The organism is Agrobacterium sp. Azo12 (assembly GCF_029193765.2).
Taxonomy (GTDB): Bacteria; Pseudomonadota; Alphaproteobacteria; order Rhizobiales; family Rhizobiaceae; genus Agrobacterium.
Map to the genome: position 1 here is coordinate 920,651 of NZ_JARFYO020000002.1, position 57,671 is coordinate 978,321.

The 57,671-nt window shown below is 55.4% G+C and carries 49 protein-coding genes and 1 pseudogene (2 of these 50 running past the window's edge); 23 read left to right on the plus strand and 27 right to left on the minus strand.

Annotated elements, in window-relative coordinates:
• The 4 genes from PYL13_RS20630 to PYL13_RS20645 form a co-directional block, all read right to left on the minus strand.
• Positions 1–891 carry the 5' portion of an NAD(P)-dependent alcohol dehydrogenase gene (locus PYL13_RS20630; protein WP_259147149.1) on the minus strand. Its footprint begins 156 nt before the window's first position, so only the first 891 of its 1,047 coding nucleotides appear in the window; the start codon lies at positions 889–891; its stop codon lies beyond the left edge, outside the window.
• A gap of 7 nt (positions 892–898) precedes the next feature.
• A complete protein-coding gene (locus PYL13_RS20635; protein WP_250984970.1) occupies positions 899–1,717 on the minus strand; it encodes a carbohydrate ABC transporter permease in 819 nt (272 codons plus the stop codon).
• On the minus strand, positions 1,714–2,577 hold the full coding sequence (locus tag PYL13_RS20640; protein WP_192489064.1) for a carbohydrate ABC transporter permease: 864 nt from the start codon (positions 2,575–2,577) through the stop codon (positions 1,714–1,716). The genes PYL13_RS20635 and PYL13_RS20640 overlap by 4 nt, the downstream gene beginning before the upstream one ends.
• Before the next feature lie 67 nt (positions 2,578–2,644).
• Positions 2,645–3,892 carry an ABC transporter substrate-binding protein gene (locus PYL13_RS20645; protein ID WP_259147146.1) on the minus strand — a complete coding sequence of 416 codons (1,248 nt, stop codon included), beginning with the start codon at positions 3,890–3,892 and terminating at the stop codon, positions 2,645–2,647.
• Positions 3,893–4,028: 136 nt separating this feature from the next.
• Here PYL13_RS20645 and PYL13_RS20650 point away from each other — a divergent pair, with 136 nt between their 5' ends.
• The 9 genes from PYL13_RS20650 to PYL13_RS20690 all read left to right on the plus strand — a co-directional run bounded on the left by PYL13_RS20650 (position 4,029) and on the right by PYL13_RS20690 (position 14,417).
• Complete coding sequence (locus PYL13_RS20650; RefSeq protein ID WP_275642171.1) at positions 4,029–4,967, plus strand: AraC family transcriptional regulator; 939 nt, start codon at positions 4,029–4,031, stop codon at positions 4,965–4,967.
• A gap of 144 nt (positions 4,968–5,111) precedes the next feature.
• Positions 5,112–5,840, plus strand: coding sequence for a TetR/AcrR family transcriptional regulator (locus PYL13_RS20655; protein ID WP_259147142.1), 729 nt, complete (start codon positions 5,112–5,114; stop codon positions 5,838–5,840).
• A 132-nt stretch (positions 5,841–5,972) separates the two neighbouring features.
• Positions 5,973–6,917: a 4-hydroxy-tetrahydrodipicolinate synthase family protein gene (locus PYL13_RS20660; RefSeq protein ID WP_250984966.1), complete on the plus strand. Its 945-nt coding sequence runs from the start codon at positions 5,973–5,975 to the stop codon at positions 6,915–6,917.
• A 10-nt stretch (positions 6,918–6,927) separates the two neighbouring features.
• The gene (locus PYL13_RS20665) at positions 6,928–7,707 is read left to right on the plus strand and encodes an SDR family oxidoreductase (RefSeq protein WP_192489069.1); all 780 of its coding nucleotides are present in this window, start codon (positions 6,928–6,930) and stop codon (positions 7,705–7,707) included.
• 113 nt (positions 7,708–7,820) lie between these two features.
• A complete protein-coding gene (locus PYL13_RS20670; RefSeq protein WP_192489070.1) occupies positions 7,821–8,792 on the plus strand; it encodes a Bug family tripartite tricarboxylate transporter substrate binding protein in 972 nt (323 codons plus the stop codon).
• Positions 8,793–8,817: 25 nt separating this feature from the next.
• On the plus strand, positions 8,818–11,178 hold the full coding sequence (locus PYL13_RS20675) for a molybdopterin-dependent oxidoreductase (RefSeq protein ID WP_275642172.1): 2,361 nt from the start codon (positions 8,818–8,820) through the stop codon (positions 11,176–11,178).
• On the plus strand, positions 11,178–11,636 hold the full coding sequence (locus PYL13_RS20680) for a tripartite tricarboxylate transporter TctB family protein (protein WP_250984962.1): 459 nt from the start codon (positions 11,178–11,180) through the stop codon (positions 11,634–11,636). Before PYL13_RS20675 ends, PYL13_RS20680 begins: the two co-directional genes overlap by 1 nt.
• A gap of 10 nt (positions 11,637–11,646) precedes the next feature.
• Positions 11,647–13,146 (plus strand): tripartite tricarboxylate transporter permease, encoded by a 1,500-nt coding sequence (locus PYL13_RS20685; protein WP_192489073.1) that lies wholly within the window; start codon positions 11,647–11,649, stop codon positions 13,144–13,146.
• Entirely contained in the window at positions 13,143–14,417 is a 1,275-nt protein-coding gene (locus PYL13_RS20690; protein ID WP_275642173.1) for an NAD(P)/FAD-dependent oxidoreductase, read from the plus strand. The genes PYL13_RS20685 and PYL13_RS20690 overlap by 4 nt, the downstream gene beginning before the upstream one ends.
• Positions 14,418–14,494: 77 nt before the next feature.
• On the opposite strand, the gene PYL13_RS20695 is transcribed toward PYL13_RS20690, so the two are convergent.
• From PYL13_RS20695 to PYL13_RS20740, 10 genes are all read right to left on the minus strand, one after another.
• Entirely contained in the window at positions 14,495–15,538 is a 1,044-nt protein-coding gene (locus PYL13_RS20695) for a dipeptidase (RefSeq protein WP_275642174.1), read from the minus strand.
• 11 nt (positions 15,539–15,549) lie between these two features.
• Positions 15,550–16,494 (minus strand): isoaspartyl peptidase/L-asparaginase family protein, encoded by a 945-nt coding sequence (locus PYL13_RS20700; protein ID WP_275642175.1) that lies wholly within the window; start codon positions 16,492–16,494, stop codon positions 15,550–15,552.
• Between the two features lie 42 nt (positions 16,495–16,536).
• A complete protein-coding gene (locus tag PYL13_RS20705; RefSeq protein WP_275642176.1) occupies positions 16,537–18,075 on the minus strand; it encodes a hydantoinase/oxoprolinase family protein in 1,539 nt (512 codons plus the stop codon).
• Positions 18,072–19,148, minus strand: a complete 1,077-nt coding sequence (locus PYL13_RS20710) for a DUF917 domain-containing protein (protein ID WP_250984956.1) — start codon at positions 19,146–19,148, stop codon at positions 18,072–18,074. The genes PYL13_RS20705 and PYL13_RS20710 overlap by 4 nt, the downstream gene beginning before the upstream one ends.
• A gap of 167 nt (positions 19,149–19,315) precedes the next feature.
• Complete coding sequence (locus PYL13_RS20715; RefSeq protein ID WP_275642177.1) at positions 19,316–20,911, minus strand: ABC transporter substrate-binding protein; 1,596 nt, start codon at positions 20,909–20,911, stop codon at positions 19,316–19,318.
• A 39-nt stretch (positions 20,912–20,950) separates the two neighbouring features.
• Positions 20,951–22,087 carry a DUF917 domain-containing protein gene (locus PYL13_RS20720; RefSeq protein ID WP_250984954.1) on the minus strand — a complete coding sequence of 379 codons (1,137 nt, stop codon included), beginning with the start codon at positions 22,085–22,087 and terminating at the stop codon, positions 20,951–20,953.
• Positions 22,080–23,636 (minus strand): hydantoinase/oxoprolinase family protein, encoded by a 1,557-nt coding sequence (locus PYL13_RS20725; RefSeq protein ID WP_275642178.1) that lies wholly within the window; start codon positions 23,634–23,636, stop codon positions 22,080–22,082. Before PYL13_RS20725 ends, PYL13_RS20720 begins: the two co-directional genes overlap by 8 nt.
• A 14-nt stretch (positions 23,637–23,650) precedes the next feature.
• Positions 23,651–25,297 (minus strand): nickel ABC transporter ATP-binding protein NikE, encoded by a 1,647-nt coding sequence (nikE, locus tag PYL13_RS20730; RefSeq protein WP_275642179.1) that lies wholly within the window; start codon positions 25,295–25,297, stop codon positions 23,651–23,653.
• A gap of 3 nt (positions 25,298–25,300) precedes the next feature.
• Positions 25,301–26,182, minus strand: a complete 882-nt coding sequence (locus tag PYL13_RS20735) for an ABC transporter permease (protein WP_192489083.1) — start codon at positions 26,180–26,182, stop codon at positions 25,301–25,303.
• Positions 26,182–27,210: an ABC transporter permease gene (locus PYL13_RS20740; RefSeq protein ID WP_192489084.1), complete on the minus strand. Its 1,029-nt coding sequence runs from the start codon at positions 27,208–27,210 to the stop codon at positions 26,182–26,184. The genes PYL13_RS20735 and PYL13_RS20740 overlap by 1 nt, the downstream gene beginning before the upstream one ends.
• Before the next feature lie 137 nt (positions 27,211–27,347).
• On the opposite strand from PYL13_RS20740, the gene PYL13_RS20745 reads away from it, so the two are divergent.
• A complete protein-coding gene (locus tag PYL13_RS20745) occupies positions 27,348–29,702 on the plus strand; it encodes a helix-turn-helix transcriptional regulator (RefSeq protein WP_250985118.1) in 2,355 nt (784 codons plus the stop codon).
• Between the two features lie 18 nt (positions 29,703–29,720).
• Here PYL13_RS20745 and PYL13_RS20750 read toward each other — a convergent pair.
• Together PYL13_RS20750 and PYL13_RS20755 are read right to left on the minus strand one after the other, a co-directional pair.
• Positions 29,721–30,158, minus strand: a pseudogene (locus PYL13_RS20750) (EamA family transporter).
• A 137-nt stretch (positions 30,159–30,295) separates the two neighbouring features.
• Positions 30,296–31,636 carry a dicarboxylate/amino acid:cation symporter gene (locus PYL13_RS20755; protein ID WP_250984951.1) on the minus strand — a complete coding sequence of 447 codons (1,341 nt, stop codon included), beginning with the start codon at positions 31,634–31,636 and terminating at the stop codon, positions 30,296–30,298.
• 242 nt (positions 31,637–31,878) lie between these two features.
• Here PYL13_RS20755 and PYL13_RS20760 point away from each other — a divergent pair, with 242 nt between their 5' ends.
• Both PYL13_RS20760 and PYL13_RS20765 read left to right on the plus strand, forming a co-directional pair.
• Positions 31,879–33,720 carry a sensor histidine kinase gene (locus tag PYL13_RS20760; RefSeq protein WP_275642180.1) on the plus strand — a complete coding sequence of 614 codons (1,842 nt, stop codon included), beginning with the start codon at positions 31,879–31,881 and terminating at the stop codon, positions 33,718–33,720.
• Between the two features lie 2 nt (positions 33,721–33,722).
• Positions 33,723–35,093: a sigma-54-dependent transcriptional regulator gene (locus PYL13_RS20765; RefSeq protein ID WP_275642181.1), complete on the plus strand. Its 1,371-nt coding sequence runs from the start codon at positions 33,723–33,725 to the stop codon at positions 35,091–35,093.
• On the opposite strand, the gene ftrA is transcribed toward PYL13_RS20765, so the two are convergent.
• On the minus strand, positions 35,094–36,095 hold the full coding sequence (gene ftrA, locus PYL13_RS20770) for a transcriptional regulator FtrA (protein ID WP_441296681.1): 1,002 nt from the start codon (positions 36,093–36,095) through the stop codon (positions 35,094–35,096).
• Between the two features lie 82 nt (positions 36,096–36,177).
• On the opposite strand from ftrA, the gene PYL13_RS20775 reads away from it, so the two are divergent.
• Positions 36,178–36,570, plus strand: a complete 393-nt coding sequence (locus PYL13_RS20775; protein WP_250984947.1) for a rhodanese-like domain-containing protein — start codon at positions 36,178–36,180, stop codon at positions 36,568–36,570.
• A 60-nt stretch (positions 36,571–36,630) separates the two neighbouring features.
• Here the strand turns inward: PYL13_RS20775 and PYL13_RS20780 are convergent, their stop codons facing one another.
• Both PYL13_RS20780 and PYL13_RS20785 read right to left on the minus strand, forming a co-directional pair.
• A complete protein-coding gene (locus PYL13_RS20780) occupies positions 36,631–37,137 on the minus strand; it encodes a BA14K family protein (protein WP_250984946.1) in 507 nt (168 codons plus the stop codon).
• A gap of 170 nt (positions 37,138–37,307) precedes the next feature.
• Positions 37,308–38,300 (minus strand): GntR family transcriptional regulator, encoded by a 993-nt coding sequence (locus PYL13_RS20785; protein WP_275642183.1) that lies wholly within the window; start codon positions 38,298–38,300, stop codon positions 37,308–37,310.
• Between the two features lie 155 nt (positions 38,301–38,455).
• On the opposite strand from PYL13_RS20785, the gene PYL13_RS20790 reads away from it, so the two are divergent.
• From PYL13_RS20790 to PYL13_RS20825, 8 genes are all read left to right on the plus strand, one after another.
• Positions 38,456–39,523 carry an Ldh family oxidoreductase gene (locus PYL13_RS20790; protein ID WP_250984944.1) on the plus strand — a complete coding sequence of 356 codons (1,068 nt, stop codon included), beginning with the start codon at positions 38,456–38,458 and terminating at the stop codon, positions 39,521–39,523.
• A 203-nt stretch (positions 39,524–39,726) separates the two neighbouring features.
• The gene (locus PYL13_RS20795) at positions 39,727–40,440 is read left to right on the plus strand and encodes a FadR/GntR family transcriptional regulator (protein WP_250984943.1); all 714 of its coding nucleotides are present in this window, start codon (positions 39,727–39,729) and stop codon (positions 40,438–40,440) included.
• Positions 40,441–40,509: 69 nt separating this feature from the next.
• A complete protein-coding gene (locus tag PYL13_RS20800) occupies positions 40,510–41,484 on the plus strand; it encodes a sialic acid TRAP transporter substrate-binding protein SiaP (RefSeq protein WP_405049418.1) in 975 nt (324 codons plus the stop codon).
• Positions 41,485–41,549: 65 nt separating this feature from the next.
• Complete coding sequence (locus PYL13_RS20805) at positions 41,550–42,125, plus strand: TRAP transporter small permease (protein ID WP_250984942.1); 576 nt, start codon at positions 41,550–41,552, stop codon at positions 42,123–42,125.
• A 3-nt stretch (positions 42,126–42,128) separates the two neighbouring features.
• Complete coding sequence (locus PYL13_RS20810; RefSeq protein ID WP_250984941.1) at positions 42,129–43,535, plus strand: TRAP transporter large permease; 1,407 nt, start codon at positions 42,129–42,131, stop codon at positions 43,533–43,535.
• Positions 43,536–43,597: 62 nt separating this feature from the next.
• Positions 43,598–44,638 carry an L-idonate 5-dehydrogenase gene (locus tag PYL13_RS20815; protein ID WP_250984940.1) on the plus strand — a complete coding sequence of 347 codons (1,041 nt, stop codon included), beginning with the start codon at positions 43,598–43,600 and terminating at the stop codon, positions 44,636–44,638.
• A 28-nt stretch (positions 44,639–44,666) separates the two neighbouring features.
• The gene (uxuA, locus tag PYL13_RS20820; protein WP_250984939.1) at positions 44,667–45,863 is read left to right on the plus strand and encodes a mannonate dehydratase; all 1,197 of its coding nucleotides are present in this window, start codon (positions 44,667–44,669) and stop codon (positions 45,861–45,863) included.
• 2 nt (positions 45,864–45,865) lie between these two features.
• Positions 45,866–47,266 (plus strand): mannitol dehydrogenase family protein, encoded by a 1,401-nt coding sequence (locus PYL13_RS20825; RefSeq protein WP_441296687.1) that lies wholly within the window; start codon positions 45,866–45,868, stop codon positions 47,264–47,266.
• Here PYL13_RS20825 and PYL13_RS20830 read toward each other — a convergent pair.
• Genes PYL13_RS20830 through PYL13_RS20850 form a run of 5 tightly spaced genes read right to left on the minus strand, consistent with a single transcriptional unit; the run spans position 47,263 to position 51,585 of the window.
• A complete protein-coding gene (locus PYL13_RS20830) occupies positions 47,263–48,120 on the minus strand; it encodes a bifunctional 5,10-methylenetetrahydrofolate dehydrogenase/5,10-methenyltetrahydrofolate cyclohydrolase (protein ID WP_275642185.1) in 858 nt (285 codons plus the stop codon). The two genes, PYL13_RS20825 and PYL13_RS20830, sit on opposite strands and share 4 nt — an antisense overlap.
• 10 nt (positions 48,121–48,130) lie before the next feature.
• Complete coding sequence (locus PYL13_RS20835; RefSeq protein ID WP_275642186.1) at positions 48,131–49,291, minus strand: hypothetical protein; 1,161 nt, start codon at positions 49,289–49,291, stop codon at positions 48,131–48,133.
• Between the two features lie 39 nt (positions 49,292–49,330).
• Positions 49,331–50,185: an ABC transporter permease gene (locus tag PYL13_RS20840; RefSeq protein ID WP_275642187.1), complete on the minus strand. Its 855-nt coding sequence runs from the start codon at positions 50,183–50,185 to the stop codon at positions 49,331–49,333.
• Positions 50,185–50,964 carry an ABC transporter ATP-binding protein gene (locus PYL13_RS20845; protein ID WP_275642188.1) on the minus strand — a complete coding sequence of 260 codons (780 nt, stop codon included), beginning with the start codon at positions 50,962–50,964 and terminating at the stop codon, positions 50,185–50,187. The genes PYL13_RS20840 and PYL13_RS20845 overlap by 1 nt, the downstream gene beginning before the upstream one ends.
• Positions 50,965–51,003: 39 nt before the next feature.
• Entirely contained in the window at positions 51,004–51,585 is a 582-nt protein-coding gene (locus PYL13_RS20850; protein ID WP_192489105.1) for an NAD(P)H-dependent oxidoreductase, read from the minus strand.
• Between the two features lie 126 nt (positions 51,586–51,711).
• Between PYL13_RS20850 and PYL13_RS20855 the strand changes: the two genes are divergently transcribed.
• Together PYL13_RS20855 and PYL13_RS20860 are read left to right on the plus strand one after the other, a co-directional pair.
• Positions 51,712–52,548: a bifunctional 5,10-methylenetetrahydrofolate dehydrogenase/5,10-methenyltetrahydrofolate cyclohydrolase gene (locus tag PYL13_RS20855; RefSeq protein ID WP_275642189.1), complete on the plus strand. Its 837-nt coding sequence runs from the start codon at positions 51,712–51,714 to the stop codon at positions 52,546–52,548.
• A 71-nt stretch (positions 52,549–52,619) separates the two neighbouring features.
• Entirely contained in the window at positions 52,620–53,237 is a 618-nt protein-coding gene (locus PYL13_RS20860) for a nuclear transport factor 2 family protein (protein WP_275642190.1), read from the plus strand.
• 42 nt (positions 53,238–53,279) lie between these two features.
• On the opposite strand, the gene PYL13_RS20865 is transcribed toward PYL13_RS20860, so the two are convergent.
• The 3 genes from PYL13_RS20865 to PYL13_RS20875 all read right to left on the minus strand — a co-directional run.
• Positions 53,280–55,283 carry a CocE/NonD family hydrolase gene (locus PYL13_RS20865; protein WP_275642191.1) on the minus strand — a complete coding sequence of 668 codons (2,004 nt, stop codon included), beginning with the start codon at positions 55,281–55,283 and terminating at the stop codon, positions 53,280–53,282.
• Between the two features lie 96 nt (positions 55,284–55,379).
• The gene (locus PYL13_RS20870) at positions 55,380–56,996 is read right to left on the minus strand and encodes an ABC transporter ATP-binding protein (RefSeq protein WP_275642192.1); all 1,617 of its coding nucleotides are present in this window, start codon (positions 56,994–56,996) and stop codon (positions 55,380–55,382) included.
• Positions 56,993–57,671: the 3' portion of an ABC transporter permease gene (locus PYL13_RS20875; RefSeq protein WP_192489109.1), read on the minus strand. Its footprint extends 146 nt past the window's final position; 679 of the gene's 825 nt are visible here — the last part of the coding sequence; the start codon falls outside the window, past its right edge — the gene reads right to left on this strand; it ends in the stop codon at positions 56,993–56,995. The genes PYL13_RS20870 and PYL13_RS20875 overlap by 4 nt, the downstream gene beginning before the upstream one ends.

A 57,671-nucleotide genomic window follows, 5' to 3' on the forward strand; every position in this document is an offset into this window, starting at 1 on the left:
ACGGTCAAAGACGTTTGCGTAGCGGAACACGGTCTCAATACGGCACTCACGGGCGCAGGCAGCAGCGATATCGAAAGGAACCGGCTCCGGTGGCAAACCAACCAGAACGACAGTGCCGCCCGGACGCACGACCTTGAACAGGTCCCGTATGGCAGCAGGTGCACCGGAGCACTCAAACACGATGTCTGCGCCCCAATTTTCTGTCGCCTCATTCACGGCGCTGACAATATCTGTTTCGCGCAGATTGATGCCGGTGATGCCTTCGTAGGTCTCCGCCAATTTCAGCTTGGTTTCGGACAAATCCGAAATCAATACGCGCGAGCAACCGCCAGCCAGTGCCGCCAGAGCAACCATGATGCCGATGGTGCCGCAGCCCATGACGACGGCTGTATCGCCGGGCGTGATGTGGGCGCGGGCAGCTGCCTGCATACCAACAGCAAAAGGCTCGACCATCGCACCTTCCGCGAAGGAAACATTGTCAGCCAGCTTGTAAGTGAAACCGGCGGGATGCACGGTCTCAGGGCAAAGAATGCCGTGAACAGGTGGTGTGGCCCAGAATGTAACGGCAGGGTCGACGTTATAGATACCGAGACGCGAGGCGCGCGAGATCGGGTCAGGAATGCCAGGCTCCATGCAGACACGGTCCCCGACTTTGAGATGGGTGACATTGGCACCAGCCTCGATGACCGTACCGGCAGCTTCATGACCGAGCACCATTGGCTCGTTGACCACGAAATCACCAATACGACCATGTGTGTAGTAGTGCACATCGCTGCCGCACACACCAACCGTATGCAGGCGGATACGGACGTCATCCGGTCCCATGGTCTGGGGCAGATCGATATCGCGCAGGTTCAATTCGCCAACGCGTTCCAGGACAAGTGCTTTCATTGAATAATCAACCCTGATTTTGTTTTTTCGAGAATGCGGCATTCAGACCGCCCGCCAGCAATCCAAGCAGGATAAGAGGGGGCAGGGACAAAAGAACGACGGCTGCGTTTAGAATACCCCAGGGCACGTTCATGCCGAGTTGGGACATTTCGGATGCGATGATTGGCAACGTTTTCGCATTGGATGTGGTAAGCATCATTGCCAAGAGGAACTCGTTCCAGACGAGCACGAAAGAAAAGGCGATCGCGCCGAAAATCTGGAACCGAGCGATTGGCAATGCCACGCGGAAGAATGTTGCATAAGGTCCAAGCCCATCAACTCGGGCCGCTTCTTCGACGTGAATGCTCACACGCTCAAAGGCAGGAACGGACAACCAGATCGTAATCGACGCGGTAACGATCAGATAGGTTACGATCAGTGACAGGCGTGAATCGTAGAGACCGAGGCCCAGCCAGATCACCAGCATGGGAATAGCAATCGCGACAGGCGGCAGGAAGCGCAGCGACAGAACAAAGAACTGCGCTTCTGCGGTCAGTCGGTTCTTGAAGCGGGCGATCACATAAGCCGCGGGAACGCCAATGATGGCACCGATCACCACGGCCGACGAGCAGATAATGACCGAGTTGGTCAAAGCCCGTGCCACAGAGCGACGGTTCAACACGTAACTCATATTGTCCCAGACCGGCTGGAAAAACACCTTTGGTGTACTGACCAGCAGATCCGCATTGGTTTTGAACGCATTCAGTAGCGTCCAGAGAAGCGGCAGGACGACAAACGCCGCAGCAACGACCAGCACCAGCCGAAGGAGAATGGTGGAAATCTTCATCGGTTCAACCTCTTCCAGGTAAAGGTAAAGGTTACGACTGTCAGCACCATCATGATGACCGCCATTGAAGACGCATAGGAAATCTTACCGGATTCAATAAAGCCTTGCGAATAGGCGTACATATCGAGCGTTTCGGTTGAAATGCCCGGACCACCACGGGTCATGACGTAGACGAGATCGAAAGAGCGCAGGCTTTCAATCGCCTTCACCAGCAGAAGACTGATCAATGGCGCCTTCAACATCGGTAATGTCACGAAGCGGTGAATTTCCCAACGACTTGCCTTGTCAATGCGCGCAGCTTCCAGCGGTTGCGGCGGCAGAGATTCCAGCAGCTTCAAGATGATAACCGCGAAGAACAATCCCCATTGCCAAACATCAACGAAGGCAACAGCCAGAAGGGCACCCCAAGGTGTAGAGAGAATATCCGGGGTGCTGCCCGTCAATTCACGCACCGGCCAGGTCAACGCACCGTAAAGCGGATGAAAGCCGAATTTCCAGACGAATGCAGCACAAACGCGCGGCAGCAAAACCGGAATGATGAAAAGCAGACACAGCACATTGCGCATGCGCGGTCCAGCAGCTTCAAACATCGCAATACCAAGTCCGATGCCTGTCAACATGGTCAAGCTGACGCTGATGACTTCCCATTTTACCGATACCCAGAGGGCATTGAGAAAACGCGCATCCGAAAAGAGAGCAATGTAATTTGCAAACCAGATGTAGTCGGCCACCGGTTGGGAAAGTGTCCGGTTCTGCAAAGAAATATTGACCGCATAGACCGTGGGCACCAGTGCCAGCACGACCAGGATCAAAAGGGTCGGCCCCAGAAATACATAGGGCAGTGAACGTCCGCGTCGCATCACAGCAGATCCTAGGCTGAAGAGATGGGCGCGCATGAAAGCGCGCCCTGTTTTTGATTATGCAGCATCAGAGCTTGCGGGCGAAGGCTTCAAGTTCGTCCAGAGTGCCCTTGATGTCGGTACGGCTGCCGGTGATCAGCTCTTCAAGCATGATGCCCCACTGATTGCCCAGCTCCTGCCAGCGAGCATCCTGCCAGAACGTCACCTGTGTGTGCTTGCCGGTCTCTGCCATCGCGTCAGAAAGGTTCTGACCGAATGTCTTGGCATATTCTGCACTCTGGTAGGTGCTGGTTCTGGTCAACTCACCCGGCTGACCGGCAGCGAGACGGCGAGCTTCCTGTTCCTTGGAGGTCGCCCATGCAACGAACAGACCGGCGCAAGCCTTTTCCTCATCCGTCGCATTTGCCTTGGAGGCCACTGCGAAACCATGCGCATAACCAGCGCCTGGCAGTGGAGATGGTGGAACGGAGAATGCAACCTTGTCGGCAACCTGGCTCTGCGCCTTGTCGACGGACATGCCGCCGAGTGGTGCGGATTCTACCAGGATAGCGACCTTGCCAGCGCGGAAGGCGCCGGTGGATTCATCCCACGAACCGGTCTGAGTGCCTGGAGCGGAATATTTGAACAGATCAAGATATGTCTGCGTGGCCTTTACAGCTGCTTCGGAGTTGAATGCAGGCTGACCATCCTTGAACCATTCGCCGCCATTGGCCTTGAACAGTGGCATCCAGCGCCAGACATTGGCACCCGAACCGCGCTGACCACGCAGTGCTGTACCGTAGATACCATTCGCCGGATCATGCAGTTTTTTCACAGCGGCGAGATATTCGTCCCATGTCTTTGGTGGCTGGATGCCAGCCTTTTCAAGCAGGTCTGTGCGGTAAACCATCAGGTCGCCGCCGCCCTGTACCGGTGCAAACCACTGCTTGCCGTCGTAGGAAGCAGCTGCGCGCATACCTGCGTCGAAGTCGTTGTAGTCATATTCAGCCGGATAAAGGCCATCAAGCGGCACAATCCAGCCAGAAGATGCAAAGAGCGCAAGGTTTGCCTCGTCAACGTAATAAACGTTGAAGCTACCAACAGTCGATGCGTCGGCCTGCGACTTGGCGCGGCGGTCATTTTCATTCAGATAGCTGATTTCAAAGCCTGCACCGGACAGCTTTTCGAACTCATCAACATAGTCTTCCAGCAGCGTCAGGCCGTCACGTGGCTGTGCAAGAATACGCACATCCGCGCTGCACTGGGCAGCAAAAGTATTGGACGCAGCAAAAAGCGCAATCGCCGCACAACCAGTGCGGAGTAAAGTCTTCAACATGATTTCCTCCCTCAGAAGCTGCACTCCTGTACAGCCCACGCACCTATTTTCGAAAAACATTGGTTGGGAACTAGTTGGCTTTTTACCGTTAACTGATACTATTTTGACATTATCACGCCAATGATGAGAGATACACATGCGTATATCATCAGATTTTCCCCACTCGGTGTCAGATACCTACACCGCGACGCGCGAACAAATCATCCTTCCGGACAACATGTCCTACCTCATCCGGCGGGATGATTATCCCAACCCAATCTGTATCTGGAACTATCATCCGGAGTGGGAAATTCACTACATCTCTGATGCAGCAGGCTTTGCCTATGTCGGCGATTATGTCGGCCCGTTCAAACCGGGTCACCTTGTTCTGACCGGGACCAACCTGCCGCATAACTGGATCACCCCCGGCGCCCCAAACCTGCCGGGTCGTGACCTCGTTTTGCAATTCGATGCGGATACGTTGATGCAGGCCCGCGCCATCTGCCCAGAACTCGACGTGCTGCACCGTCTGAAACCGATGTCTCGCAGAGGCATAGAGATTCTGGGGCCGGAAGCCATTGATATTGGTGAGATGATTGTTGAGTTAAATGACCACAAGGGTGCCGTTGGTCTTGGATTGTTTCTGGAAATTCTGAATGCCATTGAAGCTGCACCGCGCAAGCGCGCATTGGCGACAGAACATTTCATATCGCTCTATGGCGAGCTATCCGACAAACGCCATCGCCGCATTGACCAGGCAATTCAGATTTTACAATCCAGACCGGATACACAAATGCAGGAGGTTGCCGAGACTGTGGGGCTAGACCCTTCGGCATTTTCCCGCGCATTCAGACGGCTGACCGGCATGACCTTCTCAACCTATATTCGCTCGGTGCGTGTCTGGCGCGCCCGCACCTTGCTTGCCGAAACCGAGATGCCGATTACAGACATCTGCTTTGAAGCAGGCTTCAATAACCTGTCCAACTTCAACCGTTATTTCCGCATGGAGACGGGCTTGACGCCGCGTGACTACAGGACGGCATCGCGCATTCGTAACAAGTCGATCGTGCCTGCGCCCGAGATACGGACAAGATAACAGCTTGCCCCAAATCTGTGCGCGACACAGATTTTTCGTCAAATTATGGGGGTCGCACCTATTTGTTGTAACATGCTACAGAGCATTCAATAGAGTGGGCAATTCCGATTCCGGGTGCCAGACGGAACGAGAGAGCCAAAACAGATGGCAAAAAAAGCCAAGACTCCAGCGTCATCCAATGGGCCGGTCGAGCGTGCCGAGGATCCGCGCGAGCGTATTATTGCCGCAGCACGCGCCGTTTTCATCGAACAGGGCTTCGATCTGGCTACCGTGCGCGAGATCACTTTGCGCGCCGACGTTAATGTCGCCGCCATCAACTATTACTTCGGCTCCAAGGATGAGCTGATCAGCGAAGTGCTGAGTATCATGATGGAGCCTTATACCACTGCGCGTATCGCCGCACTGGAGGCCTGTCAGAAATCGGCGCATCCAAACCTGCCAACACTGCAGGATGTTGCGGAGGCGCTGGTGCGCCCGATGGTGCAGTTCAGCCGCGACGCCGTTGGTGATCGTCCGCTGATCCGAATGATCCAGCAGGTTCGCTCACGTCCAAGAGAAATCACCACACGTTTTTTCCTACGACGTGTCGACCCGGCGGTATTTCGTTTTATCGATGCCTTCGGGCACGCCGTCCCATCGCTCGAGCGCCGCGACATCTTTTGGCGCTACAATTTTTCAATCGGCTCTGTCATGCAGGTGTTGACGGATTCAGACCACGCAACCTACCGTCTCAAGAACTTGTCCGGCGGCCTTTGTGACACTGACGATGATGAACAGATCATCGCGCAACTGACTGCATTCGTCTGCGCCGGATTCCTGGCGCCAGCTGTCAAAATCAAGCAAAAAGATGCAGCTCTCGCTCAGTCGGAATAGTTTTCTATTTCTGATAATATATTGAGCAAACCATGCTGCATTCATGGGCATTTTGACCATTTATAGTCGTTGACTGAATTGGAATTAAAACTATGTTTGAAACATTGTTTATTCTCCGATGGAGCAGCCTCAATGTCCGCAGCAGCCAAGAAAATTACCGGTTCTTTCGTCGCGCTTATCACGCCATTTGATCGCTCTGGCGCTGTCGATATCGGCGCGTTCCGTGAACTGCTGCAGTTCCATGAGGCCAATGGCACCTCTGCCGTCCTCATCATGGGCTCGACAGGTGAAGTGTCGATGCTGTCGCAGGACGAAAAGCGCAAAATCATCGTCGAGACGTCCAAAATGAAGTCCGAGAAGATGCCAATTTTCTTTGGCTGCACGGGCAACAACACCGACACCACAATCGACAACGTGAAGTTCGCCAAGGATAACGGTGCCGATGGCGCGATCCTCGCGGCGCCGGCCTATATCTGCGCACCGGAAGCTGACATCGAGCGTTACTTCCTTGAAATTGCTGATGCAACAGACCTGCCACTTGGCCTTTACAACAACCCGCCACGCGTCAAGAGCGACCTGCATTGGGACCACCTGCTGCGCATCTTCAAGCACCCGAACTACGTCATTCACAAGGAATCGACGGCACGTGTTGGTCAGGTTGCCCAGGTTCTCGCGGCACGCCCAGACGTTTCTGTCATGTGCTGCGATAGCCCCAACCTCGGCCTCGTCGTTCCGACAATGAGCCTCGGCGGCCACGGCACCGCCAACATGGGTGGTAACATTGCACCTGCCGAAGTGGCCGTCATGTCGCGTCCATGGACCAGCTACACTGAAGCAGAAGGTTTCCGTGACAATTACCTGCGCCTGCTGCCGCTGCTGCACTACAATTACTCGGCCATCAACCCGGTTGCCGTAAAGTCGCTGATGAAGGCTGTTGGTCTGCCTGCCGGTGAACTGCGCCGCCCGCTGACTGGCCTCGAAGGTGAAGCACTGGCACGCGGCGTTCGCATCGTGCAGGAACTTGGCCTCGACAAGGTGTACGGCTGGAAGATCAACACCGCAGCTCTCGCCGCTTAAGGAGAGACAGATGGACCTCGGGATTTCTGGCAGAAAAGCTCTCGTCACCGGTGCAAGCCGTGGCATGGGTAAAGCAGCGGCGATGACGCTTGCACATGAAAATGTGGATTTGACGATTGTTGCCCGCACTGCGGAAACGCTCGAAGAAACGGCTGCGGAAATCCGCTCCAAGACCGGCGCCCGCGTCACGACCGTTGCGGCCGACATAACCAGTGCTGAAGGACGGCAAGCCGCGCTCGCGGCATGCCCCAACCCAGATATTCTGGTCAACAATGCAGATGGGGAGTTGCCTGGCGATTTTCGCAACTGGAAACGCGAAGATTGGCTGCGCGGCATGGACCGCATGATGCTGACGCCGATCGACATGATACGTCTGACTGTCGATGGCATGATGGACCGGGGTTTCGGTCGCATCGTCAATATCGTATCGCGCAGCGTCAAGATCGCACAGCCAGAACTTGGCCTATCGAATGCTGCGCGTTCTGGCTTGGTCGGCTTTGTCGCTGGCCTGGCGCGCCAGACCGTCAGTCACAATGTGACGATCAACAATGTTCTTCCCGGCATTATTGCCTCGGATGGCCAGCGCGAGCATGTCAGAGTACTGGCAGAGCAAAGTGGCCGCCCATTCGATGACATTTGGAAAGAACGCGCCTCACAGAACCCGGCCGGTCGTTACGGCGATCCGGACGAGATCGGTGCTTATATTGCATTCCTGTGTTCAACGAAGGCCGGTTTTGTCACCGCACAAAACCTGCTCGTTGACGGAGGTCAATACCCCGGAACTTACTAGGGTTTCGGCACATCCCATTCTACGGTAGCTGACAAGCCACCGCACTGTTTAACGCTGCGCATTTCCGCGGCGAACGTACATCTGTATCCTGAATTCAGAAGGAGCCACCAGACATGAAAAATATTGGATCATTGCTTCTTGCCGCATCGCTCGCTGCCATCTCCGGTGGCGTTGCCGTTGCACAGGAATTCCCTGCACGCGCAATCAGCATCGTTGTGCCATATCCACCAGGCGGCGCCGTTGACGGTGTAGCCCGCGTGCTTGCCGCTGAACTGTCTGAATCAACAGGCAAGACATTTGTCGTTGATAACCGTGCCGGTGGTGCAGGTGGTGTTGTTGGCTCCGCAGAAGTCGCCAAGGCAGAGCCGGATGGCTACACGCTGCTTCTCAATGCATCGATCCATGTGGTCACGCCGCTGATCAACAAGAACGTGCCGTTTGACGTCCTCAACGACTTCACCCACATCGCCGGTATCGCCGCAGGTCCGCTGCTGGTCGTTACACCGACATCCACAAAAGCCAACACTCTCAAGGAATTCTTTGAAGAAGTGAAGGCTGATCCAGAAGGTTTCAACTTCGCAACATCGAGCTACGGCTCTGCAGGCCACCTTGCCGTCGAAGTGCTGAAGGCACAGGCTGGCGTCGATACTGATGTCGTGACCTATAAGGGCGCAGGTCCGGCTCTTACCGATCTGATGGGTGGTCAAGTTCAGCTGATGGCTGATCCGATGCTGTCGTCGCTGCCACACGTCAAGGCAGGTCGCCTGAAGGCTCTGGCTGTTACCAGCCTCAAGCGTTCGGCTCTTGCTCCAGAAATCCCGACCGTTGAAGAAAGTGGCATGCAGCCACTGGACATGGTGTCCTGGTACGGCGTGTGGGCACCCAAGAACCTTGATCCGAAGGCTACCGAATACCTCGACGCCGCAGTGTCCAAGGTCGTCAACTCCGACAAGTTCAAGGAAAAACTCACTGTGTTCGGTTTCGAGCCGATGTATAAGAACAGTGCAGACCTGAAGGCTTTCGTTGTCGACGAAACCAAGCGTTATGGCGAAATCGTAGATTCGGCTGGCATCAAGGTCGAGTAAAATGAGCAAGGCTCCGGTAAAACCCATGAAAAATACGGATTTTTCGGAGCCCTCCCGACAGCAGAAGCTTGTCGGGAGCCATTGGGGTTTTTACGAACATGACAGCAAGTCGGGAGGCCTGAAGCCTTTTCGTGAAGATCCGGATCCGGCCATGTTCGGCACGGAACTGACGCAAGACCGGCTGTCGCCATCGCGTATCCTCAGGCCCGCAATACGGCGCTCCTATCTCGAACATGGCCCAGGAACGGATCATGGAAGACGGGGTGCCGAGCCATTCGTCGAAGTATCCTGGGACGAGGCTCTTGACCTCGTCGCCTCGGAGATAAGCCGTGTCCGGCAAACCTACGGCAATGGCGCGATTTTTTCAGGTTCCTACGGCTGGTCGAGTGCAGGACGTTTCCATCATGCGCAGAGCCAGCTCAAGCGTTTCTTCAACATGGCGGGCGGCTCGGTTCGCTCAGTTCAGACATACAGTTACGCAGCGGGTGAAGTCATTCTTCCGCATGTCATCGGCAATCTGAACGGCCTTGTCAGCGGCCACACGCCGTGGGGACAGATAGCCGGGCATTCCGAATTTATTGTGATGTTTGGCGGCACCCCGTTGCGCAATGCGCAGGTTAATGCCGGTGGCATCACACGCCATACCGCACGCAGTGCACTTCTCGCCTGCCGGGATTCCGGTGCACGTTTGCTGAATATCTCGCCGGTGCGCGATGATACAGAAGCCGAATTATCTGCCGAGTGGCAGCCACTTAGACCCGGTACCGACACGGCATTGCTGCTGGCATTGGCCCACACGCTGATCGCCGAGGATCTGCATGACCAGAATTTCCTTGCAAGCTACACAGAAGGCTTTGAGACATTTCGCGCCTATCTGATGGGTGAGCAGGATGGCATCGTAAAGAATGCCGTCTGGGCCAGCACGATAACCGATGTAGATGCAGCAGTGATTTCCGATCTGGCGCGGATGATGGCCAGGAAAAAGACCTTCATCATGATGTCGTGGTCGCTGCAGCGCGCCGATTACGGCGAGCAGCCCTACTGGGCAGCAATTGCGCTCGCAAGTCTGTTGGGTGGCATTGGTTTGCCTGGTCAGGGTTTCGGTTTCGGTTACGCATCAGTCGGCAGCATCGGCCAGCCCGCATCGCCGATCAACTGGCCATCCCTGCCTCAGGGCAAAAACCCAATCACCGACTACATTCCGGTCGCCCGTATTGCAGACATGCTGCTTAATCCCGGCACCGAATACGACCATGATGGCACCCGCCGTACATATCCGGATATCAAGCTTGTCTATTGGGCTGGCGGCAATCCATTCCATCATCACCAGGACCTCAACCGTCTTGTCGAAGCTTGGCAAAAGCCTGACACGATCATTGCGCATGAGCACTGGTGGAACGCACATGCGCGCCATGCGGATATCGTTTTTCCGGCCTCGACGTTCATGGAACGCAATGACGTCATCGCCAGCGGTCGCGACAGCTTTATCGGCTGGTCTTCGAGTCTTGCAGCGCCGCCTGAGGGCATTGTGACCGACCACGAAATCCTGCGGCGCATTGCTGGCCGATTGGGAGTTGAGGCTGAGTTCACCGAGGGCCTGAGCGAGGACCAGTGGCTTGAGCGCCTGTATGGGCAAGCATGCGTGAACGCCGCCACACGTGGTATCAACATGCCGGATATCGAGACATTCCAGAATACCGGCATCGTTGAAGTGGCAGCACAGTCCCCGGAACGCGCGCTGCTTGCAGATTTCAGAGCCGATCCGCGGGCGCATCCACTCCGCACACCGTCAGGCCGCATTGAACTCGGCTCACAGACAATTGCCAGCTTTGCTTATGATGATTGCCCCGGACATCCGGCATGGTTGGAACCGAAGGAGTGGCTGGGATCACCGGTTGCGCAGCAGTTCCCACTTCATCTTTTGTCATGCCAGCCGCATGACAAGCTGCATAGTCAGTGGGACCATGCCAAACCGTCGCGTCGTACTAAGGCTTCAGGTCGTCAACCGGTGCGCATCCACCCGAAAGATGCCGCCAAACGAAATCTGGCAGATGGCGACACAGTCACGATCACGAGCCCACGCGGGGCATGCCTTGCGAGCGTTTCGATAACGGACGCTGTGATGGAAGGGGTCGTGCAACTCGCAACTGGCGCATGGTTTGACCCGTCCGAGCCTTCCGTTGCCGGTTCACTAGAATTAAACGGCAACCCGAATGTCCTGACGGCTGATCACGGCACTTCACGTCTGGCACAGGGGCCAAGCCCCAATTCGTGCCTCGTCGAAATAGCACGTTTTGACGGTATCGCACCACCAGTCCGTGCCTACCGACCGGCGGATCTGGTCCCAGATCCGCGCAAGACCACCAGAAAAAACGAGGTAAGATAATGTCCTCACGTCTGAACACCGAATTACTCTCAGGTCTGCTGTTCATATTGATCGGCAGTCTGTTTCTGATTGGCAGCCTCGATTTGTCGTTTGGCACACTGCGCAGAATTGGCCCCGGTGGCTTTCCAGCGATGGTCGCAGTTGGCGTTATCATCATGGGGGTGATCGTTGCGTTGAAAGGCATCAGGATGGGCACGGCTGGTGAAGCCTTGCGCGTCAATCCTTCGCGCGTCGTCATCATCATCGCATCGATCGTGATATTCGGCCTCACGGTTCGCGGCGCTGGCCTGCTTATATCCGTCGCGCTTTGCAGTCTGATTGCATCCTTCGCTTCGCGTCCGTTTCGACCAATTGCCATGGGGCTATACGGCCTGTGCCTGGGTGCGGCGTGCAGTGCCGCATTCATCCTAGGTTTGGGCATGCCGGTACGCATTATCGGTCCGTGGTTCGGTTACTGAGGAAAGACCAATGGAAACAATCAACGCTCTTCTCCTCGGTCTTGATCAGGCTATCATGCCGGTCAACCTTTTCTGGTGTCTGATTGGCGCCTTGCTCGGCACACTGGTCGGCGTTTTGCCCGGCCTTGGACCTGCGGCGACCATGTCGATCCTTCTGCCATTCACCATCGGTCTCGAACCGGTGACATCGCTGATCATGCTGGCGGGCATCTATTACGGCGCGCAATATGGTGGCTCGACCACGGCAATCCTCTTGAACCTGCCGGGCGAAGCATCATCGGTGGTCACAGCCATTGATGGTTACAAGATGGCCCGGAAAGGCCGCGCTGGTGTGGCTTTGGCGACGGCTGCCATTGGTTCGTTCTTTGCCGGTACGGTTGCGACGTTGCTGCTGGCACTGTTTGCACCAGCGCTGGCTGAAGTTGGTCTGCTTTTCGGTCCGGCTGAATATTTCTCACTGATGATCCTCGGCCTTATCGCCTCAATCGTTCTTGCGCGCGGATCGTTGCCCAAAGCCCTGGCGATGGTATTCACCGGTATTCTGATCGGCATGATCGGGCAGGACGTGCAAACGGCTGCACCGCGTTTCATGCTGGGCTATGAAGAGCTGGCAACCGGCGTGAACTTCGTGGTGGTCGCCATGGGCCTTTTCGGCATAGGCGAACTGATCAAGGACCTTGAACACACAGAAAACCGAACCGCGATCAAGGCACCATTCTTTTCCATGTTGCCATCGCGTGAGGATTGGCGCCGCATGGCCGCTCCGATCTTGCGCGGCACGGGTATTGGCTCCCTGCTTGGTCTTCTTCCCGGCAGTGGCGCACTGCTTGCGGCCTTTGCCGCGTACGCGATTGAAAAACGCGTTGCCAAACCACCGGAAGGGTTCGGTAACGGCGCTATCGAGGGTGTTGCCGCACCTGAAAGCGCCAACAATGCGGGTGCGCAAACATCCTTCGTGCCACTTCTGACGCTTGGTCTTCCGGCAAATGCTGTGATGGCACTGATGTTCGGTGCGCTTATCATGCAGGGTATCGCACCAGGCCCGACCCTTATCAGCGATCACCCGCAAATCTTCTGGGGCGTTATCGTCTCCATGTGGGTCGGCAACTTCATGCTGCTGGTCTTGAACCTCCCGCTGATCGGCATCTGGACAAAACTGCTGACGTTGCCGTTCCAGTACCTCTATCCTGCGATTATCGTGTTCTGTGCCATCGGTGCGTTTTCGCTTGGTAACTCGGTGTTCGACCTGTGGCTTTTGGCGATCTTCAGCATTCTCGGATATATCTTCACCAAGCTGGATTGCGACGCTGCGCCGTTGGTCATGGGCCTTATTCTCGGACCGATGCTGGAGGAAAACTTCCGTCGCGCCATGTTCCTGTCACGCGGTAGTCTCAGCATTTTTGTCGACAAGCCAATCTCTGCTGGTCTTCTGGTGGCCGCCGTTGTCGTCCTGGCATTGATCGTGCTGCCGAAATTCGGCTCGGTGCGCAAGGAGGCGTTCCAGGAATGACCTCGCATGTCGTCGTTATCGGTGCAGGCATTGTTGGTGCAGCAACCGCTATTGAATTGCTGAGAGATGGGCATTCGGTTTCCATCATCGAACCGGAACAGCCGGGCGGGCGTCAGGCATCAAGTTATGGAAATAGCGGCTGGTTGAGCCCGGCCTCGATTATCCCCATGTCGATGCCCGGCCTGTGGAAAAAAGTACCCGGCCTCATCTCTGACCCCAACGGCCCGCTGATTATTCGCTGGCGCCATATCCTGCGTCTGGCGCCATGGCTTTTGCGCTTCGTATCGGCTGGCGCCACCATTGCCAAAGTCGAGCGAACAGCCCGCATTCTGTCATCGCTGCTGCATGACGCACCGGCACGACATGAAGCGCTTGCCAAGGAGGCCGGTCGTTCTGATCTGATTGTCCGCAAAGGACTTATCTACACATATCCAGACAGGTCGCTGTTTGAAGCAGAAGCGCTTGCATGGCGTTTGCGCCGCGACAATGGCGTAGTTTACCGCGAGCTTTCATCTGACGAATTGCATCGGTTGGAACCGGCACTGTCAAAAGCCTACTCTTTCGGCGTGCTGGTAGAACAGGGTGGGCATTGCATCGATCCCGGTGGATATGTCGGCTCCCTCGTTGACCATGCAGTGGCGCTCGGCGCCGTCAGGATAAATGGCAAGGCAATCGGTTTTGATATATCGGCTGGTCGCTTGAAAGGTGTGAAAACAGACGCCGGCAGCATCGCCTGCGATCGAGCGGTGATCGCCGCTGGCATCCACTCCAAGACACTGGCTGCCGAAGCCGGTGACAAGGTTTCGCTGGAAAGCGAGCGCGGTTATCACGTGGTCATTCCGCATGACGTCGTAACAGGTGCGATGCCTATCATGCCTGGTGATGGGAAAATGGGAAACAACCCGACATTGGCGGGTCTTCGCATTGCCGGGCAGGTGGAATTGGCAAGTACAGCCACGTCACCAGACAAAAGCCGCGCCGACATTCTGCTTGGCCACGCCAAACGTGCCTATCCAGCTCTGACAAAAGCCTTTGATGAAAACCGTATCGACTGGTGGATGGGGCATCGCCCGTCAACGCCGGACGGACTGCCGGTCATTGGCCCGTCGTCAGTTAGCAGTGACATCATTTATGCATTCGGGCACGGCCATGTCGGTCTGGCAACTGGCCCGGCCAGTGCGCGCATCGTCGCTGATCTCATATCAGGTAGACCAACCTCGCAGCACATTGCAGCCTTTGCGGCATCGCGTTTCAAACGTATTTTTGCCTGAGGTCGATGAACGAGAAATCCCGCACGATAGTATCGTGCGGGACATGAATATTGGACACACCTGCTAAAAGGGCAGGATCAAGCGCCCCAAGTCCGTTCGAGCAACGCAATCCAGTTGCCATGCGCAATTTTGACAAGGCTTTCCTTGTCATAACCAGCATCACGCAATGCGGTCAGCAATCGCGGCAGGCCCGTGGCGTCACCAATCTTCTGTGAGATCAGCGTACCGTCAAAGTCAGACCCCAATGCGACGTGATCGATACCGACATGTTCGACCAAATAGTCGATGTGCCGCACCATCACGGAAATGTCCATATTCGGGTCGGCCTTGCCTTCCGGATGCAGGAATTTGACGCCGAAATTCAGACCGATCAGACCACCGGTGTCACGAATGGCCGAAAGCTGCCAGTCAGTGGCATTGCGGCTGTGCGGGCAAACGGCAAATGCGTTTGAATGAGACGCCACAAGCGGCGCATCGGAAATTTTTGCGATATCACGGAAACCGGCATCATTCATGTGCGAAAGATCGACCATGATCTTCAGACGATTGCAGAGGCGGATGAGATCACGTCCAGCGTCCGTCAGACCAGGTCCAATATCGGGGTCGTGACCGAAGCGGAAGGGAACGCCGTGTGCAAATATGTTTGGCCGGCTCCAGACAGGTCCAAGCGTCCGCAGGCCTGCTGCGTGGAGAACGTGGACGATATCAAGGTCTGGGCCTGCGGCCTCGATGCCTTCGATATGGAACACCGCGGCGAAGCTGCCTTTTTCCATGGCCTTGCGGATATCTGCAGCTGTCCGGCAGATGGTGAAAGCACCCTCTGACTGCGCCTCTATCCGCCCGAGGAGTGCCGCCTGACTGATCGTCTGGTCGATTGCACTGTGCAGTTCTACACGTGGCAGATCACCATTGGCATCAAGACCGCCCGCAGGTGATGGAACGTAGATGGCACAAAGCCCGCCGGCCAGACCGCCTTCACGAGCACGCGGAATGTCGATATGGACATTGTTCTGCCCTTGCAGAAAGCGCTGTTCAGCCCCTTCGACACCCTCACGCATCAAGCGGGACAAGATATCATTGTGGCCGTCAAATACGGGCACACGTACCAGATCAGCAGTCATTCACAGCGTCCTTACAGTGTAATCTCATAAAGTTCTTCATGCGTGGCAACAAAGGCCTTACCTTCCGTTGTCACCCAGCCACGAAACATGCCCGGCGTGTTGTATGGTGCACTGATGTTACCCGTGGCATCAACAGCAACCAATCCGGCGCCAACATCGTGAGCGGCGAGATCGTCGTTTATCAGTCCACCGGCTGCGGTTTCAAGGTCCTGCCCGAGATAAGACACGCGCGCCGCCACTTCATGACCAACCACGTAGCGAATAAAAAACTCGCCCTTGCCAGTACCAGAAACAGCGCAAGCACCATCGCGGGCATAGGTGCCCGCACCGATAACTGGACTATCGCCCACACGGCCCTCCGGTTTGTTGGTGTAACCACCTGTTGATGTCGCGGCGGCCAAATGCCCGTCAGCGTCCAGTGCCACGGCGCCGACAGTGCCGTGTTTTTCGTTTTCGGTTGCTTCAGTTCCAGCGGCCGCATGAGCCTTCATCGCTTGCAGGGCCTCAACGCGTTTCGGGGTTGTGAAGTAGGACTGTGGTTCAACGGCCAGACCCTTTTCTCCAGCAAAGGTGTCAGCCGCAGGACCGGTCAGGAAAACGGCGCGACCGTCTTCCATCAGCACGCGGGCCGCCTTGATCGGATTGCGAATGACGCGCGAAGCACTGATCGCTCCAGCTTCCAGCGTCTGCCCATCCATGATCGACGCATCGAGTTCATGCAGACCATGTTCGTTGAGTGCCGCGCCATGCCCGGCATTAAAGTGCGGGCTGTCTTCCATCACGACGACGGCAGCTTCAACAGCGTCAACCGACCGTCCACCCGCCTTCAACACGGCGTAGCCAGCACGCAAAGCATGCCCTAGATCCAGCCGCGCCTCAGCCCATTCCTGCGCCGTCATGCTATCCTGTGGCAGCACGCCACAACCACCATGTATGGCCAGTGCGATTTTAGTCATGTCATGCTCCAATCATGCCCTGCTATCAGCGGGTGAAGAGGTTCAGGTGAAGTCGATATCGCCGATAACCCGCACCCGAACGCGACGTGCGCCGCCCGGCAGGTAAGCAATCGGAATATCCTCGACTTCCAGTGTCTTGAGAGTGCTGCGGCCAGCACCGGAGGCAACTGCGGCGTCCTGCGCTTCAGCTTCCGCTTTTGCAAGCGCTTCATCACGGCTCATGCCGGAAAACACCTGATCGACTTCGCCAGAGACTTGCGCCATAGCAGCGCCCAAGGCATTGGCCACACCGGCATTTTCAACACGCATCACTTCCGACGCACCTGGTATGCTTTCCGGAATCAGAAATGCACCGCCGCCAACGGCGATCAATGGCACATCTTCAGCAGAGGTTTTCATCTGATCGAAATTATCAGCGACCATGTCTCGGATGCGGCCAAGGCATGACTTGACGAAAGTTGGATCAAGATCCTTGACCCGATCCATGTCACCCATTTCGATCAGACCTGCAGCGACGGCGATATCCGACGTGGTCAGCGTATTGCCGCCGAACACTCGTGCTTCTGTCAGGATACGGTAACCCACCGAACGAGGACCAATGGTTCCTGTTTCAGGGTCGATAATGGTGCCGCCACCAAGCGCCACTGGCAACAGGTCTGGCATGCGGAACAGCGTACGCACGCCACCGATATGAACGATGTTGTTTGCCTCGCGCGGGAAGCCGCCAATCAGGCAACCAATGTCCGATGTCGTGCCGCCGACATCCACCACCATCGCATCGGTCAATCCGGTCAGGAAAGCCGCGCCACGCATGGAATTGGTTGGCCCGGACGCAAAGCTGTGCACGGGGTTTGCCGAAGCGACATCTGCCAAAGCGACTGTGCCATCATTCTGCGTCAGGAAGAACGGAGCCGTTACGCCCGCTTCGCGTAATGCATCCGAAAATGCCTGTACTGTCGTTTTCCCCAGGGTCTGCAACGCGGCATTCAAAAGTGCAACGTTTTCACGTTCCAGCAAGCCAATGCGACCCAGCGTGTGCGACAGCGTGATCCGCGCATCCGGAATAACCGAACGGACAATGTCTGCGGCCTTGATTTCACACTCGGTGGTCAACGGTGAAAATGTAGCCGAGATCGCAATGGAAGTGATGCCCGCGTCGCGGATCTTCATTGCCGCTTCAAGGATTTCATCCGGGATCATCGGCACAAGCGGGCTGCCATCATATTCATGGCCGCCATGCACCATGAAGATCATCGGATCAACAGCGCTGCGCAGATCATCCGGCCAATCGCACATCGGTGGTAAGGAACGGCCGGTTGGTAGCGCTATGCGAATAGCGGCAACTCGCTCAAGCCGCGCACGCTCGATCACCGCATTGGTAAAATGCGTTGTTCCGATCATCACCGCATCGATTGGCGTGCCAGCCGCCTGCGGATGCCCGGAGACATGTGCCAACGCCGCCTTCACACCCGAAAGCACGTCCTGTGTGGTTGGAACCTTGACGGAAGAGATAATTGTTTCGCCATCAATCAGCACGGCATCCGTGTTGGTGCCGCCTACGTCAATACCGATGCGTTTCATGGAAATACCGATCTGAAATCTATATCATAGCCAAAGGCGCGGGGACCAACCGCAGCAATACCAGCTGGTGTTGTCAGAAGTTCCGGTGCGGGCAGAGCGACGACCGTTACGCGCTGGCCATAGCGCACCGATTCAGTGCCGATAGCACTGCCGGAAACCGTATCGAGCAGGCAAAGCAGGTCAGGCGTCATGGCGACAGGCGAACCATCGCGGAAGGCGACAGCCCATTCATTCTGGAAGGCCAGTTCCATACGCGAACCCTTGTCGGCATCCATGCCTTCAATCACCGTGCTACCGCGCAGGAAGCCACCGGTAGTTTCGCGCGCAACGTCAATTACCTTGCCGCGGAAAAGCTGTTTGCCACCTTCGTGGTCAAGAACCGCCTGTACCGGATCAGCATGCCGTGCACGCGCATCCATAACGGCACGTCCAAGTTCCACCGCCTTGGTGACGGTGTAGTGAATACCCCACTCCTTGACTTCCTTGCCGGTGCGGGGCGCTTTGCAGGTCGCCGCCGTCGAGCCAACCTCGGTGCAGACTTTACGGGAAATCCGCTCCATCCACTTCCACGATGCGGCACGGGTAACAATCACCTCGTTATCGCGTACATCAACCAGTGACAGCGGAAACATCGGTAGATTGCCAATCGCAAATGACGTCATCTGCGCTTCGGGATAGGCACGTCCCATCGCATCGGCATTCACAACCGGTCGGTCCAGCATTGCAGCGGCGAGGAACGACGACAAAGCATTGGAACCGCCAATTTCCACGCTCATGATAGCGCGGAACGGCTTGCCCAGATAATCTTCCATCACCTCCACCGCACGGGCAAGATGGACAGGGTCTCCAAGACGCTCCTGACCGACCAGCGGCGCGCCCATCTTGGAGACAACTGCAACCATGTCGTCATCTTCAAGTGCCATCGGGTCCATGACCTGGACGCGGCGACCTTCGGCATAGAGACGTCTGAGGTTCAGGGTGGAGATGTAAGGATTGCCTCCGCCTCCAGTACCTAAAATCCATGCGCCGGTGGCCAGCGGTTCAATGTTTTCTTCTGCGAATTCCTGAAGCATGTCTCACCCTAGAGCAATTCCGGCAAAATAGCGCAGCGCGCCTCGAATTCAGGAATTGCGTGAAAACAAGGAGATAGAGCGATTTTCGCAATCAAAAAATGCGCAAATGCTCTGGGAAATTGTGTTTCCGACCCCGCATGTACGGGGCCGGATTTTCTGTATGCCTATCAGTTAACCGAGCAATCCCAATGGAAATTGGAGAAGTTCAGATCCCAGCTCTGCATCGGCACGAACTCGTAACCCTGCAGGCACTTGTTCGCACCGTAACGGCGGTTAGGTGCAACAGCCCAGACATCCGGCTGCAGCTCAGCAATCTTCGTCTGCAGTTCCTTGTAGGTTGCATTTTGTTCAGCAACGTCGGTCGTCGCACGCGCCTTGTCGATCAACGCATCGATTTCCGGGTTCTGCAACCATTCCATCGACATCCATGTGCCAGACGCTTTCGAGTGGTACTGGTTGTAGAACATTGCATCCGGCGAAGGGTAGGTCGGCGAAATGTTGACCTGTGTTGAGGCTGGAGTGGTTTCCGGCTTCGAAGAGAGCTCAACAATACGGTTCCATGGCTCAGGCTTGATATCAAGCGTGATGCCGATCTGCTCCAGATTGGCCTGCAGCATCAAGGCCACTTCGGCCTCGAAGGCCAGAGAGGCAACATAGCTGTTGACGAGCGTGATTGGCTGACCGGCATATTTGGACTTTGCCAGTTCTTCCTTGGCCTTTTCCAGATCAAAAACGCCCGGCTCGATGCCATCGTTATGGGCATCCTTGAAGGCGTCCGAAAGTGGACCCTGCATGTCGAAGCCCGGATAGATAACTTCCTGGATCGTCTTGTAGTCCGTTGCATAGGCAATGGCGCGACGAACATGAACGTCGTCAGTCGGGTATGCCTTGGTGTTTAGCTTGATGACAAACCCGCCAGCAGTGCGGGTCTGGATGATCTTGTAACCATCCATCTTGCCGATGGACTCGTAGGTGTCGTTACCCAGACCGTGCGAGGTCAGACCAAGTTCACCTTTCTCAGCCAGAGCCTTTACTGTGGCATCGTCGCTTGTCTGGACAAAACGAACTTCATCGATCGGCTTGCCCTTGTTCCAGCCGCGGAAATAATCGGGGTTACGGGCAATAACCATGTCGGCAGAGCGGTTGTAGCTAACAAGGCTGTAGGGGCCAGAGCCTGATGAATGCTCGCCGACATAGGCTTCGCCCCACTTGTCGTCAGGCTTGGCATTGGCGGTGATAAGCTTCTCGTTCAGCGCAACCATCAAAGGTGTGACCGACATGAAAGGAGAAAACTGGCGGTCAAGCTTTACGATAACGGTGGCCTCATCAGGCGCGGTCACGTTATCAGGGTTTACCAGACCAACCAGCAGGTTCGATGGGCCCTTGTTGATGCCAATCAGCCGCTGGATAGACCAGACCAGATCGGACGCCTTAACGGCCGTGCCATCCTGGAACTTCACGTCATCACGCAAGTGGAATGTGTAGGTGAGGCCATCTTCCGAAATGTCCCAGGACTTCGCGAGATGCGGAACCACTTCACCCGATGGGCTCACGGTGGTCAAACCGTCATACATGTTCACAACGGCCATGTAGCCGGTGTAGTCGGTGACCTTGGCAGGGTCGAGCGAGCTGAAGATTTGCATGGTGTTGACGGCAATCGACACCTTTTCATCAGCCGCCTGCGCGGAGAAGCCCAAAGGCAGGGCGATTGCCGTGCCAAGCGCTAATGCCGCAAAACGCAAATGTCTGGAATGCAGTTTCATGGAAGTTCTCCTCTTTGTAATGCGGGAAAATCCCGCTTGTTATTCCGCAGCCTCACGAACCGGCGCAGGCAGGGGTGAATAGGCAATGTCCGGGTAGCCGAATGCAGCAGGACCAACGACCTCAAGGGCGCGGGCAGTCCGCAGCAAATCATGGCAAGGGATGGCAATAACCGCGACACGCTGGCCATAACGCAGCATTTCAGTGGTGATCGGATAACCGGTGTCGACGTCCAGCAGAACGATCAGGTCAGGCACGCAAACCTCGACCTCGCCGTTACGACGGAAAATCAGGAATTCGTTCTGGATTGCGACGCCAGCCGTCTGGCCACTAAAGTCGTCGAAACCTGCCAGTTCCAGTTCACCAACTGCAAAACCACCACGCAGGTGACGCTTCAAATCGGTGATCTTGCCGTTGAAGATGCGGCGACCGCCTTCCAGTTCACAAACGGCTTCGATCGGGTCTTCCTGTGCCTTGCGGGCACGGATAACCGCCTCACCAATGGCGATTGCCTTGGTGTAGCTTTTCGGAATGCCGTACTGGTGCACATAGTGCGCCTGCATCGGCGCGGTGGCCAACATGGCGCCGCCACCCTGCGCGACAACGCAGGCACGCGCCATACGTTCATGCCAGACTTCCGATACCGCGTGACTGAAGATCACTGCATTGCCATGCAGGTCACACATCACAGACGGCGTTGAGCTGTGGCCATAGATCGAGAAGGTTGTCATCTGCATTTCTGGGAAGGCGCGGCCCATGCCGTCGCAGTCCAGAATAGGCAAACCGCCAAGTGCCGCTGTAACCAGCGGGTTCATGGAGTTCGCACCGCCGATTTCTTCACAGACGATTGCGTCGATTGGCGCACGGATAAGTTCTTCCATGGCCCGCAGGCAACGCAGACCTTCACGGCCTTCACGAATGCGCTCGACACCAACCACTGGTGCACCGATACCGCCAAGCGACATGCAGAGCGCGTCGGGCTCAATGGCGTCGGTTGCGAGAATTTTCATCTCGTAACCGGCCTTCATCGCTTCAAGCACCAACAGCTTGCCCTGATAGGGATTTCCGCCGCCGCCCGTGCCCAGAATGCCCGAGCCGATTTCAAGCGCGTCAAGATCTTCAACCGTCAGCGTGCGCAGGTTGGCCTCGTCATATTTCAACTTGCGCGTCTCAGCCATGATGGCCTCCCATTTCTCCAACGACTTTCACATGAATGCGGGTGGCGTTACCCGGCAGGTAGGCCAGCGGCATGTCTTCACGTTCGATAACCTCAAGCGTTTCAGGCAGGGCACCGGCAGCAATTGCCTTTTCACGGGCTTCAGCTTCCGCTTCTGCAAGTGCACTTTCGCGTGTACGGCCTTCAACCAGCGAGAAAACGCGGTCGGTTTCGCCGCTGATCTGCGCAATCGCTGCACCAACGGCATTGGCAACTGCGAAGTTGTCCGGACGGATCACTTCAAGATCACCGATCCGCTCTGGCATCAGGATGGAACCGCCACCGACGGCGATAACCGGAACTGGAGAAGAGGAAATACGGCTGCGCTCAACACAGGCTTCCAGCATGGAATTGATCTTGGCAGCAGCAGCCTTGACCAGCTTGCTGTCGAGCGTTTCAACCAGTGCCTTTTCGCCAACATCGGCCTTGCCGGAAGCAACAGCGATATCGGTCGCGGTTAATGTCGCACCGCCAAAGCACAGAGCTTCTTCACGGACACGGTAACCAACAGACTTCGGTCCAACGGTGATTTCCGAAGCACCGTTCAATACCAGCGAACCGCCACCCAAGCCGATGGAGAACACATCTGGCATACGGAAGTTGGTGCGTACGCCACCGATGTCGACAGTTGTCGAAGCCTGACGCGGGAAACCATGCGACAGGGAGCCGACATCCGATGTTGTACCGCCCACGTCAACCACAACTGCGTCCTTGAGACCTGTCAGGAATGCCGCACCACGCATCGAGTTGGTTGGGCCAGACGCAAATGTCAGAACAGGGAAGGCACGGACAACGTCGGCAGCCATCAACGTGCCGTCGTTCTGTGTGATGTAAAACGGGCAGGTGATGCCAGCAGTGGCAAGCGCCTTGCCAAATGCCGCAACAGTACGGTCTGCCAGAGAAAGCAGGCTTGCGTTCATGATCGCGGCGCTTTCACGCGCCAGCAGGCCATGGCGACCGATGTCCTTGGACATGACAACAGGAAGACCTGGGCAATGCTGTTGCAGAATTTCCTTGGTGCGAAGTTCCATGGCATCGTTGATACCGCTGAACACGCAGGTCACGGCAGCAGCCTTCAGGCCCTTGACGCGAATGTCGCTGGCGATGCGCACGATGGCATCTTCGTCGAGCGGCGAAATTTCGCGGCCATCGAACTCGTAACCACCCTTGACCTGATAGCCATGATTGCCGACGATCTTGCGCAGATCGTCTGGCCAATCCACCATCGGTGGCAAACCTGCGCCCGATGGCAAACCAAGACGGATAGCGGCCACCTCTTCCATATGACGTCGCTCGATGACGGCATTGGTGAAGTGTGTCGTGCCGATCATCACAGCGGAGATCACACTGCGATCAATACCCGAAGCCTCGATAACCTTTTCGAGCGCCTCGAGAACGCCGGATGTCACATCCTCCGTGGTGGAAGCCTTAACTCCCGCCAGTACAATTTTATCCTTCAGGACTACAGCATCCGTATTGGTGCCGCCTACATCAATTCCAACGCGATACACGTCAGCTCCTCTCATCAGTCCGTTGTTTTCACCAGAAAGCGCAAGCGCTCTTCTTCGGTGACGGTGGGTTTCTCGCGCTCTTCCTCATCGGTAACGACAGGGATCGCGGCAATTAGTGCGCGGGTGTAAGGGTGTCGCGGATCGGCAAACACCTCGCGCGTTGAACCTTCTTCGACGATTTCGCCACGCAGCATGATTGCGATGCGCGAACAGAAGTTGCGCATGAGCGAAAGGTCATGGGAAATCATCAGGTAGGTCAGTCCGAGTTCCTGCCGCAGCTGCTCCAGCAATTCGATGACCGTTTTCTGAACAGACACATCAAGAGCGGCCGTCGGCTCGTCCAGAATGAGTATCTTCGGTTCGGCCGCCAAAGCGCGTGCAATCGCGACACGCTGTTTCTGGCCACCCGACAATTCGTGAGGATACTTGGCGAGATAAGATTGTGGCAGACGGACCAGATCCATCAACTCCAGCATCCGTGCTTCGCGGGCGGTCTTGTCCATGCCAATCGATTTCAAAGGCAAGGTCAGCGTCTGTCGGACAGACCGTTTGGGGTTCAGCGATGTGCCCGGGTTCTGATAAACAATCTGGGTCAGGCGTTTACCGCGCGCCGGTGCTGGCGCATCAACGGACAGGCTGCCAGACGTCGGTGAAGACAGGCCCATGATCATTCTGGCGACAGTCGTCTTGCCGGAACCGGATTCACCGGCAAGGCCAAATATCTCACCTTCACGCAATGTCAGGGTCACGTCACGAACGGCGTGATAACCATTACGCTTGCCAAAAATCTTGTTGAGATCATTGAGCCGGACAATCGGCTCGCGATCACTTTCCGGCGCATCAACAACACGTGGGCCGTAAAGCGGCGGCACAGCGTTCAGTAGAGAGTTGGTATAGGGCTCGCGCGGCGCATGAAGAATTTCCGCGCATGGGCCGGTTTCGACAATATCACCATGGTGCATGACCACCACGCGGTCTGCCACCTTGCGAACTACGCCAAGATTGTGGGTAATCATCAGCAGGGCCATATTCTCTTCAATGACCAGGCGATTGATCAGATTGAGAATTTCATCCTGCGTGGTCACATCGAGAGCCGTACCCGGCTCATCGGCGATCAGCAGCTTTGGACGGTGCAGCAAGGCAAGACCGATCAGAACACGCTGGCGCATGCCGCCGGACAGTTCCGACGGATAGGCATTCATGACACGTTCGGTGTCTGCCAGCTGCACGCGACGCAACACCTCGGCGATACGGTTGCGACGCTCTGACTTCGATGACGAGATGCCATTGCGTTTGTCTGCAAAACGCATGACGTCATCTAGGTGCGTACCAATCCTGAAAACCGGATTGAAGGACGATAGCGGGTCCTGCATGATCAGGGAAAATGCCGTACCCTTCAGTGCCTCACGTTCTGCTTTTGGCAGGGTAAGAACATCTTTTCCACCCACCACAATCGAGCCGGATGTGATCGAAGCATTTTTCGGCAAGGTACCGATGATTGCCTTGGCGGTTACGGATTTTCCCGAACCTGTTTCACCAATCAGTGCAACACGTTCGCCAGCAGCAACGGTAAAGCCCACATTGCGCAACACCTGACGCGAACGGCCATACGTCGTGAAGGAAACGTTGAGGTTCTCAACCTGAAGAAGCGGTTCAGTCATCAATCAATTCTCCACGTCGAACATGTCGCGCAGGCCATCGCCCAGCAGGTTGAAACCAAGAGTAACGTAGAGAACAGCGGCACCTGGGCAGAGCACTTCCCACCAGAATTCAGGCATGAACTGACGGCCATCAGCCACCATCGAGCCAAGGTCAGGGATAGGAGGCTTCACGCCGAAACCGAGGAAGCTGAGCGTCGCGCCGAACAGGATGACGAATGCCGCATCAAGCGTGGTCTTGACCGAGATAACCGACACGCAATTCGGCAATATTTCCCGGAAAAGAATGTGCATGGGACCGGCGCCGGCAAGGCGTGCCGCCTCAATGTAATCTTCCGAGGCAATCGACTTCGATACCGAATAGATGAGGCGCGCGTGCCATGTCCACCACAACAGCGTAATAGCAATCATAGCGTTCATCAGTGTCGGTTCGAGAAGGTTAGACACGGCAAGCGCCATTACCAGAGGGGGCATCGCCAGCATGACGTTGGTAAGGCCGGTGATGAATTTCTCTGTCCAGCCGCCGACGTAACCAGCCACCAATCCGAGAATTGTGCCAACCGGTACGGAAATGCCCAGCACGCCAATGACCAGCAGCAACGAGATGCGCAGACCAAAAACAGTGCGCGAAAAGATGTCGCGGCCCGCCTTGTCCGTGCCAAACCAGTGCAGGGCATCGGGAGGCAGGTGTCTGGCGCGAAAATCAACCACTGCGCCAACATGCTTCGGATAAGGCGTCAAAAATGGTGCAAAGACAGCAAGAATAACGACCGAGAGCAGGATGAGCGCGCCGATAACGGCAGCCGGGTTGCGGCTAAACCTGTACCACAGAATGTAACCGGCACTCAGCGCCTTGTCGGATGTGTCGAGCATTTTCATATCGGCCATCAGCGTGCCTCCTTGTGACGCAGGCGTGGGTCGATGATCGAGATCAGAACGTCGACGATCATGTTTGCAACGATGAAGAACAGACCGGCGACCAGAACCACGGCGGTAACGGCATTGAGGTCCTTCTGAAGGATCGAGTTCAGGCCGTAGGAAGCAAAACCGCCCCAGGCAAAAACCATTTCAATAACAAAGGCGTTGCCGATCAGCGAGGCGAATTCCAGGCCCATGATTGTCAGGGGTGCGATGGATGACAGCTTCAAGAGGTAACGGAAGATGATGACCCGTTCAGGCACGCCGAAGCTCTGCAGCGTCAGCACGTGATCCTTGCGCTGATTTTCGATCATCGAGGAGCGGGTAATGCGGGTGATCTGTCCGATACCGGCCATGGACAGCGCAAATGCTGGCAGTGCGAGATGTTTGAGAGCATCGCCGACCACATCAAAACGACCGGCCAGTAGACCATCGACCAGAATGAAACCGGTTGGTCCACCTTGCCAGCCAAGTGAATGGTCCAGCCGCCCAATGATTGGCCAGCCACTGATGTACCTGGCAGCCAGCAGCTGCAGGGTAATGGCAAACAGAAAGCTCGGAATGGTGACCCCGGTCAGGGACAGAATGCGTCCGAGATGATCGAGCCCTCTATCGCGATAATGCGCGGTGATGACCCCAAGGGGTATTGCGACCAGAAACATGAATATGACGGATACCAGCACCAGTTCAACGGTCGCGGGAACAGTCTGAGCAAGGTCCGTCGTGACCGGGCGCTGCGACACCAGCGACATGCCGAGATCCCCGTGCAGAGCATTTTTGACATAATCGACATATTGCAGGGCTAGAGGCTTATCCAGACCCATCTGCAGGCGTAGCGCCTCAACCTGTTCCTGCGTGGCAGCAGGGCCGAGAGCCATACGGGCTGGATCGCCCGGCACCACACGCGCCAATGCAAAAATCATGATGGACAGGGCAATCATGACAAGCACGAATGTACCAAGCCGGGTCATAATTGCGATCAACGGATGTTGCTGCATCAGCGGGTGTTTCCTTGTGCATCGGCTTTTTGATGCATCAACATCACCAGATAACAAGGGATCAGCAACCACAAAAAAGTATAGTTTTTTGTCGTTATGGTATAGGTTTTTGCATGCCTATAGCCTATCCATTCGGCATGAATGTCATGCTTCCACGCCCTCATCTGTGCCAACGCATCCTGCAGGAAACTGCAAGCGTCATCTTTTTGCGGGCACCGGCAGGAGCGGGGAAAACCAGCCTGTTAAAACTGTTCGCCGGCTTGACGGAACGTTCTGTTTGCACGTCAACACATCCCAAAACTGAGGATGTAAAAGACGGTTGGCTTTTATGGGATGTCCCGGTCGCTGCACGAACAGCCAAGATACCGGCCGCAACCCTTCAAACCGTGACCACGGTCATTATCGCCTGTCGCCCCGAACAACGTATCAGCGGTCTTGGTCGGCAGATATTGCATCATGGCTCGACAACGATCGGCGCTGAAGACCTGACCTTTTCCGATGAAGAGCTTAATGCGCTACCAGCGGCGAGCGCAGCATCGATGCGGGAAGGTTACGCCGGTTGGCCAGCCTTTTTGCCACTTCAGGGCAACATCGATGATGACACCTGTTGCGACTATTTGCGCGAAACCTTCTTAAGCCATCTCTCGCCGGAACAGACCATGGCGCTTTCGATATGGCTTGAAGCGCCTGATGGCGCCGCGCATCAACCCTGGGCAAGTCAGTTACCGCCGTTTCTGACACGTCATCCGCAACAGCACAAAGACCTGATACGACTGTTGACGATTGCAGTGCAGGAACGTCTCCAAGTTCTGGAAAACAGCATCGCAGTCGTCGAATTGGCTTCCGCATTGGAAAAGGCGGGCCGCGCGCTACAAGCCATGGCTCTGCTGCTGGACAAGGGATACGAAACACATGCCGCGCAAATTCTAGCGCGCGCTCATGGGCGTGAACTTATCTATCGCAGCAGTGTCAATGCGTTTCAAAACATCATCATGCACTTCTCGCATGACATGATTGCCTCTAACGAAACGGTATTGTTTGCGGTATGCAGAGCACTGCTCAAGCAGGGTGAGTTGCAGCGCGTGCGCCATCTCGTCGGTAAGCATCTTGGTTCAGATTACCTTGATCCATTCAAGGCTCTGGCAAACGGTTCGCGCTTTTCCTTTGCTGCCCGCACTTTCCGTCTGAATCTGATGATTACGGAAGACCTGACACCCAACGATGCGATGATTACCCGCCTTGGTGAATTCATGGCGGATTACCCAATGGGTGACCATGGCAAATGGGCCGGCTACTACAACGCCCTTCTTGAGTTCGAAATCCGCCGCCGTAACTTCCGTGAGGCGGAAGCTGCGGCTGCCCGAGCGCTTATCTATCTGCGCAAAATGGGCGGTCAACCACTTCTCGAATTCTTCATCCACCTGCACCAGATCGTGCTGCGATTGATGAGCGGCGATGCGCTGATGGCACGGCGGGCAGCGCAAGATGCACGTGAACGATTGGAGCAGGTCACGCACGAAGTCCCGCAAGAAAGGCGCATGTTGCGGCTGGCGGAAGCCTGCATAAACTACGAATCAGGCCGCCCACGCGATCTGCTGGAATTCATCCAGAAAGACTTTGAGCACTTCGCGGCCGCTGAGATCTGGCCGAGCCTCATGCAGTTTGCTCTGCATTATGCGACCCAGATCGTCATGGACCATTTCCCGATGACCATAAGGCCGGGATTTCTGGATGGCTTGTGGATACACCTGTCTGAAGGATTGCAGTTTCATGCGATGATGGAAATCCGCACCGCGATAGCCTACCAAAATACCAACCGCTGGTCGGAAGCTGCTGCGACACTGACTTCCATCCGTATGCCGATGGGTAAAAACTGGGTCGAAAGTGCCGAAGAAGAACTGACCCGACTGACGCGGCGTGACGAGATCACCTACGTCATGGCCTGGCTTAGAGATGCGGTTCACGTCTGGACGCCCCGCAACTATCTGCCACGACAGATCGATGCACTAATTGCCAATCCGAAAGTCACCAATCGCGAGAGGGTGGCGCTGCTGATCTGGCAAAGCTATACGGCCCATCAACGCCGTGACAATGCCGCGGCACGCGCCAATATCTTGCTGGCACTGGAAACTGCAACGCGCCTCGGCTGCAATGGCGTTCTTTCCGAAGAACGAATCTTTCTGTCGCCGCTTCTCGAAAATCGTCGAATACGCAGCTTCATCGAAACCTCGTCTGATGTGCGCGCTGCTTTGGCGATTTTTGCAGCTTCAGTGAACTCCCCGCAAGCCCGCGCAATCCATGGCGGATTGTCTCAACGCGAAGTACAGATGCTGCAATTTCTGGCTGGCGGCATGTCCAACAAAAAAATCGCTCAAGCCCTTAATATTTCGGAAGTCACCGTCAAGTTCCACCTTGGAAACCTGTTTCGAAAGCTCGACTGCAGCCGCCGCGCCGAAGCAATCAGAGCCGCCACCGCACTCGGCTGGCTCTGAAATGGCGCCCTCACTGCCTTATCCTCGGTAAGCGACCAGTACCGCGCCGCACGCGATGAGAGCAACGCCAAGCCAGTTCGGCAGCGACAATCGTTCCCCCAGAAACAGAACTGCAAATACGGCTACAAACACGACGCTGAGTTTGTCGATCGGTCCCACACGAGCGGCATCACCGAGCTTCAGTGCACGAAAATAACAAATCCACGAGGCTCCGGTCGCAAGGCCGGAAAGCACCAAAAACAGCTAGGTCCGTCCGGAAATGCCGGATGGTTGCTGCCAGTTACCGGTGATGTACACCATCAGACCGGCGGCACAAAAAATGACAATGGTGCGAATGAATGTTGCAAAGTCGGAATTGACATTCTCGACACCAATCTTGGCAAAAATCGCCGTCAAGGCGGCGAAAGCAGCCGACAGCAATGCACAGAAAGGCCATGAAGCAAAAACACTTTTCATTTTTTGATCTCGGAAACAGCAGAAGGTTCGGGTTCAGTCATTGCACCGCAACGCAGCCGCCGCAAGTCTGTTTTCAGGGCAAAGAAAAACCCGGCCACCTGAGGAAGCCGGGTTCTGTTCTTTCGCCTTGCGCGATTTTATTCGGCAGGCTGCGGCATCGGCGTGCTGTCGATCACATCGATGCTGGCAATTTCTTCACCGTTCAGAACCCGCTGAAGCTGAGCCTGATCAAGTTCACCTTCCCAACGAGCAACGACGATAGTGGCAACGGCATTACCAACGAAGTTGGTCAGTGCGCGGCACTCGGACATGAAGCGGTCGATACCGAGAATGAGCGCCATGCCAGCGACCGGAACGGAAGGAACAACGGACAGCGTTGCAGCAAGCGTGATGAAACCGGCACCGGTGATACCAGCAGCGCCCTTCGAGCTGAGCATCGCAACCAGCAACAGCAGGATCTGCTCACCGAACGACAGGTGAATACCTGTTGCCTGCGCAATGAACAGAGCCGCAAGCGTCATGTAGATGTTGGTGCCGTCAAGGTTGAAGGAGTAACCGGTCGGGATAACCAGACCAACAACCGAGCGTTTGCAGCCGGCCTTTTCCATCTTGCTCATCAGGCCCGGAAGCGCAGCTTCCGAAGACGATGTGCCGAGAACCAGCAGCAGTTCTTCCTTGATGTAGCGAATAAGCGCCAGAATGGAGAAGCCATTGTAACGGGCGACCGCACCAAGGATAACCAGCACGAAGATCAGCGATGTCAGATAGAAGGTACCAATGAGCATAGCCAGATTGGTCACCGACGAAATGCCATATTTGCCGATTGTGAACGCCATGGCCCCGAAAGCACCGATAGGAGCAGCCTTCATCAGGATCGCGACCAGCTTGAAGATCGGGTACATCATGGCATGCATGAAGTCGACGACCGGCTTGCCTTTCTCACCAACGACACCAAGTGAAATACCGAAGAGCACGGAGAAGAACAGCACCTGGAGAATGTCGCCGCTGGCAAATGCGCCGACAATGGTGGTCGGGATGATGTTCATCAAAAAGCCGGTGATCGTCTGCTCATGTGCCTTGTCGGCATAGGTCGCAACCGCCGTCGCATCGAGAGACGCAGGGTCGATATTCATGCCGGCACCCGGCTGAACAACGTTTGCAACAATCAGACCAACGACCAGCGCAAGCGTGGAAAAGGTCAGGAAGTAGATCATCGCCTTGCCGGCAACACGTCCGACCTTCTTCATGTCGTTCATACCGGCAATACCGGTCGCAACTGTCAAGAAAATAACAGGTGCAATGATCATCTTGACCAGACGAATGAAACCATCACCCAATGGCTTCAGCTGCTCACCGATGGACGGCCAAAAATGGCCCAGAAGAATACCGGCCAGAATGGCAACCAGCACCTGGAAATACAGGTGACGGTAAAATGGCATGCGGACATGGCTTGCAGCCACAGCTGTACTATCAATCATGATTTTCTCCTCCTCGGCTGGACCTGCCTTTTATAGGGGCCTCCCGGTCAGCCTTGTTTGGTCTGGGGCCTCGCGACCGCTTGATGACGGTTTTGCAAACACCGTGCCAAGGCAGAAAAAATCAGATAAATAACTGAAATAAATCGATTTAATTTCTTGAAGCAGCTTCAAGAAATTTGGAATCGTGTAGACTTCCGCACAGAAATATTGCCTTTTGTGTGAAAATACGCACAAGATAAACGATGACTACATTCACCGCATCCGGGTTCAAACATATCGATGCCGCTCAACGGCCGTGGTGGCTGTTTGCGTTTATCTGGGCTGTAATTGCGGTGGTGGCGATTTATGTCGCAGGCGAACTTGGCCGAACAGAAACCATCAAGGCCTTAAAGCAGGACGCCTCAACTGACGGGCAATTGAAAGTCGCGCTTCTGAATGTTGCATTGGAGCGGCCCCGCGCCCTGCCGCTTGTGTTATCAGGCGACAGGGACCTCGTTGCCGCTCTGGAAACTGGTGGTGCCGCAGTAGATCGGCTTAACCGCAAACTGGAGGGACTGATCGAAGGCACACAGGCCTCGGTGATTTACGTGACAGGGCCGAATGGCGTCGCAATAGCATCCAGCAATTGGCGTGCCGCAGACAGTTTTGTCGGCACCAGCTATTCCTTCCGGGACTACTTCAGCCTTGCAATGCGCACAGGCATGGCCGAGCACTACGCCTTGGGAAATGTCAGCCGCAAACCCGGCCTTTACATATCACGACGTGTGGATTCTGAAGACGGCAAAGCGCTCGGTGTCGTCATCGCGAAGGTCGAATTCAGCCGTCTGGAGGCTGACTGGAGAATAGGTGGCAAACCGGTTTATGTCGCTGATGCCAACGGCGTTGTGCTGATGACGAGTATTTCGGCATGGCGCTTTGACACAATCAAACCCATAGACCAACAGACCCGCCGCACCATTGCCGACAGCCTGCAATTTGGTAATGAGACACTTGATCTGCTGCCATTTTCCCCGTTGCGCTTTATCGACAATTCGACAGAGCTGATCCACATCAATTCACCCGCCGTCAACAGTGGTGACTACCTACGCTTCATCCTGCCTGTTCCAACCACCTCATGGCACTTGCATTATCTTTTGCCGGTTGAACCTACCTTGATGGTGGAGGTGCAGCGGATGCGTCTGCTGGTGATGACCGGCATGATGCCGCTGATCGTATTGTCTGGTTTATGGTTGCGACGGCGCCAAAAAGCCCGGCAAGCTGAAGAGGTTGCCGCCCGGGCCCGCGCAGAGCTGGAACGCCGGGTGGATGAACGAACACGTGACCTGCAAAGTGCCATGGACCAGCTGGAAACAGAAATCAGCGGCCACCAGCAGACCGGTCGAGAATTGCAAACTGTCCAGCAGGAACTTGTAAAGGCAAACCGGCTGGCCATTCTCGGACAGGTGGCGGCTGGCGTCGCCCATGAAATCAACCAGCCTGTCGCGACGATCCGCGCCTTTGCGGATAATGCACGCACTCTCATGAACCGCCAGCGGCTGGAAGAAGCCGACGAAAACATGAAAGACATTGCTGCGTTGACGGAGCGCATTGGTGTCATCACAAGTGATCTTAAGATATTGGCCCGCAAGGGCAGAGCGGCTGCACAGCCTGTCAGCGTCAAGGCTGTCATCGAAGGTGCAGTCGTGCTGCTGCGCAGCCGTTTCGCTGGTCATATGGAGGCGCTGGATATCGCTCTTCCCCCTGAAACCTTGATGGTGTCTGGCAGCCCCATCCGGCTGGAGCAGATTGTGATCAACCTTCTCCAGAATGCGCTCGAAGCAGTTGAAGACAAGGCCGGTGGTCAGGTCACGATCAGCGTGCGCGAAGCTGGCGATCGGGTGGTCTTGAGCGTTGCAGACAACGGACCGGGCATTGCGCCAGACATTCTTGAGGCCCTGTTCACGCCCTTCAACACATCGAAAGACGGTGGACTTGGGCTTGGGCTGGTCATCTCCCGCGAAATTGCCGCTGACTATGGCGGACGCATCGAGGTGGAAAGCAATCCGAGTGGAACCTGCTTCTCCGTCTATCTCAAAAAGGCATGATCATGGGCATTTCAGGCAAGGTATTTCTCGTCGATGACGACTCCGCATTGCGCAAGGCAATGCGCCAGACACTGGAACTGGCAGGCCTTGAGGTAACGTCCTTTCCCGCTGCAAAACTGGCATTGGATGCGTTATCTGCCGAGTTTGACGGTGTCATTATCAGTGACGTGCGTATGCCCGGGATGGATGGACTGGAATTTTTCGAGCGAGTCCGCAGTGTCGATGCCGATCTGCCCGTCATCCTGATGACGGGCCACGGCGATATCCCGATGGCCGTCGAAGCGTTGCATAACGGCGCTTATGATTTCATGACCAAACCATTTGCCGCCGAGCGCATGGTAGAAAGCGCAATGCGTGCGCTGGAAAAACGTCATCTCATCATGGAAAACCGCGCCTTGAAGTTGGCAGCCGAACAGGCGGAAGGCGACCTGCCGCTGATTGGCCAAACGCCTGCCATGCAGCACCTTCGCGACACCATCCGCCATATCGCCGACGCCGACGTCGACGTCCTCGTGGCAGGTGAGACCGGTAGCGGCAAAGAAGTGGTCGCGACGGCTTTGCACCGCTGGAGCAAAAAGCGCTCGAACGGCAACTTCGTCGCATTGAATTGCGGTGCACTGCCGGAAAGCGTCATTGAAAGCGAGCTTTTCGGTCATGAGGCAGGGGCTTTCACCGGCGCGCAGAAAAAACGCGTTGGCCGTATTGAGCACTCGAGTGGTGGCACGCTGTTCCTGGATGAAATTGAGAGCATGCCGCTGGCAGTACAGGTGAAAATGCTGCGCGTCCTTGAAATGCGGGAGGTTTCTCCACTTGGATCCAATGACGAAAGGTCCGTAGACATCCGTGTTGTTGCAGCCGCCAAAGTCGATCTTGGCGATCCAGCACGCCGCGACCAGTTTCGGGACGACCTCTATTACCGTTTGAACGTTGTCACATTGTCTATCCCGCCGTTACGGGAGCGCCGGGAGGATATTCCGATGTTGTTTTCCCATTTTCTGTCGCGCGCCACCAAACGCTTCAACATGCCTGTTCCGCAAATCTCCGCCAGCGTGTCGCGTCATCTGGCAGATCACGACTGGCCGGGCAATGTCCGTGAACTAGGCCATTTCGCCGAACGCGTCGCTCTTGGGCTGGAAAGTGGAACACTGTCTGGCATCCCTCCGAAAGAAGAAGCCAAAGCGTCTGGCACGCTAACAGAGCGCATTGATCGGCATGAAGCACAGATTATTCATGAAACTCTCGTGCAAAATGATGGTGACGTCGCTTCAACCATCGCCGCGCTCGGCATTGCGCGCAAGACATTTTACGACAAGCTGCAACGGCATGGCATAAATCGCGCCGATTACACGGCCAAAAAGAACGCCTCTGCCTGATTACACTGGCAAGCGGACCTGTTCGTTCAAAAACCGGGCGCGATATTCTACCGGACTGATGCCCATGGTTTGCCGGAAGTGATGACGAAGTGTGTGCGCACTTCCAAACCCGACCGCCATTGCAATGTCTTCCATCTGCTCGCGCCCCTGACAAAGGCGTTGTTTTGCCGCATCGACCTTCACGTGTGTCAGCCATTGGCCCGGTGCGGCACCGGTTGCTTCAGTAAAACGCCTGAGAAACGTCCGCTCACTCATTCGGCAGAAACGCGCCATCTCGGTGATGGTCCACGTGCGGGAGAGATCGGACCGCACCGCATCCAGCAGCGGAGAAATTTCTACACCTTCACGTTTCGCAACCGGGCGTTCCAGAAACTGAGCTTGCCCACCAGTACGGTGTGCCGGCATCACCAGACGCCTTGCCACTGAATTGGCCGCAACGGCACCAAAGTCCTGACGTACAATTTCAATCATCAGGTCAATACCAGCCGCACTGCCGGCCGAAGTATAGATGCGGTCATGGGAACGATAGAGGGACGCATCATCCACTGACACGTCCGGATAACGCGATCGCAGAGCCTCCGCGTAACGCCAATGGGTGGTCGCGACCCCACCGTCCAGCAAGCCCGTAGCAGCAAGCACAAATGCACCGGAACATATTGATGCCAAACGCGCTCCCCGCGCATGCGCAGCCCGCAAACGATCACAGAGCTCCGGCGGGACAGCAGCATCAGCCCCCTTCCAGCCCGGCACAATGATAATGTCGGCGATGTCAAGCAGTTCGGGACCCGCATCCGCCGTTACACGTAGCCCGCCATGGGCACGCATCGGCCCGTCCTCCACCGCACAACTGGCGAACCGATACCAGTTCTCCCCCATCTCCGGGCGCGACAGGCCAAAAACTTCGGCAACGATCCCAAATTCGAACGTGCAAAGCTGGTCATAGAGCAAGGCTACAACGAGAGGGCCGTTTGGAGGCTGCGGACTGTCTGATACATTTGGCATGATTTTTACGTTTATTGGCATTTACGCCATTTTGCAATCAGAGCCATCTTTGCAAAATGGGCTACGCAAAGGAGACAGATCAATGACCACTGCCGTTACCATCGTAAAACCTGCACCAAGCCATCTGGCTGTTGAACATTTCGCAGCCGAATTCAGCTTTGAAACCGATTGTTGGGATGTCCACGACTCGCTGTCAAAGGGCGCAGATTTTGTGCTTCTCGATGTGCGCGGGCCAGCGCTCTACGCCAAGGGACACGTTCCCGGTGCCATTAGCCTGCCGCATGGCAAAATGACCGCATCGAAAATGGCAGCCTGGCCTGAAGACACTATTTTCGTGACATATTGTGCGGGGCCGCATTGCAACGGCGCAGCGAAAGGTGCCTTGCGGCTTGCTCAACTGGGGCGGCCGGTAAAGATCATGGCTGGCGGCATTACCGGCTGGCTGGATGAGGGTTTCGAGTTGGCGGTGCTTTAATCGCAAGAAAGGCCCGCAGACGTCCGCCTGCGAGCCTTTTGACATGTTTGAGACCGCTGTTTAGCCAGCAGTGCAGAAGTGACGCTGGCCACTATAGTCGGTGTAGGTGCCGGTGCGAGCGTTGAAGCTTCTGTAACGCTGTGAGCAATAGTCATACCAAGACTGCGACCATGGTTCGATCGTGCGGTAAACTGTCCGCGGTTGATAGGCGGGACGTGTTTCGTAAACCGGGCGTGTCTCGTAAACTGGGCGCGGTCGCTGGTAAACGGTTCGCGGAGGCTCAGGATAATAACCGTCATTCGCATATGGGTCTTGATACACATATTCAGGTTCGGCATAAACCGGACCACGGCGCGGCGGGTCAATGTAAACAGGACCATCCGGTTCAGACGGACGTGCGAGCGCTGAACCGACAGCCAAGCCAGCCGCAAGACCAATCACGCCGAGGGCAGCTGCCTCGTTGCGGTGACGGCGGTTCCAGTCACCGGCGTTCGCTGACTGCAGTGGAACAATCACTGTGGCGGCGACCGCGAGTGCCAGTACTGTTTTCTTTGCAACTGTGAACATTGTCTTCGTCCATCCAGAGGGTGTTTTGTCACCCGTTAAAACATCATGGCATAAGAAATAGTTCCCGCTGCCTGAATGGATGCTGAATGAATTAAGGCACAAGCACGGCGTTTGTCGGGGGGTGCGGAGTATCAATCCAAACCAACAGGAAACACGGAATCGTCACCGCGTCAAAGCGACTCCATGAGGTCCAGATAGGGAAGCTCATCTGGCGTCATCGAATGGGTCACCGCCTGAATACGCATCATGGCTCTTTCGCGGGAAATCTGCAGATGCGCCGTCATCGCGTCCTTGGCGCCGACGATATTTCCGTCCTGAATATGGGTGAGTATCTCCAGATGCTCCGGCAGAAACGGCTCCGTCTCGAACAGATCGGTGGTACGGGGATAGAGGAAGTGGTGGGCAATCAGCAGTGACTGCGGCAGGCTGATCGCGCGCATCAGTGAACTGTTGCCGCAATACCCCAAAAGCTCGACATGAAGTTCCTGCTCGAACCTGTCCAATGTGCTGCCGACTTGCGGCATCTGGCAGTTTATTGCTGTTTCGATATTGCCGCGAACCCGGGTGAGAAACCCCTCAGGCAAATTGGGTACGGCTTTTTCCAACGCCAGTGGCTCCAGAACCCATCTTAATTCGTAGAGCTCATCAATGTGTTGCATGGTCAGTGCGGGTGCAAACCACCGTGCGCTGTCATCTTTCTGAACAATGCCACGCTGCTGCAGGCGGGCCACCACATCGCGTGCAACCGTTCGGCTGACACCGTAATGTTTCGCCAGGATCGCTTCATTGATGCGCCAGCTGGCAAAGGTTGTCCGTGAGACAATCTCCATTTCGATTTCAGAGTAGATCAACTCCCAACTTGGCAGGAAATGTATCTTTGGATCGTCATTGGCCGCAGATTTGGGGGCCATACTGACAGCCGCCGGATTGGTGAGTGCCAAAACATCATAACCCCGCGATGAGGCTTTTTGTATCAGCCCCATGCGCTCAAGTTCCATCAACGACTGCCGGGCAGGTGCGCGGCTGATTCCAAAGCGTTCAGCCACCCCTGTTTCCGTCAGGCGACTGCCAACCCCGATGGCGCCATTGCTGATATCCAAGGCCAAAACCTCGCAAGCGCGCTGGTAGAGTTTGGGAGCTGTGCCGGAACCGGTGGTGGACATGGATGATATTGCTCTGGTTTTTCTGGTTCGAAGATGCGGGAAGCGGCTTTGCCTTGCAACAGCTTTGACAACAGATTTTTGCAGATAGCGGCATTGCGTGACTCAAAAATAATGTCTAGTGTACACATAGTACATTTTGGAGGGGAGGAACCGGGATGTTGCAAACCAACGCACAGAACAATGTGTCGCTGGACGAGCTCGACCGGTTTTGTCGTGCCGTGTTTGTCGCCGCTGGCGCAAACACGGCAACGGCAGACGCTGCAACGCGAGCCATGATGCATGGCACCCGTCACGGCGTCGACAGCCACGGTGTCCGCCTTCTTGCCCACTACATCACAGCGCTGAACGGCGGCCGCATCAACGGCGCACCTGATATCAAAAAAATAACAAGCTTTGGCGCCATCGAAACGCTGGATGCAGATGACGCGCACGGTGCCCTTGCCACATATACGGCAATGGACAACGCGATCGACCTCGCCAGTAAGTTCGGAATTGGCGCAGTTGCTATCCGCAACACCTCACATTTTGGTCCGGCTGGCGCCTACTCCATCGAAGCGGCCCGCAAAGGTTATATCGGCATCACATTCTGCAACTCGGACAGCTTTGTCCGCCTGCATGACGGTGCGATGCGTTTCCACGGCACAAACCCGATTTCAGTTGGCGTGCCAGTTTCCGGGGATGATCCGTGGTTGCTCGACATGGCAACCAGTTCCGTCCCCTATAACCGTGTTCTGCTGTATCGCAGCCTCGGCCAAGCTCTACCAAACGCTACTGCATCTGATGAAACGGGCGTTGACACCACGGATGCCAATGCTGCTGACATGCTCGCGCCGCTCGGTGGCGAATTCGGCTTCAAGGGCGCTGCTTTGGCAGGCGTCGCAGAAATTTTCAGCGCGGTGTTGACCGGAATGAAACTGAGTTTCGATATTGCCCCGATGGGTGGCCCTGATTTTTCCAAGCCACGCGGCATGGGCGCATTCGTACTGGCTATCAAGCCGGAAGCATTCGTCGACCGGCAGACATTTGAGTCGGGCATGCAGCGCTATCTGCAGGTGCTGCGCACGTCACCAACCCGTGAAGACTGCAAGGTCATGGCGCCCGGCGACCGGGAATGGCTTGTCGCAGCGCAAAGAGAACGAGAAGGGGTTACTGTTGACCCCGCCACAAGGCAGGCTTTCGAAGAGCTTGCCGAAAAATATGGCTTGGAAATGCCTCTGATCTGAGAGGCAACCATAGCTCCATCGCTGGAAAATACCGGCGGCAACCAGTTTGCCGCCAAGAATTTTTGCGTTTAAAAACATATACTTAATTGTAATATTTATTTACTTTATCGCTTGACTTAACGACTGAAGCAGCTTTAATAAAAAAATTGGTAAGGCCATCTTACCAGGTGTGCGCCAGGGGAGTGGCGCATGGGAGGATCTAAATGTTTGTGGCATTGGAACCGCGCCGCCTTTATCGGCAGGTCGCGGACCAGATACGTATGCTTATCGAAACGGGCGAGCTTTCCGATGGAGCCCGCCTGCCTGCCGAGCGCGAGCTTGCAGAGAGATTTTCGGTATCGCGCCCGACCGTTCGCGAGGCTTTGATAGTTCTGGAAGTGGAGGGATACATCCAGATCCGCATGGGTTCAGGCGTTTATATCAGCCGCAAGACAAGCCCAACGAAGGTTGTCTTGCCCGCAGATGACAGTGACGGCCCATTCGAAATTTTGCAGGCGCGTTGCATCATCGAAAGTGCAATTGCTGAAGAAGCCGCACGCCTGGCGACCCCACAGCATGTGGCGATACTCGACGACAATCTGAAGCGCATGCAGCAGTCGCTTCATGATGCAAAACGTGCCTTGGCCGTGGACCGGGAGTTCCATACGGCCATCGCCGACATCATCGGCAACGCGACACTGAACCGCTTCACGGGCCTGATCTACGATCAGCGGATGACGCCTTACTTCGAGAAGCTGGCAGGTTACTTTGAGGGCCCGCATACCTGGCAGCTGGCAATGGAAGAACATGTGGCGATCCGCAACGCAATTGCGACCAATGACCCATCTGCCGCGCGTGAGGCCATGCGCCTGCACATGATACGGGCGCAAAAGAGATTCTCTGAGAGCTTCGGTGAGGAGTTGGGAGGAGAAGAATAACCCTGTCGTGCTTCTTGCGACGGGATCATGAACATACGAAATCTGAAATCAATTTGGGAGGATTTGAGGATGAAATTCGGATTAAAAACGTTGCTGGGTGCAACTGCTCTGATCATGGCATCGGCACTCGCGGCGCAGGCACAGACGGCCCTGAAGTGGGCGCATGTGTATGAAACAACAGAGCCTTTCCATACGGAGTCGGTATGGGCCGCTGAGGAAATCGCAAAACGCACCGACGGACGTTACAAGATCGACGTGTTCCCAGCTTCACAGCTCGGTAAGGAAGCCGACATCAACCAAGGCCTGAAGCTCGGCACTGTTGATATGATCATCTCCGGCTCAAGCTTTGCAGCCCGTGATTACAAGCCAATTGGCGTGACGTATTTCCCTTATATTTTCCGCGACCCAGCGCATCTCATTGCCTACACGAAAAGCGATGTGTTCAAGCGTCTGGCAAAGGGCTACGAAGACAAGACCGGGAACATCATCGCCGCTGTAAGCTACTACGGCACACGCCACACCACATCCAATACGCCTATTGAAAAATGCGGTGACATGGCTGGCCTGAAAATGCGCGTGCCTGATGTTCCCGCTTACCTCGCCATGCCACGTGCATGCGGTGCCAACACTACGCCGATTGCTTTTGCGGAAGTCTATCTTGCGCTCCAGAACGGCACAGTGGACGCCCAGGAAAATCCGCTGACAACCATAGATGCCAAGAAGTTCTACGAAGTTCAGAAAAACATCGTATTGACCGGCCATATCGTTGACCACCTCAACACCCTGATTTCCAAGAGCCGTTGGGCCAGCCTGTCGGACGAAGACAAGAAAATCTTCGTGGAAGTCATGCAGCAGGCGGCAGAACGCACAACCAAAATCATCGAAGAACGTGAAAACGCCCTCGTCGAAGACTTCAAAAAGCGTGGCCTCACCGTGACTGAAGTTGACAAGGCCGACTTTGAAAAGAACGTGCTGGACAAAGTGACTTTCGAAGAGTTCGGTTACGAAAAAGCTGACTGGGAAGCCATTCGCGCCATCCAGTAATTGCACCGTCCGGTGCCCACCCGGCACCGGACATCCCTTTGGCCTAGTCCACTGGAGCTTTCCAAATGACAGATCAAAAAAACGCGCCCATCAGCGTGGAAGAGATGGCGCATGCCTTCGAGGACGAGGTCAGCGATGTCGACCTGTCTCCTTACGCATTTGAAGACTGGCTGACCATGCTGGTGTTCTGGGGCATGGCAACCAGTGTCTTCCTGCAGTTTTTCACACGGTACGCCCTGAATAACAGCCTTGCCTGGACAGAAGAGATTGCCGCCAACTGCCTTGTGGTCGTGGTGTTTCTCGGCTCCGTCATGTGTGTACGCCAGGTTCGGCACATTCAGGTCGACCTGATTTATCGTTTTCTTTCGAAAAAAACTGGCCGGGTGCTGGAGGTCGTTGTCGACCTCATCAACATCGGATTCTTTGCCTACATCACCTGGTTGATGTGGCGTTACCTCGAAATCGTTGGCGACGAACGTATGGTCACCGTCGATCTGCCACGCGGCATTGTCTTCTACACCGTATTTGCCGCCTACGTGCTGATGTTCCTGCGTTCGCTTCAGAACTTCATCAAGGACATGACAAGCAAAAAAACCGTCCGCGAGCAGGCTGATGAAGCCATCAATACACAGGGAATTTAATCAATGCTGCTTCTGATTGGCTCATTTCTGCTGCTCATGATCATCGGCACACCTGTAGCCGTATCCATGGCAGTCTCCTCGCTTTTGTATCTTGTCCTCTATGGCGTTGCACCTGATATCATCGCCGCCCAGCGCATGATCGCCGGCGTGGAAAGTTTTCCGCTTATCGCCGTGCCTTTTTTCATTCTGGCTGGCAACCTCATGAACAGCGCTGGCGTCACCGGTCGTATCTATCACTTCGCCCTGTCGCTCGTCGGCTGGATGAAGGGTGGTCTGGCGCAGGTCAATATCATCGGTTCTGTGGTGTTCTCCGGCATGTCCGGCACAGCACTCGCTGATGCGGCCGGTATTGGTACCATCGAAATCAAGGCGATGAAGGACCATGGTTACCCCGTCGAAGCCGCCGTCGGCGTAACTGCAGCATCTGCAACGCTTGGCCCTATCTTTCCACCATCACTGCCTTTCGTGATCTATGGCATGATGGCCAATGCCTCGATTGGCGCATTGTTCATGGCCGGTATTGTGCCTGGCATCGTCATGACTGTGTTGATGATGCTGACCGTTTATGTCTTTGCACGCCGCAAGGGCTGGGGTTCGGACACGCCTTTCGAGTTGAAGCAGCTTATGGGTGCATCACTCGAGGTCGTGATAGTCCTTTCCTTCCCGGCAGCAGTCTATCTCCTTGTTCTTGCCGGTCTGTCTGTCAATCTTGCTGTTCTTATCGGTCTCGTAGCTCTGGTTGCACTCGACTGGTACTTCGACTTCTCGGCGGTTATGGCTTTGATGACGCCAGTACTGCTGATCGGTGGCATGACCATGGGCTGGTTCACTCCGACTGAAGCGGCTGTTGCGGCCGTGATGTGGTCTATGTTCCTCGGACTTGTCCGTTATCGCACAATGACGTTCAGAACCCTTGCCAAGGCATCCTTCGACACGATTGAAACCACCGCGTCCGTATTGTTCATCGTGACTGCGGCGTCGATCTTTGCATGGTTGCTCACCGTTAGCCAGGCAGCGCAGATTTTTTCGGATTTCATCTTCAGCCTGACAGACAACTGGTGGACATTCCTCATTCTTGTCAACGTATTGCTGCTGATTGTTGGTGCATTTCTTGATACAATTGCCGCCATCAGTATCCTTGTTCCGATCCTGATGCCTGTTGCAGCACGGTACGGAATTGATCCGGTTCATCTTGGTATCATCGTAACGCTGAACCTGATGATTGGTCTGCTTACCCCACCTGTCGGCATGGTGCTGTTCGTTCTGGCACGCATATCAAAAATGTCTATCGAACGAACTACCTTAGCTATCCTTCCCTGGATGATCCCACTGTTTATCGCCCTTCTGCTGATTACCTTCATACCCGCAATCACATTGTGGCTGCCGACCCAGATGGGCCTGATCCGCTAACACACCATCCGCGCGGTGAAAGCCGCGCGGCATTTCCTTTTTTAAGATTAAAGGCAGATTGAATGCTCACTCGCGTTGCGCGTCTTTACGGCAAACAGGATCTCAAGGTCGAAACCCAGGAGTTCAGCGAACCCGGACCCGGCAACGTGCTGCTTCGTATGGCCGTCGGCGGCATTTGTGGTTCGGATCTGCATTATTATCAGGATGGTGGCTTTGGACCCATTCAGGTGCGAGAACCCATCATATCAGGCCACGAAGCTTCCGGTTACGTAGACAAACTGGGAGATGGCGTAAGCGAACTGACGATTGGCGCCCTGGTCGCCGTCAATCCATCCCAACCATGTGGAACATGCCAGTATTGCGATAATGGCGAACCTATTCATTGCCTCGACATGCGTTTCATGGGCAGCGCCATGCGCCTGCCGCACGAACAGGGCATGTTCCGGGATTGGCTGGTCGTTCCCACAAAACAATGCTTCGCTTTTCCAAGTGACATCACGCCAGCAGAAGCAGCTTGCGCCGAACCGCTGGCCGTTTGCCTGCATGCGGTCGCCCAGGCCGGAGATCTCACTGGCAAAAAAGTACTGGTGACCGGTGCCGGCCCCATCGGGCTGCTGACTGTCGCAGCCGCAAAACACGCCGGCGCAAGTGAAATTTTCGTGACAGATCTTGCCGACGCAGCACTGTCCCGCGCGCCTGCCATGGGCGCCACCCAGACAATAAACGTCATCTCCAATCCGCAGGGCCTTGCACCTTATCAGGAAGGCAAGGGCACATTCGACGTGGTGTTTGATTGCTCAGCCGCTGGCCCGGCGTTGCGTTCCGCATTCGCCGTTATCAAACCGCGTGGGACAATTGTGCAGGTCGGCGTTACTGGAGACATGACCATTCCACTCAATGCACTTGTCGGCAAGGAGGTCATCTGGCGTGGCTCACAGCGGTTTGACCAAGAGTTCGCGCAAGCCGTTCAGGCCATTTCATCGCGTTCCATCGACGTTCGGCCGATTATCTCGCACCACTTTCGGCTGGAAAACGCTGTTGAAGCGTTTGAACAGGCTGGCGACCGTTCCGTTGCCTGCAAGGTGCAGATCACCTTCAGCTGACCTCACTGATTTCTAAAGGAATATTGCAATGAAACATACATGGCGTTGGTTTGGCCCCGTTGACAAGGTAACCGTTCGGGATGCGGCTCAGGCCGGTGCAGAAGGCATTGTCAGTGCTTTGCACCACATTGCAACCGGTTCCGTCTGGCCAATCGATGAAATCCGCAAACGGCACGAAGAAATCAAGGCTGGCGGCCTCTATTGGGACGTCGTGGAAAGCGTGCCAGTGTCGGAAGAAATCAAGACACAGACAGGTGACTGGAAAGATCATATCGCCAATTGGCAGGAAACACTGCGTCGACTTTCTACCACCGGCATCCGTACCGTTTGCTACAACTTCATGCCCGTACTCGACTGGACACGCACCGACCTGCGTTGGGAAACCCGTCATGGCGCGAAGGCCATGCGTTTTGACCTGACCGATTTTGCAGCATTTGACATCCATATCCTCAAACGCCCAAGCGCCAAGAATGACTATCCGGAATGGTTGATCGACGATGCGGCAAAACGTTTTGCAGATATGCCCGACACCAAGATTACTGCACTTGGCAAGAACATCGGCGCGGGCCTTCCGGGGTCTGCCGATGGCTACACGCTTGAGCAATTGCTGGAGAAGTTGCGGACCTATCAGGGCATTGATCGCACCAAGCTGCAATCCAATCTGATCGATTTCCTGTCACAAGTGGTTCCTGTGGCTGAAGAAGTCGGCATCAACATTTGTGCCCATGGCGACGACCCACCTTGGCCACTTCTGGGGCTGCCACGCATTCTCTCTACTGAAGACGATTACGCGCATATGCTGAAACAGGTCGACAGCCGCGCCAACGGCGTAACCCTGTGCACGGGATCGCTGGGAGCAAGAGCGGATAATGACCTGCCGTTTATCGCCAAACGTTTTGCAGACCGTATCCATTTCGTTCACCTGCGCAATGTGACACGCGACACTGACACTGTGCCTTGCTCGTTCTTTGAAGACGAACATCTTGAGGGTGGCACGGATATGGTCGCCGTCATTGCAGCGCTGCTGGCGGAGGAAAAGAAACGCAAGCAGGAGGGGCGTGAAGACCACCGGATCGCTATGCGCCCTGACCACGGCCAAGAAATTCTCGATGACCTAACACGCGGTGCGCAACCGGGTTATCCAGCGATTGGCCGCCTGAAGGGATTGGCCGAATTGCGCGGCATCGAGCGGACCTTGCTTCACTCGCAGTATGGGCGTGTATGACAATGGAGACACTCTCGTCATCCAGCCTTCTACCGGACAACGTCTCGCAACCAACTTACAATCGAAAATTGCTCAAGCCGGGCATCGTCCACATTGGCCTTGGCGCATTTCACCGCGCCCATCAGGCGGTTTTCACCCAGAAAGCCATTGAGAAGACATTTGGCCCCTGGGGTATCGTCGCAGTCAATTTGCGGTCGCCTGAGCCGGTCAAGGCACTACAACAACAGGAAGGCCTTTACTCGGTCATCACCCGTAGCGCAGATGGCGACAAGGCTGACATCATTGGCGTGACGGTTGACTGGATTTGTGCGGCAGAACGGGGAGGCGACGTTATCGCTTACCTTTCAAACCCGGACACCCGTATCGTGACTTTGACCGTCAGTGAGAAAGCCTATGGGCTTGACCCTGTCACGGGCGGTCTTGACCTGCAACATCCTGCAATCAAGGCCGATATGGCCAACCCGCATGCACCAGTTGGCGTGGTCGGCTTTCTGGTCGAAGGTCTCGTCAGACGCCGGGAACGCGGTCATTTGCCTTTCACGATCCTGTGCTGCGACAACCTGCCATCCAACGGCCACGTGGTGCGTCGCCTTGTGCTGGAAATGGCTGAGCAGCGAGACCCAGAGCTCGCGCGCTGGATTGAACAAGAAGGCAAATTTCCCTGCAGCATGGTTGACCGTATTGTGCCTGCTGCAACAGCAGAAACGCGGCAGAGGGCGATCTCTCTGCTTGGCGTCGATGATCGGTTGGCCATAGAAACCGAACCCTTCATGCAGTGGATCATCGAAGATGATTTCATTTCCGGACGTCCGACATGGGAGGCTGGCGGTGCAGTGTTCGCCACCTATGTGGAACCATATGAAAAAATGAAGCTGCGGTTACTCAACGGCTCTCATACGCTGATTGCCCATCTCGGCATTTTGCATGACCTGGAATTTGTCCGCGACGTGATGGCCGTGCCGGAATTCGTTGCAAAGGTTGAACGGCATATGGAGGCTGTTGTCGCCACGCTCGATCCGGTTCCCGGCATCGACCTGCCGGTCTACCGCAAACAACTGTTGGACCGTTTTGCCAATCCAACCATCGCCCACCGCACCGAACAGATTGCACTGGACACTAGCCAGAAACTGCCACAACGCATTTTGTCAGCCGCATCTGAAACACTGGCAGCAGGCAGAGATGCAACCACCTTTGCCTATGTGATCGCCCTCTGGATCAAATCAATCCAGAAACGTGGTGATCTCGATGATCCACGCGGCCAAGAAATTCTCGCCGCGGCTGCGATCACTGATCCCACAGATGCCAGCGCACCATACTTCGCGATACCGGGATTGTTCCCGCCGGAATTGGTGAATGCCCGTTCCTGGCGGGATCAGGTGAATGCCGAACTGGCAAAACTTTAACCGGCTCGTTCCGCACAGTCGATGAGGCTTGAAAGCAGCTTTGCGCGCGTCAACGCGCCAACAGAACCGTGTCGGGGCGTAACCCAACCGGCAACATCGGCCACATCATCAGCAATATCAGAAACCGCCTCGGAATTGGCATTATAAGAAATGCCGACACCGACAACAGCAGCGCCCGGTTTGATCATATCAGCGGTCACCAGATCAGGCTTTCCGGCCGCAGAGATCACCACATCAGCCAGTTTTGTGTGAGTGGCAATATCAGGTGTTTTGCTGTGAACCAGCGTCACTGTCGCATCAATACCGGGAAGCGACAGCAGCATGGCAAGAGGACGACCGGTCAACATGCCGCGACCGATGATTGTGATGTTTTTACCCCCCAGCGGTACTTGGTAATGACGAAGAAGCGTCAGAATACCGGAGGGTGTGCAGGCGGTGATTTTCGGAAAACCGGCACATAGCGCACCGAGATTGACTGGATGCAGACCATCAATGTCTTTTGAAGGATCAACAGCTGCAAGAATTGCCTCCCCATCCAGGTGGGATGGCAATGGAAGCTGTACCAAAAAACCGTGAACGCTTTTATCCCGGTTGAGATCGGACACCTGAGCAAGCAAACCGGACATGTCGACGTCGCCGGGCATCCTCAAATCGATGGATTCAATGCCCAGTTCAACACAATCGGCATGTTTGCGGGCGATATAGCTGTGGCTGGCGGGATCATCCCCCACCAGCACAGTGGCAATCCTTGGTGTCACTCCGGCAGTTTGCAAAGCCGCAACACGGCTCTTCATCTCCCGTCGCAGTTTAATGGCCAGGAGATCACCATCCAGGACGATTGCTCTACCAGCCATTTGCAAAACCTTACTTCAGACCAATGGACGGATCGATAAAGCGATTTGTAACGATCTGCTCCGGTGTAACATCTGGATTGGCGCGCTCATCCAGCCGTGACTTGACGATCTTCAACATTTCCGCAACGCGCTCCATGTCGAAATCACCAATGGTCGCATTTGGGCCGTTGCCGATAACACCGGTTTTCACCATGACCTTGGACGCGTTATCAATCAGGTCCATAGGTGTTTTCCACCAGCTGGCAGCAAGTCCGGCCTGGTTGAATTCAAAGATCAGCTTGTTTACTTCGGCCGGATCTTTCACGTAGTCGATATGGGCCTGCTGGATCAAAGGAACCAGTTTTTCGAGGCATGGCGCCAGCTCTTCCAGACGGTTTGTCGCGACCGACAGCATTCCGGTATAATTGCGGTAGCCGAGACTATCGATCAGCAGATAGTCAAGCGGTTTGCCCCAGTTGTTGCCGTGGCTGAACTTGTAGACCTCGTTGGTCACAAAACCCTGATTGAGCCATGTCCCGTTGTTCGTAACGAAGTTTTCGCCGTCACCTCGATAGCCCTCAACAAAAACATCGCTCGGCACGCCCTGTTCGACAAGGTAGAGCCCGAAGGTCCGCTTGATGGTGGATACATAGATCTTGCCCTTGTCGCTTTCTGCAAAGGCCTTCAGATCGGCGATCGACTTGAAGCCGTCTGGATAGGTTGCCTTGTCCCAGAAGAGCGCAGTCGGGGAGTTATCAAGCGGCGCCATCACACCGACGACAGGAAAACGCTTGGAAAAAATGAACGCGTTGTCCAGTTCCTGAAAACCGATCTGCGGTGTCACGCCGGCTTTTGAGTTGCCGTTGTAAAGCGCGGAATAGGCGGTCTCGCCATCGCCAAGACCAACACCGCTGCCGCCCTCCAGCAGCACGAGTTCGATGCCCGTTGCGCCGAGTGGGCCGGAGTAACGACCAGTTTCCATTTTACCACCGGCACCGATCAACTGGTAAAGCCCGCCATGTTCGGCCTGCGCCAGCCAGTCCTTCTGAATGTAAAGCGGGCTGGGGCACACGTCCTTCAGCGAGGTCGTGTAATGTTCTTTGGCAAATGCGCCGGGCTCCTGCGCCCGCAGCGATGTGGCTGCGGTTGCCGCAATCACAGTTGACAGAAAAAATGCGCTTGTTTTTTTCATGGTCGTTTCCCTCATCCGTTCGCCTCCGCAGCGGACAGTCTATTTATTGCGGCGCGCCGATTCATGCCACTGTGAAAACAGCCGGTTTCCCAGCCAGTTGAAGAACACATACACGCAGATCGACAGGATCGACGCCACGATAAGCGCCGCATACATCTGTTCGTATTTGAAGTCGATCTTGGTGTTCATCAGCATCTGGCCCAGTCCACCGCGTCCAGACAGGAAGAACAGCTCTGAAACGATTGCCGCAATAACCGCCAGACTGCCGGAAATACGTAATCCCGCAAACAGGGCAGGGGCTGCTGACGGCAGCCCTGCCTTGCGCAACATGACAAACCAGCTGGCGCCCTGAAGACGGAACAGATCGATGATACCACGGTCAACGCTTTTCAGCCCCAGAAGAAGCGTGGTTGGAATGGCAAAGAAAGTGAACAGTGCAACAATCAGCACTTTCGGAAAAAAACCGAACCCCAGCGCGCTTTGAATGAGCGGGATGATGGCCATGATCGGAATGGACTGCAAGGCAACCAGGTAAGGGAAAACCGCTCGTTCCATCACATAGAACCGGAACATGATGATGCCGAGGAAAATACCTGTCGGTATCGAAATACCCAATCCTGCAAGCGCAATCGACATGGTGGTGATGGATCGCTCCAGCAGCTCTTCGCGCACAGCGGCAATTCCAAATGCCTGTGACCAGAGATCGCTGACACCTGGCATCAGGAACTGTCGATGCGGCTCAAGATTACCACGCACAAAGACGTATAGACAGAACAGGACGCCACCCATGATCAGGGGTGGCAAGAAGGCCTTCAGCAATTGACGTGCAAAGCCCGACGGTCTGGCCGGTGATATGGCGGATTGGCGTTCCAACAAAGGTTTTTGGGGCTTCATCACGCTTCCATCACCTTGCGCAGTGATTTGGAAATCTCGCCACACAAAGCTGAAAATTCAGGCGTGTAACGCAAATCCGGCTCGCGTGGATAGGTGAAGTCCACATCGAAAACTTCGACAATGCGGCCGGGTCTATTCGACATCACCGCAACCTTGCTGGAGAGATAGACGGCCTCCGCAATGGAATGTGTAATAAACAGACCACTGAAACCTTGATTGAGGTAAAGGGCCATCACCTCATCGTTCAGGCGTTCGCGGGTGATCTCATCCAATGCACCAAAGGGCTCATCGAACAAGAAGACATTGGGGTTGAGTGCAAGCGATCTGGCCAGAGAAACGCGCATACGCATGCCGCCGGAAAGACTTTTGGGATAATAATCCTCAAAACCGGAAAGACCAACCATATCAATTTGTTCACGGGCAATCTTCTGCCGATCCGTTAGGGAATAGCCCCTCAGTTCCATCAGCAATTCGACATTAGCCTGAACTTTTCGCCAAGGCAGAAGTGTAGCATCCTGGAAAGTGTAACCCAGTTGTTGCCTGTCCACCCAAACATCGCCAGCCGTTTGCCGCACTAAACCGGACGCCACGCGCAACAATGTCGATTTTCCGCAACCCGATGGCCCGACAATCGAAATGAACTCACCGGTCTTTACGGACAATGTGACATCTTGCAGCGCCTGCACACCATCAGGGAAACGCAGCGAGACCTGATCGAAGGCGAGAGCGGTATTGGCCTGTGGCAAATGTGACGGGAAGGTGCTGTCTCCTGTCGTCATGGCATTGATGGGTTCATGGGTAGATAGCCTTGTTATCGCTTAGAACCGTGACATGTCCCTGCGTATTTTTTCAATGAATGCTTCTACCCGTTCAGGCTTGGCGTTGTTCATGTTGTAAAGGGCATTATAACTCACCTTTACGCGGGGATTACACACAACACGTAGAAAACGGGTCGCATTGCGACGCGGTGTATCACCGAGAAAAATTGCCCGCCAACGCGGTGAACCGTAGGTCGTCACCGTCGCCAGTTTCTTGATGTTGGCAAGACCGGGACCGAGTTTTCCATCCTTCAATACAAAGGACACATCCGGCAGAAAAACACGATCAAAATAGCCTTTCAAAATGGCAGGCCAGCCAAAATTCCAGATTGGATGACACAGTACCAGCGCATCGGCATTTTTCAGCCGGTCAACATAAGGTGCCACGCGACTGCGATTGATGCTGACATCGTGATAGTCCCGACGATCGGCTTCCGACAAAACGGGGTCGAAGCCTTCAGCATAGAGATCGAGGTCGTCAACTTCATGGCCGGCGGCCTTGAGACTTTCGACAACGACTTGATGCAGCCTGGCATTCAGGCTGTCTTTCAACGGGTGAGCATAGATGACATGTACTTTCATTGCCGAAGCTTTAAGAAATTATCCCGGAAAAAGAAATGTCCCTCTGAGGGCTGATATCAAATTTGTTGCGCGAGAGATTAAAACCGCGTCAGAAGCCGTGGCAGGCATAAAGTGGGGCCCAATTTCATGACCAGTATTGTCACCGGTTTCGAAATCGCTGCAGGGATCAATGCGGAAACGCTAAAGCGCTCATCTGCAATGGCAAGGCCACCGTGCTGCACGATCCTGCTGGATCAGACAAATGCCGGCATGAATGCCTATACAGAACGCTTACGTTCGATGGCACTGCAAGCGGGCATAAAGCTGGAAACCGAAACATATCCGGCAAATGCGGTGGACCTCTTTGAACGCATCACCGTTTTAAGGGACGACCCTGTTGTTGATGCCGTTGCCACTCTCTATCCACTGCCATCAGGCGTTGAACCTGTCGATCTGGCATTGGCCCTTGGTCCCGACAAGGACATAGACGGTCTGCATCCACTTCATGCGGGCAGACTCGCACTTGGGGTTCCATCCCGCGCTCCTGCAACAGCGCAGGCTTGCCTGCTTATGGCGCAGGAACTGGCGGGCTCTCTAAAAGGGAAAAACGTCACCATCATCGGTGCGTCTCGCATTGTCGGGCGGCCACTTGCACAGATATTACTGGATCACGAAGCAACCGTCAGCATCACACATGCAGCAACCCGGGATTTACCGTCTCACACACTCCGGTCGGACATCATCATAACGGCCGCTGGCGTTCCAAAATTGCTTGATGCAAACCACGTTGCCAAAGGCGCCATTGTCATCGACGTTGCGATCAATCGCACCGCAACAGGGCTCGTCGGAGATGCGGATCAGGCAGCACTCAGTGGCATCGCCTCGGTCATCACACATGTGCCTGATGGCGTTGGCCCCATTACCACAGCATGCCTGTTTCGAAATATTCTGGAAGCAGCAGAAGCAGCTTCGAGTATCGTTTGATTTGTAGCGAAGAAACGTATTCTTATGTCGAGCATATCCCGGCTCGCGGGTGAGGCTGGAAGGAATACGACATGTTTGGGACAATAAAAACAATGGCAGCGGTTACGGTCGTATGCCTGCTTACGCCTGCAATGGGCATTGCCGCTGAAGTGCGCACTGGTGTTACATATGCCGGAGAGGTCGAGAAGAATGCGGGCCGCGCTGCCATGCAGAACCTCATTTTCGACCTAGCCGCAGCTTGGGCATCCTGCAACGCAAGTCTGATGAAAAACACGGTGGCCGAGGATGTGGAGTTTTCCTACCCGACCAATCATGTTTCCGGCCGTGACAAGATGTTGGAGGATCTCGCACAGTTCTGCAAAAATGCCAAGGATACCAGTATCTACCTTCCGGCTGATGCATTCTTCATCGACATGGAAAAGGGTCGTATCGCAGCCGAATTGCAGTTCCGCACGTTTCAGCGTGGCAACCGCCAGGTGGTGAATGATGTCTGGATCGCCCACGTCAAGAACGGCAAGATCAGCGTCATCAAGGAATATCTCGACGGACGGGTCAAAGACCTGCAGGCGCAGGGCGTTTTGCAGCTTGAAGAAAGCCCTGAAACTTTGACGCCATGGCCACCTCGTACCGAGCAATGGAAAGGCTGTTTTCCGCTGGTTAAGGCTGCGCCAACCAACACTTGTCCTTAAAAAATCCCCGGACAGTTTCTGGAACTGTCCGGGGATATTCATTTACATCAGATCGCGCTTGAAACTCTCGTCCCACTCGCGAGTTTTCACCGCAGCTCCATTTTCATAAGCCGTCAGTGTGCCTGTCAGATAGAAATTATCTCTATCGGAGGTCATTGCTGTGCGGCTTTCAACCTTGATGCGCCAACCTTCACGACCCATTTCATAGGTCTGCGTCAGCACGTATTTTGCAGTCAGCGGGTCGTTATCCTGGATGGTCAACTCGCGACGCAAGCTATGGCTCAACTCGGTGTCGATCTCGTCGAAACGCAGCACACCTTCTCCGAACAGACCACCAACACCCTCAGTAATGTAGGTATTGATGCCGGTTTCATGGTCCTGCTCGGTCCAACGGCGAACCGTGCCAGCATCTGTTTGTGTGACCGGTGTGAATGGGCCATGAGCAGGTGCGGCAAAGGAAACGGCAATGCCGTCGCCGGCAGCACGCTGCGGCAGTTCGAGCGCGCTTTCGGCAACCGAAATGCTCAAGGTGGCATCATAAGGAGCGGTCCAGACCATCGGCCAATAGGCCGTTGCAATTGCCAGCTGGATCTTGTGCCCCTTGGCGAAACGATAACCGCAATCATTCAGCTTGATAGCAACGTCATAAAACTGACCTGGGACAAGCGCTTCCGGATTTTCATGGCTGTCACGGTGGGTCAGGTTGAACACCTGATAGCTGGTGCGGGAGACGCGCCCATCCGGCAGGACATCGTTAAGACGCAGGTTGATCTGCGCAACAGGGCAATCTGCAGCAATGCGCAGGCGCACAACAGGCGCTCCAAGCACGTCGAGATCGTCCTGCAATGTCGCGGTTTCAAAAACAAGCGCGCCGCCATTGTCGAGGCGCTGATCCGTAGGGTGTTCACCCGGGCAACCGGTCGACATCCACTCGCCAGCAGCCTTGCCGTGGCTCTGCGGTGAACGAATGGACAGAACACCTTCTGTTGTCGCCGCTTCGGTCAGGCTGCGATCTGCACCAAGATGCAGTTTTTTGGGTGAAATCGCTGGCGACGGCCATTCGGCTTCACCAACCCAACGACCATTGGTTGTGGTGCGGGTGCCGGTCGGCTCAATGGTGTCGCACACAAAGGCGCGCATCATCGGCTCATTCATGATGCCGGTTTCTTTGCCCTTCAGCCAATGATCCCACCAGCGTGTCGCTTCCTGCAGGAAACCGATTGCCGGGCCAGGCACCCCGTCCTGTGGATAGATGTGACCCCATGGACCGATGATGCCGCGGCGCGGAACTGTGAGGTTTTCAAGCAGGCGATATACCGGGTTTGTATAGCTGTCCGCCCAGGCACCGATTGCCAGAACAGGGCACTGGATATCGTTCCAGTCTTCGCAAACCGAACCATGCTTCCAGTAGTCATCGTAGCGCTGATGCTCGAGCCACAAAGCCGGGAAAAACGGCAGCTTTTCAAGCCGTTCCAGCCAGCTGTCACGCCAGCTGTCACCAACGATTTTTGGATCAAGCGGACGGCTTTGGTAGGCAAGCATGATCGTGCCCCACCACAGATTGTCGTTGAGCAACAGACCACCCATGTAGTGGATGTCGTCGGTGTAACGGTTATCCGTCGAATAGGTCGTAATTATTGCCTTCAATGCCGGTGGACGGCGGGAGGCAACCTGAAGGCTGTTGAAGCCACCCCAGCTTTTGCCCATCATGCCGACATTGCCGCTGCACCATGGCTGACGCGAGATCCAGTCGATCACCTCAAGAGCGTCATCCTGTTCCTGCTTCAGATACTCGTCCGCCATGTGGCCGTCGGATTCACCCGTTCCGCGCATATCAACACGAATGGCGGCAAAACCCTGTGCTGCAAAATAGCCATGCATCGGCTCATCACGACCGCGGGTGCCGTCACGCTTTCGGTAAGGGATATATTCGAGAACTGCCGGAACGGGCGACGTTTCTGCATCTTCGGGCAGCCAGAGGCGGGCACCAAGGCGCGCACCATCGCTCATCGTGATCCAGATATGTTCTTCAACACGTACTGTCATGGGATATTCCAATTGAAGCTGTTGCGGTCAGGCGCTTGCCACCGCGAAAGGAGAGCAGAAGTGGCGGCCGATCCTGAAATCAGCCGCCACTTGAAATCAGGCCGCAGTGACGCCGTCACGTTTTGCCAGCACGTCATCGAGCCAGTCGCGGCGCAGTTCCGGAACAGAGGTAATCAGCTGTTCGGTGTAAGGCTGGTAAGGAGGCTTGAAGATTTCCTCCGTCGTACCGGTTTCAACGATGCGCCCATGCTGCATCACCATGGTGCGATCAGCCAGACGGCGAACAACACCAAGGTCATGGGTGATGAACAGGTACGAAACACCCAACTCGTCCTGCAAGGATCGCAGAAGTTTCAGAATTTCTTCAGCCACCAGAGGGTCAAGAGCCGACGTCACCTCATCGCAGATGATGAGGTCAGGCCGTGCAGCAAGAGCACGTGCAATACACACACGTTGCTTCTGGCCACCAGACAGCGCCTTTGGCAGTCTCTCGGCAAAATCCTGCGGCAGACCGATCAGGTCGAGTATGCGCGCCACTTCTGCTTTGCGCTGCTCTTCATTCATGCTGAAGTAGAACGACATTGGACGACCAATGATTTCACCAACAGTCTGACGCGGGTTCAGCGCAACATCCGGAAGCTGGTAAACCAGCTGGATGCGACGCAATTCTTCACGGCTGCGCTTGGTGTAGTTGTCGGCAAGTCGTTGGCCAGCGAGAGAGATAACACCTGAGGAGTGTGGAGGCAGGCCAGCAATGACACGGGCGAGGGTCGATTTACCCGATCCGGATTCACCCACGACCGCAAGCGTTTCGCCCTTGCGAAGTTGGCAATTTACGTCGGTCAGCACTTTCTTCTTGCCGTAGTAGGCTGTGACGTCACGCACATCGAGCAGCACTTCACCGCCCTTGTGGTGCGCACCACTGCCGGCAATGCTGGCTTCACGCTCCGAGACAAGACGACGCGTGTAGTCCTCCTGCGGATGCTCTAGGATTTGTTCGGCAGAACCTGCTTCAACCTGTTTTCCATGACGAAGAACAGTAATGCTGTCGGCAATCTGCGCAACAACAGCCAGATCGTGCGTAATGTAAAGTGCCGCGGTGTTGTACCGCTGGATCAGACTACGTAGCAGCGCGAGAACCTCGATCTGCGTCGTTACATCAAGCGCTGTGGTCGGCTCGTCCAGAACCAGAATATCCGGGCGGCAGGACATGGCCATGGCAACCATGGCACGCTGCAACTGACCACCGGACACCTGGTGCGGATACCGGTTGCCAAAGTTCTGGTAATCCGGCAGTTGCAGCGTCTGCAACAGTTCCAGCATCCAGGCCTGCGCCTCCTGCCGGTTCATGATACCGTGATAAAGCGGACCTTCCATGATCTGCTCGCCAATTTTCATGGCCGGATTAAAAGCCGCAGCAGCACTCTGTGCCACGTAAGCGATCCGTGCACCGCGCACAGCCTCGCGGCCTGCACGCGTTACCCTCATCAGCGACACGCCGTCGACGAGAATTTCGCCGTCGACGATACGGCAACCGTTACGGCCATAACCCATGGCCGCAAGGCCAATGGTGGATTTACCCGCACCGGATTCACCGATCAGTCCCTTTACCTCGCCGCGTTTCAGGTCGAGATCGACATTGTCGACGAGAATGGCGCCATTCGGAGCCGCAACCTTGAGGCCACGGATTTGCAGAACATTGCTATCGCTCATCTGTCTGCTCCCTGAACTGAACTGCGGCCAGCCAGCAACCAGTCAACCACGAGGTTGACGCCAATCGTCAGAATGGCAATGGCAGCAGCCGGATAGAGCGGCGCGTAAAGACCATAAAGAATAGCCTGCTGGTTATCCTTCACCATACCGCCCCAGTCGGCGAATGGTGGCTGCACGCCAAGTCCAAGGAAGGACAGACCCGCAACGAACAGGAAGGTAAAGCAGAAACGCAGACCGAATTCAGCAATCAATGGAGGCAAGGCATTGGGCAGGATTTCCTTGAAAACCAGCCACAACAGACCTTCACCACGCAGACGCGCCGTTTCAGCATATTCAAGCACGTTGACGCCCTGCGCCACGATGCGAGCCAGACGGAACACACGGGTCGAATCCAGCAGCGCGATCGTGATGATCAACACCGGAATGGATGAACCAAGCGCCTGAAGAACCACCAGTGCCGAAATCAGAACCGGTATACACATGACCGTATCGACAATGCGCGACAGCACGGTATCCAGCCAGCCACCGAAAATCGCAGCAATAAAACCGAAGGTGATGCCGATGGTAAAGGACAGAAGTGACGCCGCAAGGGAAACACCGATCGAAATCTGTGCACCGGCAAGCAGACGCGACAGCATGTCACGACCGTTCTGATCAAGGCCGAACCAGTGGGCA

Coding starts and splice junctions, on each gene's coding strand:
- PYL13_RS20635 (WP_250984970.1), bottom strand. CDS start 1,717: ATGAAGATTTCCACCATTCTCCTTCGGCTGGTGCTGGTCGTTGCTGCG.
- PYL13_RS20640 (WP_192489064.1), bottom strand. CDS start 2,577: ATGCGACGCGGACGTTCACTGCCCTATGTATTTCTGGGGCCGACCCTT.
- PYL13_RS20645 (WP_259147146.1), bottom strand. CDS start 3,892: ATGTTGAAGACTTTACTCCGCACTGGTTGTGCGGCGATTGCGCTTTTT.
- PYL13_RS20650 (WP_275642171.1), top strand. CDS start 4,029: ATGCGTATATCATCAGATTTTCCCCACTCGGTGTCAGATACCTACACC.
- PYL13_RS20655 (WP_259147142.1), top strand. CDS start 5,112: ATGGCAAAAAAAGCCAAGACTCCAGCGTCATCCAATGGGCCGGTCGAG.
- PYL13_RS20660 (WP_250984966.1), top strand. CDS start 5,973: ATGTCCGCAGCAGCCAAGAAAATTACCGGTTCTTTCGTCGCGCTTATC.
- PYL13_RS20665 (WP_192489069.1), top strand. CDS start 6,928: ATGGACCTCGGGATTTCTGGCAGAAAAGCTCTCGTCACCGGTGCAAGC.
- PYL13_RS20670 (WP_192489070.1), top strand. CDS start 7,821: ATGAAAAATATTGGATCATTGCTTCTTGCCGCATCGCTCGCTGCCATC.
- PYL13_RS20675 (WP_275642172.1), top strand. CDS start 8,818: ATGAAAAATACGGATTTTTCGGAGCCCTCCCGACAGCAGAAGCTTGTC.
- PYL13_RS20680 (WP_250984962.1), top strand. CDS start 11,178: ATGTCCTCACGTCTGAACACCGAATTACTCTCAGGTCTGCTGTTCATA.
- PYL13_RS20685 (WP_192489073.1), top strand. CDS start 11,647: ATGGAAACAATCAACGCTCTTCTCCTCGGTCTTGATCAGGCTATCATG.
- PYL13_RS20690 (WP_275642173.1), top strand. CDS start 13,143: ATGACCTCGCATGTCGTCGTTATCGGTGCAGGCATTGTTGGTGCAGCA.
- PYL13_RS20695 (WP_275642174.1), bottom strand. CDS start 15,538: ATGACTGCTGATCTGGTACGTGTGCCCGTATTTGACGGCCACAATGAT.
- PYL13_RS20700 (WP_275642175.1), bottom strand. CDS start 16,494: ATGACTAAAATCGCACTGGCCATACATGGTGGTTGTGGCGTGCTGCCA.
- PYL13_RS20705 (WP_275642176.1), bottom strand. CDS start 18,075: ATGAAACGCATCGGTATTGACGTAGGCGGCACCAACACGGATGCCGTG.
- PYL13_RS20710 (WP_250984956.1), bottom strand. CDS start 19,148: ATGCTTCAGGAATTCGCAGAAGAAAACATTGAACCGCTGGCCACCGGC.
- PYL13_RS20715 (WP_275642177.1), bottom strand. CDS start 20,911: ATGAAACTGCATTCCAGACATTTGCGTTTTGCGGCATTAGCGCTTGGC.
- PYL13_RS20720 (WP_250984954.1), bottom strand. CDS start 22,087: ATGGCTGAGACGCGCAAGTTGAAATATGACGAGGCCAACCTGCGCACG.
- nikE (WP_275642179.1), bottom strand. CDS start 25,297: ATGACTGAACCGCTTCTTCAGGTTGAGAACCTCAACGTTTCCTTCACG.
- PYL13_RS20735 (WP_192489083.1), bottom strand. CDS start 26,182: ATGGCCGATATGAAAATGCTCGACACATCCGACAAGGCGCTGAGTGCC.
- PYL13_RS20740 (WP_192489084.1), bottom strand. CDS start 27,210: ATGCAGCAACATCCGTTGATCGCAATTATGACCCGGCTTGGTACATTC.
- PYL13_RS20745 (WP_250985118.1), top strand. CDS start 27,348: ATGAATGTCATGCTTCCACGCCCTCATCTGTGCCAACGCATCCTGCAG.
- PYL13_RS20755 (WP_250984951.1), bottom strand. CDS start 31,636: ATGATTGATAGTACAGCTGTGGCTGCAAGCCATGTCCGCATGCCATTT.
- PYL13_RS20760 (WP_275642180.1), top strand. CDS start 31,879: ATGACTACATTCACCGCATCCGGGTTCAAACATATCGATGCCGCTCAA.
- PYL13_RS20765 (WP_275642181.1), top strand. CDS start 33,723: ATGGGCATTTCAGGCAAGGTATTTCTCGTCGATGACGACTCCGCATTG.
- ftrA (WP_441296681.1), bottom strand. CDS start 36,095: ATGCCAAATGTATCAGACAGTCCGCAGCCTCCAAACGGCCCTCTCGTT.
- PYL13_RS20775 (WP_250984947.1), top strand. CDS start 36,178: ATGACCACTGCCGTTACCATCGTAAAACCTGCACCAAGCCATCTGGCT.
- PYL13_RS20780 (WP_250984946.1), bottom strand. CDS start 37,137: ATGTTCACAGTTGCAAAGAAAACAGTACTGGCACTCGCGGTCGCCGCC.
- PYL13_RS20785 (WP_275642183.1), bottom strand. CDS start 38,300: ATGTCCACCACCGGTTCCGGCACAGCTCCCAAACTCTACCAGCGCGCT.
- PYL13_RS20790 (WP_250984944.1), top strand. CDS start 38,456: ATGTTGCAAACCAACGCACAGAACAATGTGTCGCTGGACGAGCTCGAC.
- PYL13_RS20795 (WP_250984943.1), top strand. CDS start 39,727: ATGTTTGTGGCATTGGAACCGCGCCGCCTTTATCGGCAGGTCGCGGAC.
- PYL13_RS20800 (WP_405049418.1), top strand. CDS start 40,510: ATGAAATTCGGATTAAAAACGTTGCTGGGTGCAACTGCTCTGATCATG.
- PYL13_RS20805 (WP_250984942.1), top strand. CDS start 41,550: ATGACAGATCAAAAAAACGCGCCCATCAGCGTGGAAGAGATGGCGCAT.
- PYL13_RS20810 (WP_250984941.1), top strand. CDS start 42,129: ATGCTGCTTCTGATTGGCTCATTTCTGCTGCTCATGATCATCGGCACA.
- PYL13_RS20815 (WP_250984940.1), top strand. CDS start 43,598: ATGCTCACTCGCGTTGCGCGTCTTTACGGCAAACAGGATCTCAAGGTC.
- uxuA (WP_250984939.1), top strand. CDS start 44,667: ATGAAACATACATGGCGTTGGTTTGGCCCCGTTGACAAGGTAACCGTT.
- PYL13_RS20825 (WP_441296687.1), top strand. CDS start 45,866: ATGGAGACACTCTCGTCATCCAGCCTTCTACCGGACAACGTCTCGCAA.
- PYL13_RS20830 (WP_275642185.1), bottom strand. CDS start 48,120: ATGGCTGGTAGAGCAATCGTCCTGGATGGTGATCTCCTGGCCATTAAA.
- PYL13_RS20835 (WP_275642186.1), bottom strand. CDS start 49,291: ATGAAAAAAACAAGCGCATTTTTTCTGTCAACTGTGATTGCGGCAACC.
- PYL13_RS20840 (WP_275642187.1), bottom strand. CDS start 50,185: ATGAAGCCCCAAAAACCTTTGTTGGAACGCCAATCCGCCATATCACCG.
- PYL13_RS20845 (WP_275642188.1), bottom strand. CDS start 50,964: ATGACGACAGGAGACAGCACCTTCCCGTCACATTTGCCACAGGCCAAT.
- PYL13_RS20850 (WP_192489105.1), bottom strand. CDS start 51,585: ATGAAAGTACATGTCATCTATGCTCACCCGTTGAAAGACAGCCTGAAT.
- PYL13_RS20855 (WP_275642189.1), top strand. CDS start 51,712: ATGACCAGTATTGTCACCGGTTTCGAAATCGCTGCAGGGATCAATGCG.
- PYL13_RS20860 (WP_275642190.1), top strand. CDS start 52,620: ATGTTTGGGACAATAAAAACAATGGCAGCGGTTACGGTCGTATGCCTG.
- PYL13_RS20865 (WP_275642191.1), bottom strand. CDS start 55,283: ATGACAGTACGTGTTGAAGAACATATCTGGATCACGATGAGCGATGGT.
- PYL13_RS20870 (WP_275642192.1), bottom strand. CDS start 56,996: ATGAGCGATAGCAATGTTCTGCAAATCCGTGGCCTCAAGGTTGCGGCT.